This window comes from Aeromonas sp. s7(2024), assembly GCF_040907825.1.
GTDB lineage: Bacteria > Pseudomonadota > Gammaproteobacteria > Enterobacterales > Aeromonadaceae > Aeromonas > Aeromonas veronii.
Map to the genome: position 1 here is coordinate 57,672 of NZ_JBFOCM010000008.1, position 57,671 is coordinate 115,342.

48 protein-coding genes, 4 tRNA genes and 1 pseudogene (1 of these 53 only partly in view) are annotated in these 57,671 nt (G+C 54.7%); 12 read left to right on the forward strand and 41 right to left on the reverse strand.

Features of this window, described 5'->3' with window-relative positions; translation table 11 throughout:
* Positions 1 to 68, reverse strand: the beginning of a protein-coding gene (locus AB5Y73_RS02165) for a GNAT family N-acetyltransferase (protein WP_159163388.1). It extends 421 nt beyond the left edge of the window; 68 of the gene's 489 nt are visible here — the first part of the coding sequence; the start codon lies at positions 66 to 68; the stop codon falls past the left edge of the window.
* Entirely contained in the window at positions 65 to 448 is a 384-nt protein-coding gene (locus tag AB5Y73_RS02170; protein WP_181497246.1) for an MmcQ/YjbR family DNA-binding protein, read from the reverse strand. Before AB5Y73_RS02170 ends, AB5Y73_RS02165 begins: the two co-directional genes overlap by 4 nt.
* A gap of 118 nt (positions 449 to 566) precedes the next feature.
* Between AB5Y73_RS02170 and AB5Y73_RS02175 the strand changes: the two genes are divergently transcribed.
* Positions 567 to 1,358: an alpha/beta fold hydrolase gene (locus tag AB5Y73_RS02175; protein ID WP_110303908.1), complete on the forward strand. Its 792-nt coding sequence runs from the start codon at positions 567 to 569 to the stop codon at positions 1,356 to 1,358.
* 138 nt (positions 1,359 to 1,496) lie between these two features.
* On the opposite strand, the gene AB5Y73_RS02180 is transcribed toward AB5Y73_RS02175, so the two are convergent.
* The 6 genes from AB5Y73_RS02180 to AB5Y73_RS02205 form a co-directional block, all read right to left on the reverse strand.
* Positions 1,497 to 2,111: a hypothetical protein gene (locus AB5Y73_RS02180; protein WP_235686279.1), complete on the reverse strand. Its 615-nt coding sequence runs from the start codon at positions 2,109 to 2,111 to the stop codon at positions 1,497 to 1,499.
* 296 nt (positions 2,112 to 2,407) lie between these two features.
* Positions 2,408 to 3,373, reverse strand: a complete 966-nt coding sequence (locus AB5Y73_RS02185; RefSeq protein WP_159163398.1) for a DUF4435 domain-containing protein — start codon at positions 3,371 to 3,373, stop codon at positions 2,408 to 2,410.
* The gene (locus AB5Y73_RS02190) at positions 3,373 to 4,692 is read right to left on the reverse strand and encodes an AAA family ATPase (RefSeq protein WP_368147254.1); all 1,320 of its coding nucleotides are present in this window, start codon (positions 4,690 to 4,692) and stop codon (positions 3,373 to 3,375) included. The genes AB5Y73_RS02185 and AB5Y73_RS02190 overlap by 1 nt, the downstream gene beginning before the upstream one ends.
* A gap of 440 nt (positions 4,693 to 5,132) precedes the next feature.
* Complete coding sequence (locus tag AB5Y73_RS02195) at positions 5,133 to 6,173, reverse strand: lipocalin-like domain-containing protein (protein WP_181497733.1); 1,041 nt, start codon at positions 6,171 to 6,173, stop codon at positions 5,133 to 5,135.
* Between the two features lie 185 nt (positions 6,174 to 6,358).
* Positions 6,359 to 8,788, reverse strand: a complete 2,430-nt coding sequence (locus AB5Y73_RS02200) for an FtsX-like permease family protein (RefSeq protein WP_181497247.1) — start codon at positions 8,786 to 8,788, stop codon at positions 6,359 to 6,361.
* A gap of 30 nt (positions 8,789 to 8,818) precedes the next feature.
* Complete coding sequence (locus AB5Y73_RS02205; protein ID WP_181497248.1) at positions 8,819 to 9,499, reverse strand: ABC transporter ATP-binding protein; 681 nt, start codon at positions 9,497 to 9,499, stop codon at positions 8,819 to 8,821.
* 197 nt (positions 9,500 to 9,696) lie between these two features.
* Between AB5Y73_RS02205 and AB5Y73_RS02210 the strand changes: the two genes are divergently transcribed.
* Together AB5Y73_RS02210 and nhaD are read left to right on the forward strand one after the other, a co-directional pair.
* Positions 9,697 to 10,164 carry a DUF4357 domain-containing protein gene (locus tag AB5Y73_RS02210; RefSeq protein WP_005333716.1) on the forward strand — a complete coding sequence of 156 codons (468 nt, stop codon included), beginning with the start codon at positions 9,697 to 9,699 and terminating at the stop codon, positions 10,162 to 10,164.
* 107 nt (positions 10,165 to 10,271) lie between these two features.
* A complete protein-coding gene (gene nhaD, locus AB5Y73_RS02215; RefSeq protein WP_107684953.1) occupies positions 10,272 to 11,696 on the forward strand; it encodes a sodium:proton antiporter NhaD in 1,425 nt (474 codons plus the stop codon).
* A gap of 75 nt (positions 11,697 to 11,771) precedes the next feature.
* On the opposite strand, the gene AB5Y73_RS02220 is transcribed toward nhaD, so the two are convergent.
* The 9 genes from AB5Y73_RS02220 to AB5Y73_RS02260 all read right to left on the reverse strand — a co-directional run bounded on the left by AB5Y73_RS02220 (position 11,772) and on the right by AB5Y73_RS02260 (position 26,921).
* Positions 11,772 to 12,983, reverse strand: coding sequence for a Bcr/CflA family multidrug efflux MFS transporter (locus tag AB5Y73_RS02220; RefSeq protein WP_042055658.1), 1,212 nt, complete (start codon positions 12,981 to 12,983; stop codon positions 11,772 to 11,774).
* A gap of 70 nt (positions 12,984 to 13,053) precedes the next feature.
* Positions 13,054 to 14,361 (reverse strand): hypothetical protein, encoded by a 1,308-nt coding sequence (locus AB5Y73_RS02225; RefSeq protein WP_235655551.1) that lies wholly within the window; start codon positions 14,359 to 14,361, stop codon positions 13,054 to 13,056.
* A gap of 158 nt (positions 14,362 to 14,519) precedes the next feature.
* On the reverse strand, positions 14,520 to 15,080 hold the full coding sequence (locus AB5Y73_RS02230) for a hypothetical protein (RefSeq protein WP_107684952.1): 561 nt from the start codon (positions 15,078 to 15,080) through the stop codon (positions 14,520 to 14,522).
* A 47-nt stretch (positions 15,081 to 15,127) separates the two neighbouring features.
* Positions 15,128 to 16,552: an FAD-dependent oxidoreductase gene (locus AB5Y73_RS02235; protein ID WP_279499556.1), complete on the reverse strand. Its 1,425-nt coding sequence runs from the start codon at positions 16,550 to 16,552 to the stop codon at positions 15,128 to 15,130.
* Positions 16,553 to 16,654: 102 nt separating this feature from the next.
* Positions 16,655 to 17,494 (reverse strand): FTR1 family protein, encoded by an 840-nt coding sequence (locus AB5Y73_RS02240; protein WP_107684950.1) that lies wholly within the window; start codon positions 17,492 to 17,494, stop codon positions 16,655 to 16,657.
* A complete protein-coding gene (locus tag AB5Y73_RS02245; protein ID WP_181294997.1) occupies positions 17,494 to 20,484 on the reverse strand; it encodes a YncE family protein in 2,991 nt (996 codons plus the stop codon). Before AB5Y73_RS02245 ends, AB5Y73_RS02240 begins: the two co-directional genes overlap by 1 nt.
* Before the next feature lie 4 nt (positions 20,485 to 20,488).
* The gene (locus tag AB5Y73_RS02250; RefSeq protein WP_107684949.1) at positions 20,489 to 20,938 is read right to left on the reverse strand and encodes a hypothetical protein; all 450 of its coding nucleotides are present in this window, start codon (positions 20,936 to 20,938) and stop codon (positions 20,489 to 20,491) included.
* Positions 20,939 to 21,066: 128 nt separating this feature from the next.
* Positions 21,067 to 21,552: a YqhA family protein gene (locus AB5Y73_RS02255; RefSeq protein ID WP_005333692.1), complete on the reverse strand. Its 486-nt coding sequence runs from the start codon at positions 21,550 to 21,552 to the stop codon at positions 21,067 to 21,069.
* A 170-nt stretch (positions 21,553 to 21,722) separates the two neighbouring features.
* On the reverse strand, positions 21,723 to 26,921 hold the full coding sequence (locus AB5Y73_RS02260; protein ID WP_107684948.1) for a RecQ family ATP-dependent DNA helicase: 5,199 nt from the start codon (positions 26,919 to 26,921) through the stop codon (positions 21,723 to 21,725).
* 261 nt (positions 26,922 to 27,182) lie between these two features.
* Here AB5Y73_RS02260 and AB5Y73_RS02265 point away from each other — a divergent pair, with 261 nt between their 5' ends.
* A complete protein-coding gene (locus tag AB5Y73_RS02265; protein WP_235655550.1) occupies positions 27,183 to 27,809 on the forward strand; it encodes a bifunctional 2-polyprenyl-6-hydroxyphenol methylase/3-demethylubiquinol 3-O-methyltransferase UbiG in 627 nt (208 codons plus the stop codon).
* The gene (locus tag AB5Y73_RS02270) at positions 27,793 to 28,866 is read left to right on the forward strand and encodes an HNH endonuclease (RefSeq protein ID WP_107684946.1); all 1,074 of its coding nucleotides are present in this window, start codon (positions 27,793 to 27,795) and stop codon (positions 28,864 to 28,866) included. The genes AB5Y73_RS02265 and AB5Y73_RS02270 overlap by 17 nt, the downstream gene beginning before the upstream one ends.
* 44 nt (positions 28,867 to 28,910) lie before the next feature.
* Here AB5Y73_RS02270 and AB5Y73_RS02275 read toward each other — a convergent pair.
* The 14 genes from AB5Y73_RS02275 to AB5Y73_RS02340 form a co-directional block, all read right to left on the reverse strand.
* Positions 28,911 to 28,986 (reverse strand) — tRNA-Asn (locus AB5Y73_RS02275).
* Positions 28,987 to 29,068: 82 nt separating this feature from the next.
* Positions 29,069 to 29,965, reverse strand: a complete 897-nt coding sequence (locus tag AB5Y73_RS02280; protein ID WP_107684945.1) for an HNH endonuclease — start codon at positions 29,963 to 29,965, stop codon at positions 29,069 to 29,071.
* A gap of 215 nt (positions 29,966 to 30,180) precedes the next feature.
* Positions 30,181 to 30,543 (reverse strand): hypothetical protein, encoded by a 363-nt coding sequence (locus tag AB5Y73_RS02285; protein WP_107684944.1) that lies wholly within the window; start codon positions 30,541 to 30,543, stop codon positions 30,181 to 30,183.
* Positions 30,540 to 32,084: a hypothetical protein gene (locus AB5Y73_RS02290; RefSeq protein WP_107684943.1), complete on the reverse strand. Its 1,545-nt coding sequence runs from the start codon at positions 32,082 to 32,084 to the stop codon at positions 30,540 to 30,542. The genes AB5Y73_RS02285 and AB5Y73_RS02290 overlap by 4 nt, the downstream gene beginning before the upstream one ends.
* On the reverse strand, positions 32,084 to 33,088 hold the full coding sequence (locus tag AB5Y73_RS02295; RefSeq protein WP_181294996.1) for a DNA polymerase: 1,005 nt from the start codon (positions 33,086 to 33,088) through the stop codon (positions 32,084 to 32,086). The genes AB5Y73_RS02290 and AB5Y73_RS02295 overlap by 1 nt, the downstream gene beginning before the upstream one ends.
* Positions 33,089 to 33,125: 37 nt before the next feature.
* Positions 33,126 to 33,767 carry a hypothetical protein gene (locus AB5Y73_RS02300; protein ID WP_368147258.1) on the reverse strand — a complete coding sequence of 214 codons (642 nt, stop codon included), beginning with the start codon at positions 33,765 to 33,767 and terminating at the stop codon, positions 33,126 to 33,128.
* Between the two features lie 612 nt (positions 33,768 to 34,379).
* Positions 34,380 to 35,117 carry a hypothetical protein gene (locus tag AB5Y73_RS02305; RefSeq protein ID WP_107684940.1) on the reverse strand — a complete coding sequence of 246 codons (738 nt, stop codon included), beginning with the start codon at positions 35,115 to 35,117 and terminating at the stop codon, positions 34,380 to 34,382.
* Entirely contained in the window at positions 35,105 to 35,749 is a 645-nt protein-coding gene (locus AB5Y73_RS02310; RefSeq protein WP_107684939.1) for a TM2 domain-containing protein, read from the reverse strand. The genes AB5Y73_RS02305 and AB5Y73_RS02310 overlap by 13 nt, the downstream gene beginning before the upstream one ends.
* A 92-nt stretch (positions 35,750 to 35,841) precedes the next feature.
* Positions 35,842 to 36,723: a YafY family protein gene (locus tag AB5Y73_RS02315; RefSeq protein WP_279499562.1), complete on the reverse strand. Its 882-nt coding sequence runs from the start codon at positions 36,721 to 36,723 to the stop codon at positions 35,842 to 35,844.
* 597 nt (positions 36,724 to 37,320) lie between these two features.
* A complete protein-coding gene (locus tag AB5Y73_RS02320; protein ID WP_107684937.1) occupies positions 37,321 to 38,553 on the reverse strand; it encodes a site-specific integrase in 1,233 nt (410 codons plus the stop codon).
* A gap of 305 nt (positions 38,554 to 38,858) precedes the next feature.
* Positions 38,859 to 39,248 carry a DUF2787 family protein gene (locus AB5Y73_RS02325; protein ID WP_235655549.1) on the reverse strand — a complete coding sequence of 130 codons (390 nt, stop codon included), beginning with the start codon at positions 39,246 to 39,248 and terminating at the stop codon, positions 38,859 to 38,861.
* 116 nt (positions 39,249 to 39,364) lie between these two features.
* Positions 39,365 to 39,862 carry a hypothetical protein gene (locus AB5Y73_RS02330; protein ID WP_107684935.1) on the reverse strand — a complete coding sequence of 166 codons (498 nt, stop codon included), beginning with the start codon at positions 39,860 to 39,862 and terminating at the stop codon, positions 39,365 to 39,367.
* A 21-nt stretch (positions 39,863 to 39,883) separates the two neighbouring features.
* A complete protein-coding gene (locus AB5Y73_RS02335) occupies positions 39,884 to 40,408 on the reverse strand; it encodes a hypothetical protein (RefSeq protein ID WP_107684934.1) in 525 nt (174 codons plus the stop codon).
* Between the two features lie 10 nt (positions 40,409 to 40,418).
* Positions 40,419 to 40,637 (reverse strand): hypothetical protein, encoded by a 219-nt coding sequence (locus AB5Y73_RS02340; RefSeq protein WP_107684933.1) that lies wholly within the window; start codon positions 40,635 to 40,637, stop codon positions 40,419 to 40,421.
* Positions 40,638 to 40,762: 125 nt separating this feature from the next.
* Between AB5Y73_RS02340 and AB5Y73_RS02345 the strand changes: the two genes are divergently transcribed.
* The 3 genes from AB5Y73_RS02345 to AB5Y73_RS02355 all read left to right on the forward strand — a co-directional run bounded on the left by AB5Y73_RS02345 (position 40,763) and on the right by AB5Y73_RS02355 (position 43,277).
* Complete coding sequence (locus AB5Y73_RS02345; protein WP_146163595.1) at positions 40,763 to 41,575, forward strand: hypothetical protein; 813 nt, start codon at positions 40,763 to 40,765, stop codon at positions 41,573 to 41,575.
* Positions 41,575 to 42,516 (forward strand): DUF1848 domain-containing protein, encoded by a 942-nt coding sequence (locus AB5Y73_RS02350; protein ID WP_107684931.1) that lies wholly within the window; start codon positions 41,575 to 41,577, stop codon positions 42,514 to 42,516. The genes AB5Y73_RS02345 and AB5Y73_RS02350 overlap by 1 nt, the downstream gene beginning before the upstream one ends.
* Positions 42,517 to 42,599: 83 nt before the next feature.
* Positions 42,600 to 43,277 carry a hypothetical protein gene (locus tag AB5Y73_RS02355; RefSeq protein ID WP_279499564.1) on the forward strand — a complete coding sequence of 226 codons (678 nt, stop codon included), beginning with the start codon at positions 42,600 to 42,602 and terminating at the stop codon, positions 43,275 to 43,277.
* Between the two features lie 513 nt (positions 43,278 to 43,790).
* On the opposite strand, the pseudogene AB5Y73_RS02360 reads toward AB5Y73_RS02355, so the two are convergent.
* From AB5Y73_RS02360 to AB5Y73_RS02375, 4 genes and pseudogenes are all read right to left on the reverse strand, one after another.
* Positions 43,791 to 44,090, reverse strand: a pseudogene (locus AB5Y73_RS02360) (transposase); the annotation flags it as partial.
* A 315-nt stretch (positions 44,091 to 44,405) separates the two neighbouring features.
* Positions 44,406 to 44,759 carry a hypothetical protein gene (locus AB5Y73_RS02365; protein WP_139493810.1) on the reverse strand — a complete coding sequence of 118 codons (354 nt, stop codon included), beginning with the start codon at positions 44,757 to 44,759 and terminating at the stop codon, positions 44,406 to 44,408.
* Between the two features lie 809 nt (positions 44,760 to 45,568).
* Positions 45,569 to 45,644, reverse strand: a tRNA-Asn gene (locus AB5Y73_RS02370).
* Positions 45,645 to 45,646: 2 nt separating this feature from the next.
* A tRNA-Asn gene (locus AB5Y73_RS02375) sits at positions 45,647 to 45,722 on the reverse strand.
* Between the two features lie 487 nt (positions 45,723 to 46,209).
* On the opposite strand from AB5Y73_RS02375, the gene dauA reads away from it, so the two are divergent.
* From dauA to htpG, 4 genes are all read left to right on the forward strand, one after another.
* The gene (dauA, locus tag AB5Y73_RS02380; RefSeq protein ID WP_107684928.1) at positions 46,210 to 47,946 is read left to right on the forward strand and encodes a C4-dicarboxylic acid transporter DauA; all 1,737 of its coding nucleotides are present in this window, start codon (positions 46,210 to 46,212) and stop codon (positions 47,944 to 47,946) included.
* Positions 47,947 to 48,129: 183 nt separating this feature from the next.
* Positions 48,130 to 48,217, forward strand: a tRNA-Ser gene (locus tag AB5Y73_RS02385).
* A 185-nt stretch (positions 48,218 to 48,402) separates the two neighbouring features.
* Positions 48,403 to 49,005 (forward strand): recombination mediator RecR, encoded by a 603-nt coding sequence (recR, locus tag AB5Y73_RS02390; RefSeq protein ID WP_005352677.1) that lies wholly within the window; start codon positions 48,403 to 48,405, stop codon positions 49,003 to 49,005.
* 169 nt (positions 49,006 to 49,174) lie between these two features.
* The gene (gene htpG / locus AB5Y73_RS02395; RefSeq protein WP_064337750.1) at positions 49,175 to 51,088 is read left to right on the forward strand and encodes a molecular chaperone HtpG; all 1,914 of its coding nucleotides are present in this window, start codon (positions 49,175 to 49,177) and stop codon (positions 51,086 to 51,088) included.
* 105 nt (positions 51,089 to 51,193) lie between these two features.
* Here the strand turns inward: htpG and AB5Y73_RS02400 are convergent, their stop codons facing one another.
* From AB5Y73_RS02400 to pspF, 6 genes are all read right to left on the reverse strand, one after another.
* On the reverse strand, positions 51,194 to 51,979 hold the full coding sequence (locus AB5Y73_RS02400; RefSeq protein ID WP_005333681.1) for an ABC transporter ATP-binding protein: 786 nt from the start codon (positions 51,977 to 51,979) through the stop codon (positions 51,194 to 51,196).
* A gap of 34 nt (positions 51,980 to 52,013) precedes the next feature.
* On the reverse strand, positions 52,014 to 53,012 hold the full coding sequence (locus AB5Y73_RS02405; RefSeq protein ID WP_005333679.1) for an oligopeptide/dipeptide ABC transporter ATP-binding protein: 999 nt from the start codon (positions 53,010 to 53,012) through the stop codon (positions 52,014 to 52,016).
* Entirely contained in the window at positions 53,012 to 53,905 is an 894-nt protein-coding gene (locus AB5Y73_RS02410) for an ABC transporter permease subunit (protein WP_100645683.1), read from the reverse strand. Before AB5Y73_RS02410 ends, AB5Y73_RS02405 begins: the two co-directional genes overlap by 1 nt.
* 35 nt (positions 53,906 to 53,940) lie before the next feature.
* Complete coding sequence (locus AB5Y73_RS02415; RefSeq protein WP_021231386.1) at positions 53,941 to 54,900, reverse strand: ABC transporter permease subunit; 960 nt, start codon at positions 54,898 to 54,900, stop codon at positions 53,941 to 53,943.
* Between the two features lie 2 nt (positions 54,901 to 54,902).
* Positions 54,903 to 56,498 (reverse strand): ABC transporter substrate-binding protein SapA, encoded by a 1,596-nt coding sequence (gene sapA, locus AB5Y73_RS02420; RefSeq protein WP_107684927.1) that lies wholly within the window; start codon positions 56,496 to 56,498, stop codon positions 54,903 to 54,905.
* 83 nt (positions 56,499 to 56,581) lie between these two features.
* On the reverse strand, positions 56,582 to 57,625 hold the full coding sequence (gene pspF / locus AB5Y73_RS02425) for a phage shock protein operon transcriptional activator (protein ID WP_107684926.1): 1,044 nt from the start codon (positions 57,623 to 57,625) through the stop codon (positions 56,582 to 56,584).
* Positions 57,626 to 57,671: the final 46 nt, after the last annotated feature.

Here is a 57,671-nt window from a genome sequence, read left to right on the forward strand (position 1 = left end):
ACGAGGGCGGGGATATGTGCCTCACCAAGGGGGACAATACAAAGTGCTGGATTAAGTGCTGGGGTCATAAGGTTGGGTCGTCAGTGGGGGAGAGGGGGCGCGGCGCCTGTGGCCGTTTGGCTTTGGGCAGACCCGCGACAACCCGCTCATAGGAGTGATTCACCCAGCCCTGCCACAGATCATCTGGCAAGGTGCTGTTCAGGGTCACTGTGTTCCAGTGTTGCTTGTTCATATGCCAGCCCGGTTTGACCTCGGGGTGGATCTCGCGCAGCAGCAACGCCAGCTCGGGCTCGCATTTGAGGTTGATGGTAAGCGGCTCGGCCTGCCAATCCACCAGCGCGAACATCTTGCCCGCGATGCGGTAGACCAGGATCTCCGGGCCAAACGGGGTATCTTCGGTGGCGCCCGGCAGGGTCAGCAAAAAGTGGCGCAAACGGGTCAAATCCATGGTGGGTTCTCGCGCAAGGGGTGATCCGGGTCATGTCAGGCGCATATCTATCGGCGGGCCTGTTCTGTTAATATGCGCGCAGCCGAGTATACCCCCCATCACCAAGGGAGCCTATTGGATGTTGTATCACAAGACTTTCGAACTGGGTCCCGAGCGGGATTGGGTGGTGTTTGTCCACGGTGCCGGTGGCAGCTCCTCCATCTGGTTCAAGCAGCTGCGTGCCTATCGCGAGCACTTCAACGTGCTGCTGCTGGACTTGCGCGGCCACGGCCAGTCCCACCAGCTGCAACAGGTGGTCAAGGGCCACTACAGCTTTCGGGAAGTGACCGAAGATATCGTTCGGCTGCTCGATCATCTCGATATCCGCCGCGCCCACTTTGTCGGCATCTCCCTTGGCACCATCCTTATTCGCCATCTGGCCGAGCTCTGCCCGGAGCGGGTCAAGAGCATGGTACTGGGGGGCGCCATTTTGCGGCTCGATATCCGCTCGCGGGTGCTGGTGCAACTGGGCCGACTCGGCCAGCACTTCCTGCCCTATATGTGGCTCTACCGGCTGTTTGCCTTCATCATCATGCCGCGCCAGCACCATCAGGAGTCGCGCAACCTCTTTGTGCGCGAGGCCCGCAAGCTTTGCCAGAAAGAGTTCAAACGCTGGTTCCGCCTCGCCACCGAGGTTAACCCGCTGATGCGTTACTTCCGCGAACGCTCCCTGCCCATACCCACCCTCTATGTGATGGGGGAGGAGGATCATATGTTTCTGGCGCCAGTGCGCGAACAGGTGGCCCGCGATGCCAGCTCTTCGCTGGCGGTCATTGAACAGTGCGGCCATGTTTGCAATGTGGAGCAGCCGGAGCAGTTTAATCGCCGCACGCTGGCGTTTATTCAATCGCTGGGAGCTGTGAGAAAATAATTTGTGATCCGCTTGTGTTGAGTCACAACAGATTGCCGCATAGGTGAGATAAATAAAATTCCAGCATTGAATGGATCAGCTGGATTTATTGGTTTATTAAACTGATGTACTTATTAGTACATCAGTTTTCTAGTTATACTATCTCGGTTTAGGTAAACAGTCTGAATAGTGAGCTATTACTGAAAAAATTTCATTTTGAATATTTGGTATTCCAGTAAGTATGCCCATTTCCTGAAAGGCGAGAACATTTAATCCATTACTGATACGGAATAATTGTTCGATGAGTTCTGGTGGTGCTTGGTACTTTGTCCAAAAAACAGCATGAATGCCTGAATGAACAAAAGAGTTTAATGGCAACCAAGAGCTTTCTTTAAATTCATGGAGCGAGATTAGCAAGTTTTCAATCTGAGGAATGTTATCTAGTTCACCAAGCATAGCATTGACAGTGGGGATGTTTTTACTTGCTTGTTGAGATTCTGCATTTAAAACAGCATCTAGCTTTTCAATTTGTAGATCTGTAGCGCAATATAGAACCCAGACACTTCTTACAAGGGCTTCATATTGGGAGCGGAGTGTGGTACCAACCCCTAGAATCAGCCCCTGTGAGCATAATAATCTAACAGCATTGGAAAATTGCATTGAGCTAATAACTAATGTTAAGGCGAGTCTTTTTCTTGAGTCAGAATCGTATACTGGGTGGTCAACAACGTCACTTAATCTTGCGAAAAGTTGATCAGTCTTGATGAAGTTCATGTTACCAACCTTATGTAATATATGCTTTATTAAATGATAGTCTTTTATTGATACTTATATGAAGGTATCGGGATTGCAGTCGATAATATCTATTTTTTAGCCCGGAATTGTAGTTGGCAATAATTCAATCGCGCAAAATTAGCTATCGTATTATTGTAAACACAGCATTATTAGCATGCTGTTTAATGTATTGTGTGGCTGACATAAAAAATACAATAGTGCTCTAGATATAAACATGCTTACTTTCTACTGTGCTCCCGCATTAATTAATGAGAAAGCACAGCACTGATCTCCACTCAGACTACTGCTCGCTCAAGAGGGTTGGAATCCCAAGTCTTCTGGTTTTGTTTATACAGAAATTTTGATAGACATAATGGCGTGTCAGCATATTGACTTAATTCTGAAATGCAATTCCCTTTTGATAGTAGTAGCCTCACATTACCTTTGTTTTTGAAGATTTTTCTAGAGTCCTTTCTACATCTATCTACTTTTATTTTTTCGATGAATACTCTAAAAAACTCTAAGTTCTGTTTTCCTCTAAACCAAAAGTCACCACCTAATCTTTCATAAAATTGCTTAGAGTTATCGAGATTTACAATCAGGTCTTCAGGTAGTTCTGGGAATATCGATGCTGGTTTTTTCTCATCATAAACCTTATCAACAAATCCAAGATCTATTTTTACTAAGTCTTCAATTTTGATATTGTTTATATTTAACTTCCCATTTAATACACCTCGCTTTTCCATGAAACGAAGTTCACGAATAAGAAAGTTGAATTCTTTTATTGCATCGATATAAGCTGACATGGTTTGTTCAAAAATTTTAACTGCATGTTTAAAGCAAGTACTATGTTCGCTTGTCTCACTAACGCCAAATTCAGAGTTTAACACTCTAGTGTAAGCGTCTAGGCTAACGTAAAAATTTTCTATTGAATAGCATGGTGTTACATAAACATCATGAAGATTAAGAAGTGAGGAATTATCGTCGAAATCCGCATCAATGAAAAACAAACAAGGCGCCAGAGAATATGTCCTATGCTCTCTTACTTTCTGTCTAAGTTCTACTACATTTGACTTGCCTCCACAATTAATTCCAGACCATTTAATATCTGGACGAATGTTGTTTATTCTTATGGAATAGTACTTCTCGTCCTCTCCCTCAAAGAAAATAGCATATTTCTCCTTGGAGACAACCCTCGTAAACTCCATGAATTTAACCGATAAGTTGCCACGGGATTTTATTAATGCATCAACCCTTGACATTAAAGCTCCTCGATATATTCAGATAAATCCACAGTGTGTGACTCTAGATCATTTTCAAAAATAAAGGGAGAATGTGTTGTCGAGAACAAAAACTTGCATTTTCCAGAAGATACAATATCCGGAAGAAGAGTTTTTTGCCATTCCATAGACAGGGATAGTTCTGGCTCATCAAAGAATATAGCTAGGTCTTCTTTTCTCTGGAGGTACAGCAAAGCAAACAGAGATATAATCTGTTTTTCACCTGATGATAGACTTTCAATGTCTACTGTGCGGCCATTCTTCTTTCTTATGATTTCAATAGTCACATTGCTCTCATCATAAACAACTTCTTTGTCAGTTAAATATTTGTTGCTTACTTTTGTAAATTGCTGTATTGCTTCATCATTATCTTGTTGTTGCTCGTATACTTTCAATAAATTACTTATGAAATAAATTAATGGGTCGTGTCCTCGAAGGATTTCTCGACTTTTAACAAGAGATAGAATTTGTTCTTTGTGAGAAGGTGAAATGTTTTTACCTATACGCTCCAATACAATTTCAACAGCTCTTGGACTAGATATAGAAGCTCTCATTTCATCTGTTACTGCGAACCCATTTACCAGCTGAGATAGCATCTGGCCGTTTATTTTTGAAAACCACTCGATAGACGAGTTTAAAATTTCGGATGTGATTTTTTCAATGCTAAGCTTCACATCCCCCATTCCAAAGTTAATAGATGACAGTCTTGATTGTGACCCATCTTTCACCTCACTGAAAGCTCGTATATCTTCTTCAACACGACGGTAAGTTGGGAGATGTAATGTTTTCAAAGGGAATTTGGTTTTGATGTAATCTAGTTTGTCTTGTGTTGAAGAGTTGATTTTTTTATTTGGCCTACTGCTTCTTATTTCTCTTAAATAATCTCTTAGTATTGAAGGAGGAATATCTAGTGAATTTGTAGCATGCCTGAATAAATGCGATCTTTCCATCGAATGAGAAGGGAATTTTCGTACATCATCTATTAATTCAAGGATAAAATCTTCACCAAGTCGCTTCTCAAGGTGTACAAAAAAATGATGACCTTTTATAAACTCAAGGTCTGCTTCAAAATCTGATTTTTTAAATGAAATGCTTTCTCCGTCTGAAAATACTATACCAATAGAGTCGAAGACAACCTTTCTCAACTTTGATATATCTCCTGATACGAGGGCATAAAAAGAGTTTAATATGGTTGTTTTGCCATAGCCATTTTCAGCAACAATTATTTTATACTCTGAATCGAAGGGGATTCTAACATTCCGCTCTTCATACAAATTATTTATGAAGAATTCTTTGATCATATATACTCCATGTTACAACATTTATTTATTACCAACTGATAAGCTTTGTTATTTAACAAGTATCATGGCTACCGCACGGGGTTACAGCTCCCCGAGTGCTGCTTTTAACCAGATTGAAAATGGGTAAATCATGGGCTGACCTCGGTTGCTTTTGGGGCTGCGGGTGCCGGATGAGAAAGATATCAAACAGAGAACAATTTAAGTGAGTGAAAAGTTATTTATCGCTCGGATTTTGAAAGGATTTTTGACAGGGATCAGACTTGAGCCAAGTTGGCAGCGGGGTGAGTGGGTGAGGGTGTTTGATAAATAAACAGATAAGGCATCCTTGACGACTGGCGCCAAGTGACAGAAATGGCTGGGCAATATCACTGTGATGCCCTGTTATAAGGGCGATTTGTTTTTAGGTCATCGAGCAGACCGGCCACGTTTGTCGAGGGTGTTCAGTAGCCGGTCATCTCCAGATAGCCGACCCCCTTGGCATCCCCCGAGACAGAGACAGCTCCCTCCCAGTAGTCAAAGCGACCTGTCATGGCCTGATTGGGCTGACGGGCTTTGATGGTGAGGCTCATTCCGGCGGCGTTTAGCTGCCACTCAACGGGGTAATCCTGCCCCTTGGGGCCGCGCCAGGTGTTGCCCGGCGTAAGGCGAATCGCGTCGGGGGCGAGCACCCGGCTGCTGCCGTCCCGCTCAATCAAAATACCGTAGCGGTTCTCGGGCTCTGCGCGTCCCGATTTGGTGCGCAGGCGAAACAACATCAGCTCGCGGCCATCGGCCAGTTGCAGGGAAAACCAGTCCCAACCCGATTGCCACTCGGCCAATACCGAGCTGCTCCACTCGTGATCAAACCAGCCTTGTCCGGTGACGGTGCGGGTTTCGCCATCGCGAGTCAGGGTGCCGCTCAAATGCAGGCGTGGGTAGGAGTAGTAAAAGGAGGCGTTGCCCGGGCTCTTCTCGCTGTAACCGGCCTTGCCTTGCAGCACCAGCGGCTTGGCGGCAGTGACGGTGAGGTTGAGCTCGCCTATCTTGCTCTGCACCTTGAGGGTGGCGGGGAACAGCGCTGCCCCTTGCGAGGCAAGCCGCCACTCCCTGAGCCAATATTGGCCGCCGCTGGCCCCCGCCAGTCCCGGCCCCTGCCGACTGGCCCGTTCATCTTGCTGGTGGCTGCCACGGTCGAGGTCCGTGATGGCAAATTGGGCCAGCCAGAGCTGGGGGGTGAGCCAAGGGTTGCCGGTGCGGAGTTCTTGTTCGATCCCTTGGCGAAACAGGGTCCACTGCATGCCATATTCGCGCCCCTGCTCATCCTTGAGGTTGCCGGTGAGATACCACCACTCGGAGCGGTAATCGGGGTGGGCGGCGTGATCCTCCGGCAATTGAATGGTTTGCCCCGGCACCACCTTTTTAAAGCTGTCGCTGCCGCCGCCGAGCAGGGCGCCCAGATCGCTGGCCTGCGCGCTGCCGCTCATGGCAATCAGCGGGAGCAAGAGGACGGCGAGCCACAGGCGCCGTAAAGAGGACAAGCTTCCCCTCACCCTGGCCCTCTCCCGAAGGGAGAGGGGATGGTTCGATGTCGCACTGTGCTCTTCTCTGCGCTGACAAATGGGCGGAGAGAGGGAAGTGGTCAATGGGAGCTGCAAGCCATGATTGAGCCAGTGCGCTAACCGATATTTCATACCACTCTCCTTGCCGCATACCAGGATGCCAATGCGCCACAGACCGGTGCCAGCAACAGGGCGGTGACCGCATGAAGGGGGGCGGCCTCGAAGGCGAGGCGCCAGCCAAAGGCGCGTGGGTTGACCACCTCGATCAGCACCCAGGCAAGGCCATACCCCACCGGCAGGGCCAGCAGGGCGGTGAGCAGCCCCAATCCTGCCCCTTGCCACACCAGCAGCTGGCGGCAGTGGCGGGGGCTCAAGCCCAGACTCTGCAAGGTCTGCAGCTCGCCACGGCGCGCCAGCCCCAGCACCATAAAGGCCGAACCAATGCCGACAAAGGCGATGCCGAGGATCAGCAGTTTCAATAGCTCGGTCACCACAAAGGTCTGGTCAAACACCTTGAGGGCCGCGCTGTGAATGGCGGGGGCGGAGAGCAGATTGAGCTGCTCGCCAAAGCGCTCGCGCAGGCGGTCGGTCAGCTGCTCGGGGTCGTTGCTAAAGAGGGCGAGGGATTGCACCGCCCCCGCCTCGAAGGCGTGCAGGATCTGCCCCTTGTCGCTGCCGTAGTCCTGATAGACACCGGTGACGGTGAACTGCCTTGGCCCCTGCTCGCCGCTGATCGCCAATGTCTGGCCCACCTTGACCCCGAGGCGCACCGTCAGGGGTTCGCTCGCCAGCACCTCGTCGGGGCGGGTGGGCCAGCGCCCGGCCAGCAGCGGATAGGCCGCTTTAAGCTGGGGGATAAAGTCCATCTGCGCCCACTCGATGGGCTGCCCCTGCCAGCGGGCCGGATGCACCGAGCGGCGCGAGGCGGCGCTTACCAGCGGGTTGGCGAGCAGGGGCTCGAGGGTGGTGTCGCTCAAGGTGCCCTTGTTGCCCGCCACCCCCTTGGGGGCGGTGACATAGAGGTCGGCGGCCAGACGCTGGCCGAGCCAGATCTCCACGCTGGAGCGAAAGCTAGACACCATGACCCCGATGCCGATGGCTGCCGCGATGGCCAGCTGCAACGCCATCACCGCGATGGCGGTGCGATCGAGGTGATAGAGGGTCTCGGCCACCCCGAGCCGGGCGGTAAGGTGGCCGCCCTCGCGCCGTCGCAACCAGCCAAGCAGGCCGCGCAGGGCATCGGGCAGCCAGAGCGCCATGGCCAGCAGCCAGCCGCCGGCGATAAAGAGGGCGCCGGTGAGACCTGTTTGCGGCAACCACAGGCATAGGGCGCACAGCAGCAAGATGGCGATGGCCAGCACGCGCCGTCGCCACGGGTGAGCGGGGGGGCGGCTGCTTCCCGCTCGCAGTTCGAGGGGGGATTGGCGCAGCAGTTGCCCCCAACCGGGCAGGTTGGCGGCCAGTGTGCCGAGCAACCCGATCAACAGCGCCTTGAGCAGGCTCACAGGGGAGAGGCGCAACAGATCGATGGGGTTGGGCCCATAGAGATCGGCCAGCGCCTGGGTCAGTTGCCCCATCAGCGCCAGCGCCAACAGGCTGCCGAGCAGCACCCCGAGCAGGGTGCCGATGGTGGCGAGAATAAGCAGCTCCAGAATGAGCCAACGTAGCACCCGACTCGGCCCCATCCCCAGAATGATCAACTGGGCCAGCTGGGGGCGGCGCACGCTCTGGACAAATCGCTGGGCGTTGAACACCAGAAACAATCCTACCGCCATGGCGAGCAATGAGAGTGCCGTCAGGTTAAGGGCCAGCGCATCGCCAAGCTGGCTGGCATCGAGCGCCGGGCTAATGGGCTCAAGCCACAAGGGCTGGTTCGGGTAACGGGTGTGCAGAGTGGCCTGCAGGGTACGAGCCTCGGCGTCGCTTAGCTTGAAGACGATGCGATCGAGCCGACCCGCTTTGCCCAGCAAGGGCTGGGCGAGGCCGATGTCGGTTATCAGCAGCCGCTCCATGGGCACGGCGCCCGGTTCAAAGGTACCCGCCAGCGTCAGGGTCAGGGTTCGGGCGCTGGCGCCATCGCTGCCGCCCAATACAAAGCGGCGGCTCTGGCCCGCTTGCCAGCCAAGGCGCTCCGCTTCGGGGGTTGCCAGCCAGATGCTGTCGGCGCGGTTGAGGGAAAAGTCGGGCTCGCTCGCGGGTTGGGCGCCAAACAGCTGGCGCAGGGGGCCGGGGTTGAAGAGATCCATTCCCAGCAGTTGAAAGCTGCGCCCCTCTTCATCTTTGAGCCAGCCATGGAGCTGGGGCATGGCATCGAGGGCGGGCTGGCTGGTCACCAGCTGCACGTAAAGCTGCTCATCCAGCCCGCCAGCGGGGGCCAGCCGGTAGTTGGCTTCCCCTGCCAGCTGGCTGCGGGCGGCGACAAAATTGGTGCGGGCACTGTGATTGAGCAGCTCGATGGCCACCACCAGCGATACCCCCAATACCAGCCCGGCCAGACTCATCAGCAGCAACCAGGGGTGACTGCGATAGAGGCGCAGCAGCGCTTTGAGTGGCAGCATCAGCGTGCTCCCGGCAGTGGAAGTCGCTGTTTAGTCATGACGGGGTCCCTTGAGCTCGATAAGTTGCCCCCCTTCGAGGCGCAGCACTCTGTCTGCCAGCGCAGCATAGGCGGGGTTGTGGCTCACCAGCAGCAAGCCTGCACCAGTGTCGCGCACCGCCGCGATCATTAACTCCATCACCTGTTCGGCATTGTGTTCATCTAGGCTGCCGGTGGGCTCGTCGGCGAGCAGCCAACCGGGTTGATGGATGAGGGCGCGGGCCAGCGCCACCCGCTGACGCTGACCGCCGGAGAGCTGCTCCGGCCAGGCATGGCGCTTGTGGCTCATATCGAGCCGGTGCAGCAACTGGTCAATCCTGGCCTCATCCGGTGGCAGCGCGTTGATGGCGAGCGGCAGTGCCAGATTCTCGGCCACGTTCAGGGTCGGCAACAGGTTGAAATCCTGATAGACGATGCCGAAATGGCGACCCCGCAGGCGCGCCCGCTCGTCGGGGGATCGGGTGTCGATCCGGGTCTCCCCCAGCCAGATTTCCCCTTCGTCCGGTGCAATCAGCCCGGCGATCAGATTGAGCAGGGTCGACTTGCCGCAGCCGCTTTGGCCCAGCAGCAGGGTGATCTCGCCAGCGGGGAGGGCGAGATCGAGATGGTGGAACAGCGGCAGTCGTTCACTGCCGTTATCGAAGCTCTTGCAGAGGTTGCGCAGGGTCAGCATGGGATAACCGTTTGATGGTCAATGGCTTTCATCATGCTTGGTACGCTAGCACGGCCGGCAATGATCAACACCCCTTACGGTTGATCAAGAGTGCCAGTTAGTGATCAAGGCGGCAAAAGAGCAGTGGATCCTCGCTGGATCCCGCTTGCCCGAGGTGGTTAGAATAGGGGCTTCCATGGGTCACAGGATGAGCAAGGATGTTACACAAGCAAGTCAGTTTTATCATCGATAGCAAGGGCAACAAGCAGGCTGCCGTCGTCCCCATCGAGATCTACAACGAGCTGATGACCCTGCAAAAGGCACTCTCCGACAACCGGCCGGGGGAGCGCGAGCTCTACCACTTCAACGGCAAGGGGGCCGAGGCCCACGGTTATCCGGTGGGCAAGCGGCAAAATCCGGGCTTTATGGTGCTGGCCGGTTCCACCGCCAATGGCGAGGATGCTGCCTCCCTGCGTGAAGCGGTGATCGAGCTGCGTCACGAACTGCTGGAGAAGGGGGTCATAGTGCCCCGCAGTCAGGGCGGCTTTGTCTTTACCGCCGATCAGCTGTTCAACAGCCCGAGTCTGGCGGCCAGTCTGGTGGCGGGCAATAACCGCAGCGGTCTGGATGCCTGGCAAAACAGCGCAGGCTATACCCTCAAGCAGTCGGGTTTTGGCAAGAAATAATCCCGCGTTTCGACAGCAAACCAATTAAGCGTTAATTGACCTGGATGAATTTTTCTTTTCATCCAGGTGCTAGCATCATTGCCAGATGGTTCTAAAAGGAAGAGACCATGTCTGCGCTCACCCCTGTTATTTTGCTGCTGTCCCTGTTTATCCCTCCCGCCCATGCCAGTAGTGGCCCTGTTCTGTTGACATCCTCCTCAATCGGACTTTTTTGTGTCGGATTGTTTGTGTTGGCCTACGCCCTGGTGATGGCTGAAGAGTATCTGCAACTGCGCAAGTCCAAACCCGTGCTGGTGGCCGCCGGGGTGATCTGGATCCTGATCGGTATCGCCTATGCACAGCAGGGGATGAGCCCTGTCGCCGAGCAGGCATTTCGCCATACCCTGCTGGAATATGCCGAGTTGATGCTGTTCCTGCTGGTGGCGATGACCTATATCAACGCCATGGAGGACCGGCGGCTGTTCGATGCCCTACGCGCCTGGTTGGTGCGATCCGGTTTTCACTTGCGCACCCTGTTCTGGTTGACTGGCGGGTTGGCATTTTGCATCTCGCCGGTGGCAGACAACCTGACCACTGCGCTCTTGATGTGCGCCGTGGTGTTGAAGGTGGCCAACGGTGATCGGCGTTTTGTCAATCTTGCCTGCATCAACATAGTGATCGCCGCCAACGCCGGAGGGGCGTTCAGTCCCTTTGGCGATATCACCACCCTGATGGTGTGGCAGGCGGGCAAGGTGCAATTTGGCCAGTTCTTCACCCTGCTTATTCCCTCCCTGCTCAATTTTCTGGTCCCGGCCATCCTGATGAGCCTGATGGTGCCGCGTCATGTACCGGAGGCTGATAACGAGGTGGTCGATCTCAAGCGGGGGGCCCGTCGCATCGTCGCGCTGTTCTTGCTGACCATCATCACGGCGGTGCTATGCCACAGTTTCCTCCATCTGCCGCCTGTGCTCGGCATGATGCTGGGACTCGGTTATCTGCAGTTTTTCGGGTTTTATCTGCGCAAGTCGCTGCCGCGCTCCCTTGCCCGCAAGCGTGCGCTCTACGAACGCAATGGTGATGAGGTGCGGTTGCGCAGTCTGGGTTCTGTGGTGCCATTTGACGTGTTCAACAAGGTGGCCAAGGCGGAGTGGGATACCCTGCTCTTCTTCTACGGGGTGGTGATGTGTGTCGGTGGGCTGGGCTTTATGGGGTATCTGGAGCTGGTGTCACACTGGTTGTATGACGCTGAGGATCCCACCATGGCCAACATCTTCATCGGGGTCTTGTCCTCCGTAATCGACAACATCCCCGTGATGTTTGCCGTGCTGTCGATGAACCCGGACATGGCGCTGGGACAGTGGCTGCTGGTGACTCTGACCGCCGGAGTGGGCGGCAGCCTGCTCTCCATCGGCTCTGCGGCCGGGGTGGCCCTGATGGGACAGGCCCACGGCATGTATACCTTTTTTGGCCACCTGAAGTGGCTGCCTGCCATCTTGCTCGGTTATCTGGTGAGCATAGGGGCGCACCTCTGGCTCAACAGCGCCCAGTTCTGAACGTCTGGCCACCAGTACGAAAAGAGGCTTCCGTTGACGGAAGCCTCTTTCGTTTTTCTGACCGGGGAAGGGGGATCAATCGCCTCGCTTGCCGGTCAGCAGCCAGTAACTCAGGGTTGAACCCACGCCGCAGCAGGCGATGGCAATGGCCATGGGCAGCGGCGAGTGGGGCGGATTGAGGTTGACCAGAATGCCGACCAGGGCGCCGATGCCAAAGCGCAGGGTGCCCGCCAGTGCCGAGGCGGTGCCCGCAGATTGCGGGAAGTGGCCCATCAGGCCGGTCATGGCGTTGGCGCCCACCAGACTGATATGGCCGACAAACAGTACCACCGGAATGACGATGCCCCACAGACCGCCGGTCTGGCTCCAGGCGTTGTAGACCAGCAGGGCGCCCGCGCAGGGCAGCACCAGCAGGCCGTATTGCAGCATCCGCTCGGCGCCCACCCCTTTCACCAGTCGGCTGTTGACGAAGGTGACCACCATCATCAGCAGGATATTGAGGCCAAACAGCCAGCCGTAGTGCTCGGTCGGCACCTTGAAATACTCGATATAGACGTAAGGGGAGCCGCTTAAGAAGGCGAACATGCCGGAGCTGGAGAGGGAGCCGCACAGCACATAGCCCATGGCGCCGCGATGGGAGAGCACCCCCCAGTAGTTCTTGAGGATCTGGCCCAGATTAAGGGGCTGACGGTGCTCCGGTTTCAGGGTTTCCTGAATTTTCCACTGCATCACCAGACAGATCAGCAGGCTGATCCCCACCAGCAGCCAGAAGATCACCCGCCAGTCGGCGTGGGCACTGATATAGCCGCCCACCACAGGCGCTACCAGCGGCGCCAAGGTCATCACCAGAATGACGAACGACATGGCGCGAGAAAACGCATCCTTCTCGAACAGATCGCGCAGCAGGGCATTGACCACCACAGAGCCGGCCGCACCGCCCGCCGCCTGCAGCATCCGATAGGCCAGCAATTCGGGCAGGGAGTCCGCCATGGCACAACCGACCGAGGCGATGGCAAACATCACCAGCCCCGCCAGGATCACCGGCTTGCGGCCATAGCTGTCGGCCAGTGGGCCGTAGAAGAGCTGGCCGATGGCAAAGCCGCCCAGAAAGGCGCTGATGGTGAGCTGGGCGCCGTCGATGCTGGTGGCCAGATCCCGGGCAATGGCCGGAATAGCGGGCAGATACATATCCACCGCCAGCGGGGTCAGACCCGCCAGGGCGCCCAGCAGGATAAACAGGAAACGGGGGGAGAGGGCGGCAGCCTGAGCTGTTGGCGATTGGGGCATAGGGTGTCCAGTTGATGCGAAACGTCGGGTTGAAAAGCGCGAAAAAAGCAGTCTATCAGTTTTGTCGCGGCTATGGATCCGGTATGGCGAGCCAGAGGCTGGGCTCGGCGGCAAAGCGCGGGGCAAACCAGTGCTGGCGCACTGCAGTTGGCATCTCGCTCGCAGCGATGGGGCGGCGACTGAGGCGACAGGCTCCCTGAGAGAGTGCCAGCGCCGCATCCCCCTTATACCAGCCATCGGTGACGGCCAAGACCGTGGTCTCCCGCAGCAATCTTACCCCCCACTGGGTCACCAGTGCCGGGCACGCTTTCTCTGCCAGCCTTGCTGCCTGCACCATGGCGGGCGGACGGGGCAGGGTGAAGGTCGCGCCGAGCAGCAGCAATCCGGCGACCGCGATCACCCACTCGCCACGGCGCGGCAGCCAACCTGCCAGCAGCACGATACCGAGCAGAGTGATGGGGGCCAGATGGCGGGGATTGTCAGGGTTCTGGCCAAACAGGGTCCAGAGCAGCAGGACGAGCCAGTAGAGCGTCCAGAGCGGGGGGAGGACGGCAGGGTGTTTTTTTGATCTTTGCCACAGTGGCAACACCAGCAATGCCCCAACAGCCAAGGGCCAAAGCGGGGTGAGCTGATCGTTGAAGGTGCTCGCCCAGCTCAGCAGCCGATCGCCATGGGCTGCTGCCGTGTTGCCCCACAGGGTAAAGTGGCCGTCGGTAAAGCGCCGCCCCTCGCTGAAGTAGGCCCAGCCATCGGCTTGCCAGACAAACAGCAGGCAGGCTAGCCCAACCAGCGCGATGGGGAGCACAAACCTGACGCGCGTCTCCTTCTGCGCCATCCCCAGCCAAAGGGGCTGCAGGGCCAGCACAAAATAGGAGGGGCGTAGGGCCAGCATGAAGCCAAGCATGAGGCCAGCCAGTACGAATCTGCGCTGCTGCAAGGCCAGCAGCGTCCCGAGCCAGGCGGCGATCGCGGGCCCATCCGAGAGGCCTGAGAGCGCCAGCGTCGGGGTGAGCGGCAGGGCCAGCACCAGCAACCAAACCGGCGCCAGCAGGCTTGGCCGTTGCCACAGCTTCACCGCCAACAAGGCGGCGAGCGGAGCCAGCAAACTGCTACCGAGCAGACTTGCCCACTGCACCGCGCGGGCCGGATCGTCCACCGCCAGATTGATCAGCCGCGCCAGCCAGATAAAGGCGGGGTAGCCCGGAAAGTGGGGGGAGAACTCCAGCACGCTAAAGCGCGTCACCCCGTGGGCAAAATTGAGAGCATCGTCGGAATCGAGGGCCACCGGGAAGGTCAGCAGCCAGCCGAGCCAGGCCAGTTGCAGCAGAATGAGCAGCCAAATGGTGGTGCAGCAGGGGGAAGGCCAACGCCGGGCCATTACCTTACCCCTCATCCCCAGCCCTTCTCCCGCAAGGGGAGAAGGGGGCAAACCAGCGTCCGGGTGCATTTATCGGCAGGCCGTGCGTAGGGTGGGTAGAGCGCAGCGAAACCCACCGTTTGTCACAGCGAGGTGGCGCAATGATTGGCAGGTTGCCATCAAAGCGGCGCCAGCACGGCCATCAGCGCTTTTTCTGCATCGCTAAAGGCGGCGGCGTCGGCGGGCTTGGCGCCCACCCCGAATACCCCCGGGTTGCCGATGGCATCCAGCACTTTGGCCAGCGCCTGTTCGGCCGCCTTGCGATCCCCTTCATTGAGGGAGGGGAGGATCAAGTCGAGGAAGCGCTTGCTCTTGACCACCAGCACCTTGGCGGTCTGGTAGTCGCCAAGATTCTGGCTGGCCCCTTCGAGGCGGCGCTCGATCTCCGCCTTGTAGGCGCGGTTGAGCAGGGCGGCGGTGGCGGCGGCATCTTTGGCCTTGATGGCGGCGGCCAGCGGCCCTTGCAGCTCCACCTTGTGGTGCTGTTCCAGATAGCTCAGCTCGTCGGCAATTTCGCTCAAGGTGGCGCTGGCATCCTTGCCGTCAGTGGCGGCGCCCAGCAGCGCTTCGCGGGCGTCGATCAGTGGCTCCTTGCCGGCGGCGGCATAGGAGTAAGCCTGTGCCTGCCCGCAGAGGGTCAGCAGCAGGGTGAGGGCGAGTAAACCCGGGCGTATGGTCATCCTGTTCTCCTTACTTATGCCAAGAGGTTATGCCAATGGCGCGGCCATCACGCCACGCTCTGGGTTTCGATCACGGTGTTTTCATTGCGATGGTTAAAGATGGCATGACGTCTGTCCACCCCGTCGATCACCATGTCGGCAGCCATCATCCCCATCTCCATGGCGGTGTCGGTGAAGATGTAGCGGAATGTCCCCTGACGGCCGGTCATGATGAGGTTGCCAATCGGCATCAGCGCCTTGATGGCTTCGTTGCGGCGCGCCTGATAGCCCAAATCCATCAATGGATAGGCGTATTCGCTGCGGGCCTCGAAGGTCTCATCGCCAAGCTTGGCGGTATCGACACCGAGGCTCGCCAGATCGGCGGTGATCCGACCGCGCAGATCGGCCAGCGGCGCCTGCCAGGTGGCATCCCCCGGGTTGCAGGGGATCTCCAGCATCACCGAGGTCTGGCCCTTGGGCGCCATAAAGGGGCTGCGGCGGCGCGGCTCCTGCAGGCGGGTCGCCAGAATATGGGGGTCTGAGAGATACTGCCAGGTGTTGTCCGACAGGTTCTCTGTTTTAAGCGGCATATTGACGAAGCGAAGCGACCGGTATTGGAGATCGCACGGCAAGCCAAGATGCTGGCAGGTGAGCGGCAGCGGCAGGGTGGAGATCACCTGATCAAAGCGCTCGCTTTGCTCAACGTCATCTTGTTTCCAATACACCCGTTCGATGCGGCCATCGGCCTGCTCAAGGCGGGTGATGGTAGCGCCGGTTTTGAGCTGGGCACCCTCGGCAACCAGCCGCTCCCCCAGAGTGGTGAAGATCTGGCCGAAGCCATATTTGGGGTAGCGGTATTTGCGGGCATAGGTGCGCACCGAGATACTGCCGTTGCGCCTTGGCAGCAGGCGGCGGGCCACGTCTTTGAGATCGATCAGGCTGATGCGCTGACCGGCCCAGTCGGCGGAGAGCTTGTCCGGGTTGATGCCCCAGAGCTTGCCGGTGTAGCCCTCGAAGAACTGGCGATAGAGGGTGCGGCCAAAGTGGCTCTGGATCCACTCGGCAAAGCTCGCCTTAGCAAAATCGTCCGGCTTCTTGCTAAAGGGCAACAGCAGCAAGTCTTTTACCGCACCGGCCATCAGGGCCAGCGGCGCCGTCTTGAGCAGGTTGGGCAGGTTCAAGGGGTAGTCATAGGTGCGCCCGCCAAAGCGGATGACGCTCTTGCGCTCGGCGTGGAGCAGGTCGTCCCCCATCAGCTCGTCGATAAAGGCGAGCAGCTCGGGGTTCTTGGTGATAAAGCGGTGGCCGCCGTAGTCGAAGCGATACTCCCCATCGCGCCCCTTGAAGGTCTGGGTGGCGCACATGCCGCCGACCACCGGCTCCTGCTCGAACAGGGTGACTGCAAAACCGGCGCAGCGCAGGCGCCAGGCCGCCATCAAACCGGCGGGGCCAGCGCCCAGCACTGCAATGCTTTTCTTGTTGTTATCGCTCATGACCTATTCCGAAACTGCTTGATAGATAAGGGAACCGCGCCAAGGCGCGGCTCCCGAATGGTGTTATTAACCCGTGGCCTTGTTGCCACATGGTGAGTTGGCTCAGCCTTTGCCAGTCGCGGCGCTTACCTGCGGGCGGTAGCTGCGTTGCCAGAGGGTAACGAAGATCGCCAGATAGAGGGCCCAGGTCAGCAGCTGCAAGCCAGCGGGTGAGGCATTGTAGCCAAACAGGGCGCGCAGGAAGGTACCAAATACCCCCTGATCATCGAGAATGTGGCTGATGTCGAACACCGGCGTGGTCCAGAAGGTGATGATCTCTGCCGCCTGCAACATGTTGACGGCGGACGACAGCAGACCTGCGGCGATGATGATGATAAGCAGGCCCGTCCAGCGGAAGAAGGGGGCCAGCGCCACCTTGCGGGTGGAGCGCAGCAGCCCCCACACCAGCGCGATGGAGACCAGCAGCCCAGCCAGCGCGCCCATCAGGCCGGATTGCAGATCCACCCCTTGCCCGGAGTAGAGCAGGGCGGAGAAGAAGAGCACGGTTTCAAACCCTTCGCGCATCACAGCAAGGAAGGCGAGCAGCACCAGACCAAACAGGTTGCCGCCATCGATGGCCGCATCGATGCGCGCCGTCATGGCCCCTACCTGGGATTTGGCCTGCTTTTGCATCCAGATCGCCATATATGTGAGCACCAACGTGGCGAAGATGAGGATCCCCGCCATCAAGAGGTGGTTGTAGCGCTCGCTCTCGAACTGGCTCACCACCACCTGGAACAGGAAGGCGACGACAAGTGAGGCGATAAGGCCAAGCCCCACCCCCAGATAGATGAATTTGTTGTAGCGACTCGCCCCCAGCTTGGCGAGGTAGGAGAGGCAGATGCCGACCAGCAGGAAGGCTTCCAGCCCCTCGCGCAGGGTAATCAGAAAACTTGCAAACATCAGGATTGAGGCTCCGTAGCGGGCGTGACGTGGAGAGGCTGCAAGGTAAGTTGCAGCCGATTGAGTAGCACTATGGGTGGCTCCGGCAAGCTCGGCTCGGCGGCGCGCACCGCATCATTAACCCACTTGGGGTAGGTGCGGAAATTGAGTTTGATATCGGCCTTGAAGGGCCCTTGGGCTTCTGCGGGCAGCGACCAGACTTCATCGCGCCAGCCATCGGCTGGAATGCGGGTATCTTCCAGCAGTTTGGCGTAGCGCCAGAACTTGAGCCCCACCGGCTTGCCCTCGGCATCGCCGAATACTTTGCGAAACAGTCGCGCATCTTCTGGGACTGCGCCATCCACCGGCTGGCCGCTTTTGAGCACCAGCTTGCCGGTGGCGTCCGTTACGGTCAGCTCCAGCCAGAGTTCACGAAAATCGGCCACTCCGGTGGGTAGGGCATGGCCCGCGCCGGTATTGGCGACCCGCACCACCAACTGCTGACTATCGGCCGCCTGTTCGATACGGGCGGAGAGGGTCGCGCTGGAGCGCAGCAGCGCCAGACTCTCCTGTTCAAGGTCGGGATTGCGCAGCCCCACCAGCTGGTGCTGGGCGCCGGTAAAGTTGTGGCGATAGAGCCGCTCCTTCATGTTGCCGTTTTCGGTGGACTGGCCCGCCACCGGCGCGCCGCCATTGCCCGGCTCCGGGTTCATATGGCAGTCGATGCAGGTGCGCCGTTTGGCGGGATCCTCCGCGTTTGCGAAGCTGGATTTTTCCCACTCGTCCCAGGTGTTGACGATATTGGCGCCGGAGCCCGGGGCAAACTCGTTGTGGCACGACTTGCACAGAGCCGCGTCGCGGTAGAAATCCTTCTGATAGGAGGCTTTGTGGGCCGCCGGACGGGCGTTGATCTGCCTCTCGGCCAGCCAGTGCTGGAGGCTGCCGCCCGCGGCATCCTCGAACACATAGCTCTCACGGTCTTTCAAATTCACGGTAAAGGCGCTGTTGCCGCCCGCGTCTTCTACCTTGGTGATGCGATGACAGAGCACACAGCCGGTCCCTTCCTCCACCACAGGTTCGCCCGCTTTGTGAGCGGCAATCAGCGAGACGCCACCCTGCTCGAACATGTGGGAGCCCTTGGGCAGATCCAGCTGGCCGGTCATCACCTGCTGGGGCATGTGGCAGCCCTGACACCACTGACCGAAGGCTTCGCCCTCGGTTTCGCGGGCCAGCGCCTGTACCACCTTGTAGTAGGGGTGGGAGTTGCCCATCAGCCGGTGGTTGCTCTCGCTCCAATCCTTGAACGCCTGTTGGTGGCAGTTCTGGCAGGAGGCGGAGTTGAGCCACTCCTTCGGGTGGGTAGTCGGCGCCTTGGCGGGATCCGTGCGCGGGGCATCGAGTCGCAGCCAGTTGGCCAGATAGGGGAGGTTGCCATCGGCGGTGATGAAGGCGTGCAAGTCCTCCATCATCGCTTTCACTTCCGGTTGGGGCCTCGCGGGGTCAACTGCCTCGGCCCCATCGCGGGTGTCGTGCCCCATGCCGCCCTGGGTCTGCTGGGTCATGCGCAGGTATTCGCCGACAAAATCCCCCGCCACCATGTTGGTGAGGTTGGCGTGGCCGTTGATGGCGTTGTCGCCGCTCTTCTGGCGATGAGCCGCCATCAGATAGCGGTTGGTGAAGTTGAACCCGTCCAGATGGCAGGAGTTGCAGCTCATCCAGTTGTCCCCCGCCATGGGGAAGCGTGAGTTGGACGCTGTGTTACCAAGGTTGAATAGCCGCTCGCCGCGCTGAAGCGGCTCGGGGCGGGGATCCGTCTCTACCAGTTTGGCGAAGTGGGGTACATCGACCGTGACCCGGGCAAACGGGCCGCTGCCGCCGCTATTGAGGCGGGTGAGATCCTGCCCCATGGCGTTGTGCACCAGAATATGGTCGCCATCGATCAGCAGATCCCGCGGATTCTGGCCCGGTAGGTGACGCAAGAGCTGGGCCGCCTTGGCGCCCCCCTGAAACTTCTTGCGGCGGTGACGGTTGTTGTTGGACTTGCCGCTGCGGGAGAGATCAAACACCAGCAGATCTTCCGAGCCCGCCAGGGTCAGATAGACCCTCTTGCCGTCGGTGGCAAAGCGCGCCGCGAACGGGTTGGAGACGATCTGGCTGCGGTTGCCGACGCTGGGCAGGTTGATCTGCAAAAATAGCTGTTTTCTTTCATCGACCCGCTCTTTCTCCTCATCCAGATCGATGATGGAGACCGCCGGAAAGACGGTGCTCTGAAACTGGAAGGGGTGGCTGAAGCTCCACAGCACATGGGGCAGCCAGGCCTCGCTGCCATCGGGGGAGAGGGCGATGCCGTCGAGCAGGCGCGGCAATCCCTGGGAGTCGCTCGGCGTGTCGCTGTGGGTCTCGGCCAGGGTAATGAGCTTGGGCTTGGGAAGCGAAGATCCCTTGGCGCCGTGGCCAAGCTTGGCGAGATCATAGATGGCGAGCTGGCCTGTCATGGCGTGGGTGAGCAGCAGGCGATCGTCGTTGGTCAAGGCCAGCCCGCGCGGGGTCTCGGCGGTTTCTGCATCCAGCTTGAGGTTGCCTGCGGTGTCATAGGCCTGCAGGCGAGCGGATTCGAACAGCGTGACCCAGAACCACTGCCGTTTGGCATCGAAGATGACCCCGTAGGGTCTATGGCCGGTGGGGATCGCCTTTTCCAGATCGAGATCATCATCCAGCAGCAACAGGCGATCGCCGCTGTAGTCGGTGACCAGCATGGTACCGTCATCGGCACGGGCCAGCTGGCGCAGATCGCCCCCCAGCTGCACCTCTTTTAGGCGCTTTCCGCTATCGCGCTCAAGCAGGGTGACGGAACCTGCGCTCAGGTTGGCGGTGACGAGGCGCGGGCTTTGCCCCTCCTCATAGGCAAGCATCCCTGAACCCATCTGCTGGGCAAACGCGAAGGGGCTGGTCAGCAGCAGGAGGAGGGCCAGCAGGGGTGACAAATATGCAGAGAACGATGACTTCAACATGGGATCAGGTGCGCCATTTCAAGATGGTCCAGCGCCAGGCGTGGCGCAGCACCAGAGGAGTTAACGCCAATGCGCTCAACCAGTGGGCCCAGCTGGCGAGGTTGCCCATGGCATCGCCCGGAGTGCCGTGCAGCACCAGCAGCAGGCCGCTGGCCAGACAGATCAGCAGCAGGGCTTCAATAATCCGCCCCGTGGTGCGTAAAAAGGGTTTGTTGCTGCGGTTCAACAAGCTGCGATGGGAGAGCCAGAAGGCGCCAAATAGCAGGGGGAACAGGGTGAGCGAGAGTATCACATGGAAAAACAGATTCCAGCGTGCCAGCGACCAGAGCGGGGTCAGCGGTTCCCACAGCAGCAGGCCGGAGAAGAACATCAGATAGAGGGTGCCCTCGGCGGCCTGATGGTGGTAGGCCAGCCACTGCCAGAATTGTCGGGGTGAAAGAGAAAGGCTTGTCATAAAGGCTCCAGCACCCGGGCGGCGCAGCCCGGGGGGAGCAAGTTTATAACGCAGTAAGAGTAATGAAAAGTGTTATCAATTGTATTGCTGGTGAATCAAGGCTGAACAAGCACAGTGATCAAGCTCGACTATTTATGCTCCGCCATCCGCTCGGTCACCGCATAGATGAGCGCGGCCAGCGAGAAGGCGAGAAACACCACCACGGACCACTTCATATCGACTTCGTTGATGATGCCATCTTCGAGAAATGCCTTGAGCACCTCCACTCCGGCAATAGTCACCAGCGAGTTGATGACGATGAGCTTGAGGGAGGCAAAGTTGATCTTGCTAAGCCAGTTGCTGCTAAGGGAGGCACGCTGCTCTTCCGTCTGGATAAATTGCACATAGCCACAGATAGCGACCAGGATGAGCATCTGGGCCACCAGTATAAAGTCCACCAGGGTCAGCACGCCGGTAATGAGGTCCAGATAGGGGATCTCGAAAATATTTACAGAAAGCTGATAGAGCTGCATGGCAAATTTCACCATCAGCAATACCACGCAGATGAGGATGCCAATGTAGAAGGGGAACATCATCAATCTGCTGCCATTGAGCATGAAATTGAATCGACGCATAAAAACTCCAAGGTAAGGGAAGCTGGGTGATTATGACCTGAATTGAGGCTATTGGCAGCGACGTGTCGTCAAGTCACCAAGCTTTCACTATCACCTATTGCAGTACCGGCACAGCAGGTGCTGCAAGTCGTGAAGGTCTATCCCGGTAGCATGGGGGCTACCAGTTTGGTTCATAACTCCAGCTCGATTATGGGGATCTCCCAACGTTCGCTGCGCATCTTGGGTTGATAGTCATCCTTTTCCTGCTCTTTACGCCGCTCTACCAAGGCGATCACTCTGGCTTCGCGGATTGTATTCACATCGAATTTCCAGGTTTCTTCTCCCTGTAGGGAGAGGCGAGCGATCTTGTGACTGCGGTGATAGACATGGAGTCTGTCCTGTTTGTCGGGGGCAATGCGTACGGCATCGCCTACTTTCAACGCTCTCAGTTCGTTGTGAATAGTCTGGCCTTCATCACTGTGACCTGCATATCCCAACACCAGTTGCGACATACCCATCATGGCGAAACGACGTTGTCTATCCGGTCGGGTTGCGTTAGGTCTCTGCACGTAGCAGTGGGAGGCGATCAGTGGAATATGGGGATTACGTTGATCGTGGCGAGCCATGAGAACCAGCCTTTCGATAGCACGTGTCATCCCCACATAGAAGAGACGCCGCTCCTCTTCCAGGTTACAGTTCGATAGCTCCGCTACGCGTTGCCAGCCGCCGTCGAGCAGTATCACATGGCGATACTCCTCCCCCTTAACCCCATGTACCGTACTTAACAATACTCCTTTACCGAAGCGGATCTGGCGCTTTTGCTCGCTCAAATACTCGTAGAGGAACATCAGGAAGTGGTGGGCAGAAAGAGCGTGCTCTCCCTGGCTGGCTTGCCATTGAGCAATCAGATTGTGCAGTAGCTCCTCCCAACGGTTGGCCAGTGAGAGTGGAGGGAGAGGGGCTGCAAGTTGCTCCGCTGTCAGCAGGGCATGACCTTGCTGTTGTAGCCAATTCTGATAGCGCAAGATTTCACGGCAGCGATGCACAGGAAAACCGTTCTCTTTATCCAGAGTAAAACGACAGGGAATATCGGCATCTGCCAGCGCCGAGCGAACCCAGGCCAGTTCCTCCTTCTCTAGCCCATTACGGGCCAGCACGGCGATAGATTCCAGCGGGCAAGTGGGAGTCTTCTCACGGATAAGCGCGATATGTCTCACGACCTCGGCTGCCTGTTGGGCTGCATCCTGGCACTGCTGGATGATGACGCGACCCTGTGCTGTCTCCATCCCCTCCCAGTGCCCCCCAGCCATTTCCATCTTGCGCCTGTCGTCGATCTCGATGGGATGTGTACGCTTCATGCGATCCTGATTGTGCTCAATCAGGCGGTTGGAGGTCTCGATGATGTGGGCGGTGGAACGATAGTTCCAGGTCAGGAAGTGAGTCTGGGCGTTGTAGTCTTGCTCAAAGCGGCGAATAAAGCTGACGTTCGCGTCGCGAAAGGCGTAGATCGATTGGTCATCATCACCCACAGCCATCAGATGCAGTCGGGCCTCCTCATCCTCTTCGCTTTTGCCCACCAGTGCCGCGATAAGCTGGTACTGTTGTTCATCAATGTCCTGATACTCGTCGACGAGCAGAAATTGCAGCCCACCGAGCAGTTTTTCCCGCTGCTCTTCCAATTCGAGACCGAGCTGGTTCTGCTCTCCCCGGAGCAGCTTGATTGCGTCATCAATGATGGTGGTAAAGTCGATATCGTCGGATGTCCGGTTTTGCACCGCATTGCCTGTCAGACTCATTGCGAGACCGTGAAAGGTGAATACCGAGACCCGTGCTCCGTCACGCCCCAGCAACTCGGTCAGGCGTCGGCGCAGGGACATCGCCGCATTATGGTTGTAACAGAGCAACATGATCCGCGATGGGGAGATCTGCTTGACCCGCATCAGATAGGCACAGCGGTGAATAATCACCTTGCTCTTGCCTGACCCCGGCCCTGCCAGTACCAGCAAGTTTTGCTCGGGCGGTGCTTGGACGATCTGTTCCTGGGAACGGTTGTGAAGATCTTCGACGATGCGCTTCCAGGAGTGTTCGCTGGTCGCCAGCTCCAGGATTTTGTTGCGCCCTTTGAAGTAGTGACCGAGGAACTTGTCAGCTTCCATGGAGAAGTAGTCTGTCACCAGCTTTTTGGCTTTCTTGAAGTGTTCCAGGCTGATGCGGGCGTATTCATTCATCACATGGATCTGAATCACCTTCTGGCGATAGTGATGCTCAAGCGGCTGATAGTCTGCCTTGTTGTATTGTTGCTGCCGCTCAGCGGTCAGCGTGAGGGTCATAGCGCTTCGGAACACGGCAAGGCCATTTTGCAGCACGATGGCGTGTTGCTCATGCAGGTAGAGCAGTGCCCGCTCTGCCCCTTTGAGCAACCACTCCTGCTGGCTGCTTGCCTCCCGCTTGTTCATGAGCTGAGCCACATCCATGTCTTCTCGCAGGTATTTGACCAGTTGCTCCAGGGCAAATGACAGCATCACCTGGCGCTGGACACTCTCTTCGCTGCTTGCCAACAGGGTGTAGAGAAAATCGAGGGTGGCGCCTGTGACGCGATGGCGTTGATCAATTGTCTGCTCAATCTGGGACCAGGTTCGGTTGAAGGTGAGTTGGTAAAGATCCCGAGAGAGATATTTGACATCAATGGAGCCTTTCTCGCCCCCCGAGCGACCATCCTGGGCCCAGCTGGTCAGCAAATTGCGCAGCAAGCCAGGGTTACACCGCTCATGCCCCAGATCTTTGATGGCCTGATTGACCAGTCGAATGTTAAAGATCAGCCCTTGCCCTGTATCAGGTTCGGGTTCTTTTTCACGCAAGGTGTCCAGCATCGCCTTTTCAATGCTGTGTACTTGCCCGCAGAGCACCCGGGCATTGTCTCTTCCTTTGGGGCGAAGCCAGGTAGTCAGTAACATCCCCTGAGAGAGAAGACCGACATCCGCCATCTGGGTGAGTACCCGCATCACTTCGCTGGCCTGAACACCACTTCCCTTGTCTGCCATGTATTGGCCTGCCTCTTCGGCAATGGCATCGGCACTGAGACCATCATCATCGGCAGCACTCATCAGCGCCTGGATAACAGCTTGCCAGATGGCTTTGGCCTTGGGAGCCAGTTTCAGACTGTCTACCCTTTTCATTGCCTCTTCTGTGGAAGCAAACAGAGGGCGCCCCTGAAATACCTGAGTGATGTTGTCACTACGTTCCAGATAGCCCGCTCGTTCGAGCCAGGCAATAGCTGTCTTGACTTTGGTATCCGCATTGCTGTCATCGGCAGCGAAGCTGGTTTCCACCTCTGGCTGGTTGATGAGCTCTGCACTGGTGGCGACCAGTGGCGAGTTGTTATCCTGCTTGCCTCCTTTGCTGGCCCTGAGCCTTATTCCGCGCAGAATCTGTTTGATATCGCGCAGGCTGACTTCACTCATGGCCTCGAGCTGAAACTGTTTCTCGATATCTTGTTCATCAAACAGCAATACGCAGTGGGCTTGTGCTGTATCGCGGCCAGCTCGTCCCGCTTCCTGTAGATAGTTTTCGAGGGAGCCGGGGATATCGGCATGGATCACCAAACGCACATCATCCTTGTCGATCCCCATCCCGAAGGCATTGGTCGCGCAGATGACCCGGATCTCGCCATTGATAAATTGTTCGAGGGTGGTTTTCTTCTGGGCACTGTCCATGCGGGCGTAAAAGCGTGAGACAGGGAGGGATTGTTGCTGACCGAGGAAATCGGCCAGCTCGTCCACGCTGCGCTTGGTTGCGCAGTAGATAACGCAGGAACCGGGCTTTTCCTCACCGAAGAACTGCTCGAGCAGGTTAAGGATATGACCCTGTTTATTGAGACCGGGGCACTCAACGACGGCATATTCGAGGTTGGTACGTTCAACCCCGCCTTCCAGTCTGAGAAGAGGTCGGGGCTGTTTATCGAGAAACTGGGCGCAAATATCCTCAATCACATCCGGTTTGGCGGTCGCGGTATAGCAGAAGACAGGAGGCATGGGGACCTGCTGTTCCTTGGCAATTGTGGCGATGGCCTTGGCGCAGTAGAGATAGTCAGGGCGAAAATCATGTCCCCATTTCGACAGGCAGTGCGCTTCGTCAAATACCCAGCCACCGATTTGACGTTGTCGTATTGCTTGTTTGACTGTGCGGTTGCGCAACTGCTCGGGGGAGATATAGAGCAAGGCGATATCCCCCATGCGGATCTGTTCAAGAATCGCGCCTCGCTCTGGTAGCGTCAGCAGCCCCGAGATAGCGGCAACCCCTTCAATACCGGCCTTGTGTTTAAGGTTGTCCACCTGATCCTTCATCAGTGCCTGCAGAGGGGAGATCACCACAGTTAGCGCACCACTGCGCTGGTTGCGCACCAGTGCCGGGAGCTGGTAGCAGAGCGACTTGCCGCCGCTGGTAGGGAGTATGCCGAGCAGTGCGACGCCAGCCATGGCTTCCTCGATCAAGGTCTTCTGCAATGGTGTCCCATCAGGCAGGTTGCGGAAGTTGTCGAGCTCGAAAATTCGCTGCAGATGGCGGCGTGCGTCGTGGTTCTCCTGGCAGTAGCTGCAGTCAGCATGACCGCAGTGACGTTCACGAACTGTGTGAATGATCTCTGCAGTCTGGGGGAAGCGGCGCCAAATCCAGGGGGGCAACACGGAGTTCCCGCCGGACACGGGCAACCAGGCGCAGGCATAAGCCAATGGTAACAACAGCATGGGTTGACGCAGGGCATCACCAATCACTCGGTTGAGCTGATTGGGGCACGCTTTCTCATGGGCAATGCTCTTGATGAGAGTGGGTAGCTCCGAGACCCGCACTGGCGGGCGGCCTGTCAGTCTGGCAAACACCAGTGACAGACCCTGAGTGTTAAATTGCGCCATGACTCCCTGGTCGAACAGATATTGATAAAGCTGCAATTGGGACAGGGGTAAGGCTTGTAGTGCTATCAGCTGTTCCGAGAAAATCTGCAATGCGAGCCTTGCATCCGCGACCGGATCATTGAGGGTATCCCGAACCAGTTTGTAATCCTTGACCAAGCGGTGATAGGGGTTTTTGGGAAAGGCAAGGGGAGATAGATAGAGGGTATCTATTACCGGCTTTTCGAGAAGTAACTGAGGGCGTACAGCCTGTTTGGCCAACCAGGGGAGATCAAAATCGAGAATATTGTGACCAAGGATCACATCCGCCCCTTGTGCCAGCGCATTTAACTCCTTGAGTGCGAGATCCTGCGGGCCCTTGAGATTGAGTTCACGACCAGCCAGGAGGGCCCCCAGATGACGGAGTTTTTCATCCCGGGTCAGTTCAAGGTCAAAAGAAAGAATTTTGTCATCCCCAAACAGGGTCACGACATCAGTCGAGTTCATTAATAGCCATCTCCATCTGGCGTTGAACTCTCATGGCGATAATAAGTGCCAAGAGATCAGTGAGTTGGCCGAATATTACCCGAAATGTTGAATGGTGGCATCATTCAGAGCCCTCTGGTCTCAGTTCTTTTGGCTGGCATCCCGTTTTGGTAAATGTCCCTGCATCCTTAATGGCTCATGTTTGGAAAGTGTCGTCCTTGTCATGGTCAACCCACTGATCTTGTGAGACTATTTCCCTTCCTTCTCCAATCGGAACGCATTGTGTCCCTCGATTACTACCAGCGCCACGCCACCGAATTGGCGACCCGTTACCAGCAGGTATCTGCTCGCGCTGTTCACGGCGACTGGCTCACTCTGCTGGAACCTTGGTTTTTGGCTGCGCCGCGCAGGTTGCTCGATGTGGGGGCTGGCAGTGGTCGTGATGCCGCGTTTTTAGCCGGGCTCCATCGGGGCCACTGTGTGGTCGCTGTCGAGCCCTGTCAGGCACTCGCTCTACAGGGGCAATGTCATACCCGTGAGGCTGCGGTGACGTGGGTCAATGATGCTATGCCGGCTCTCTCTCGCGTGACGGGCACTTTTGATCTGATTTTGCTCAGTGCTGTCTGGATGCATCTACCCCCGAAGTCTCGTCCCTTGGCGCTGGCACGTCTTCATGAGCTGCTCTCACCAGATGGTTATCTGGTACTGAGTCTGCGCCTGGTTATCTCGGAGCAGGAGATGCGGGAGCGAGCCATGTATCCGGTAGCTGTCGATGAAGTGGAGCGGCTTGCATTGGAGGGGGGGATGACACTGCTCCATGTGTCAGAACCACAGGGGGATGCCTTGGCGCGTAGCGGCTTGAGTTGGCAGAGTCTGATCCTTGGAGGCGAACATGCACGCTTCCCCTGAGCAGCAACTCTCTTTTATTGCCTATCTGCAACGCATCTTTACCGAAGGCGACTTTGTTGCCACTTACAAGTGCGCCTTGCTTCACGGGATTGCAGATATCGCAATTGAGCGCAGTACCGAGACCCATGAGCTGATGGCGGCGCGCACTATTACGCTGGACGAACTGGCCACCACGTTTGTGGAGCTCTATTGGCAGCACAGTCTGCCCTACTCGGCGACGGGAGAAACGGCCACCTTGCTCAAACAGAGCAGCGGTCGTCAGGCCATCATGCTGACGGAGTTGTCCCGGCTGCGTGAAGAGGGGGTCCGCTCGGTAACTGCACTGCGTCGTCACGACGCCTGGCGGCCTCTTCTTGCCCGAGTTCGGCGCATCCTTGTTGAGGGACCCTTGTGGCGTCTGCAGATCCTGGGTGGGCGAGAGGAGTGCCACCTCTATCCGCACCAAAGGGGCGCGGATCATATCTGCCTTAACCCCGGCATTCTCTACTGTCTCCACCGCTTTTACGATCTGGTGGTCTCCCTCTCCCGACAGCATTGGTTACAGCTTATCTGCGACATCAAGGGTAATCAGCCACTGATTGGCCCCAGTGTGGGGTTGGAGAATTTTCTATTTGGTTCAAGCCGTCAGGCGCTGGGGCGAGTAGGAGAGGTATTGAGGGACTTGCAGGGGGGAACCTGTTTTTACTGTAACAAGGCGATACACGGGAGTGGTGAGGTAGACCATTTCATCCCCTGGCGTCGTTATCCAATCGATTTGGGCCACAACTTCGTACTGGCACACGCCAACTGTAATCGGAGCAAACGGGATTTTCTTGCCGCTCCCGAGCACAGGGATGCTTGGTACGAGCAGAATATCCTGATTCACGGGGCGTACCTCTCAGACGAGCTGGCCCATCTGGTAAGCGTCGACGCCGAGCGTTCTACTGCTATCGCCACTTGGGCCTATCAGCAAGCACTCCGTGAGCATGCCAGGTTGTGGCGTGGTATTGACCTATTTGTGGACGTGACAGCCCCCAGTGTGGGGATGAGTAATCTAGGCTTCTCTAGACTCTTCTGAGGCAGATACGAAAAAACCCAGCCAAAAGGCTGGGCTTTAGAATTTGGCTCCCTCGACAGGACTTGAACCTGTGACATACGGATTAACAGTCCGCCGTTCTACCGACTGAACTACGAGGGAATTGGCTCCTCCTACTGGACTTCATTCATTTATCAACGGATTGGGATAACCGCCAAAGGGAAATAGGTGTATCACTCGATATTCAAGCTAATGTTTGCATGGAGTGAACTCCAGTTTTAACATCAAATTTATATAAAATGATTTCTTCTGTATTGAATGAGCTATTCGTTTCCGTGAATTTCAATGATGATAAAAAACCAAATACCATTACATTGCAGATATTTCCACTGATTACAACCCAGACATTATCCTTGTCTAATAGATGCTCTAATACTTTATTCTCTATGAAATTAAAAGACAGTTCCTGCTTTAATTCTTGTTCAAAAAGCGACTCGCTTATATTAGATGCAACTGAATCATAAATGTAATGATGACCAAAATGATAAACAAGTAGCTCATACGAAATTTTTAAATGAAGAAGTAGGGTGTCTTTTAGGTCAATAATGAAATTTCCAGAAAGGGTTGGCTGTGTGACAAATGTCTCTTTTTCAGCATTTTCAAGTATTTTTCCCGCTGCATGATAGCATTGCGTATCGGAGTAGCTTTTTCCTTTTTCTGCATAAACACGCTGTAACTTTTTTGCGAGCATGCTTTTGGCTTTATGCTGATCCTGTTTATCAATTTTTAGGATTATATCTAACCCATCATCATCTTCAATAATATCGATATTAGGTAAAGTTATAACTCTGTTGTCGTCATTGACTCTAACTTTGCCTAAAGATGGATGGTCATATAAACCAGAAAATGCTGAGGTCGTTTTCTTTGATTTACCAGAAATGTTGTAGACTTGTTTGCTAAGTTTAAAAATAAAACTGTTAGATAAGCGTCCCTCAAAACCATGACCAAACCTGCTATTACATATTTTACAAACATTCTTTGCAGTAAGAGTTCCACCAATGAATTCTGGGACTATATGTTCGTCTGTTAATGGATTATCCTTCGTGATCGGGTTCTTATCTAAGCAAATAATACAGTTCACGGTTTATACCTCATTTTGAGAGGCTTGACGTTTCACCATGTGACAACCAGCCATTTCATGTCTGTATAAAAAAACAGTATAGCATTATCTTAGCCGATTAAAATGATCTAGATAAAAGGGGACGCATCGGCGGGTGGAACAATTTGATCAAAAGAGGCATCGAATGTTTGTCGCGTAAAAAAGCCCCAGCTGTTACGCTGGGGCAAGTGTTGTTACTACTTCCGCTTAGGTTTTGCCTCCCTACGCTCAAACTTCACTTCGGGGTAGCGTTCCTCTAGGATGTCGTACAAGGCATTAAGCACCTGCACTCGCCCCCTGCACTTGAGGCTGTAGGTCCAGGCTTTCAGCCGAGCTTCCTCACAGGGGCCGAAATGGTTGATGAATAAGACTCTGAACAAGTCCCAGAGCTCATCAGTGGGGTAGACGGTCTTGGTCTGCCTGAGTTTGTTCTTGGCGAACAGGCGGACCTCGATTTTCTCGGCCAGTATCACTGCGGGGTGCTTCTTGGGCTTAACATCTTGGGTCGTCTGCAGTTTGGCAAGAATATCTCGCAAACAGTCTGTCGGTTGCATACTCATCCGAGCAACTCCTCTGTGTTGTCAAAGTCACTTGCATGGGTAGCATCGACGTGTGGGGACGAACTCGACGGGACTGCAGGATGTTCCGTCACCTCGACGCCATCGTCACGACTTTGACTCGTTTTTGGCTCAAACCAGACGTTGTAGTACCGATCAGTGGCCCGTCCACGGATGACATGCACTCCGTTGCTAGTAAGGGCATCTAGTAGTACATGTAGCTTCCGAGACATAGCGGCTGCACTTTTGGGCATGTCTGACCCAAGACCGACAGACGTTTGGGCTTCCAAAGCGCTGAGCAACTCATGGGGAGTACCGTGCCAAGGATTGCTCTTGGAGTAACGCTGAGCAAAGGTGGACAAGGAAACGAAGAGAGAGTCATCCACAACACCCGCTACCTTTGCTTGTTCAACGTTCTGTTTGTATGCCTCTTGTAGTACTCCTGCTTCTTGGCCAAGCACAGCTTCTAAACCAGCAACCCAAAGAGAGAAATCCGCCATGCGGCTTCGATAGAGTACCTTTGCAGAGCCTTTCGCAGCAATGATCTTGGCTGTTAATGTATGTAATGTATAAATTAAGGACGGTAGCTGCTCGTCGAGTTTTGCCGACAATTCAGATTCTGAGCATCTCGCTTCATCCGGTATTGACTTGAGAGTGATATTCAGACATCGACTAACTAGGTCGCTTTCCGTTACAAAAGTATGTATACCGTTCAATACAAGAGCGCAGCGCATATCCATGCTGAACTCTTCACCATCAGTGTATAATTTACGACCAGCAAGAGATCCCCCAGTGGCGACGACACAGAGACCATCGCTCAGTTCCTGACGTATAAATCGCAGGTTATCGTAAATCAGCACATGGTTATTCTGAGATGAAATCGCGATATCTTTGATGTTTTTCGGCATTGCTTGGCTAGGTACTGCACATGGGTCAACTAACTGCCTAATAATTTTGTTGCACATAAAGGACTTACCCGAACCCGCTGGTGCTTTTACCACTAGTATCGGATACGGTAGCTGGGCAGCTTTGGGGGTAGAGATTGTATATGTCAGCCACGCCAGCAACAGCAGCTTCTGTGCGTTGTTATTGCAGTTGAACAAGTTCAGCAATGCTTTGATATCAAACTTCTGGACTAACTCTGGCATAGCCAGCATGGTATTAGTTTCAGTGAAGAAAATTCCTTCTGGCAGCGTGGAGACAACGCTGATACCCGTCCCCATATTCTGGAGAAAACGACCGTTACCCAAATTGTATATGTACCCTTCAAGATAAGGTGCCACTCTGTTGTGAACAACAACAGGCTGTGCATCTTCAAAGGCAAAGGCTGCAATTTCATCCAACACATCTTTTAGCCTATTTTCGTTGAGGCGTTCGCCGCGACTTCTTGCGAAGGAGCGAATGGATGCTATGACTCTATCGGATTTGTGTGTATGGCATATCCCTGGTTGATTTTCATACACAACGTAAGGGCCCTTATAGAGCTTAACCGTAGCCAGATATGCTGTACTGAATTCAACCGCATCAAATTTCTTGCTCACCATCACACTACCCCCACTTGACCATCGAAAACACCATCCACCTTCACATTCAGCTCAAAACCGTCCAGCACTAAGGCGCTAGCTTGCTTGAGCACAGTGATCGCTTTCGCTATCTGCTGTTCTTGTTCAGCAATTGGAACACGCAAGAGAAAGCTGTCGTGGATAGTGAGGCGTAGGTCGATACCCGCATCTACTAGGCCGATAACTGCACGGCGGAGGATGTCAGCTCCTGTGGCTTGGACGGGCCAGTTGCGTACTGAGAGGGGGGCACTAAGGGGCGTCACTCTGGCCGCCCAATCTAAGCAACTGACAAAACCATTTTTGAAGGCAAGCTGTGAGCGTCGGTTCAGCTCTTGGTCAACCAAGTGAAAGATTTCAGCGAGGGCTAGCCAGTAACGCTGGGCTTCTGCCAAGGGTATGCCATGTTCCTTGGCATAGGAGTCAGAACGTTGGCCATACAGATAGGGGAGCAGCATACCTTTAATGCGTCCCCGATTTAAACCAGCGAGGTCGCGGTGTTTTCTCATACTTTCGTACAAGTCGGCTTGTCGATAAATGGCCTGAATCTCGTGGGCACTGGCAAGGCAGGCTGAGATGATGGGCTCTTGGTTCATATAATCGAGCAAGACGTACTGGTATCCGGGAGCAGGATTTAGCACCTCGGACCATAAATTCTTCTTGAAAGAAGAGAGGCTTGGACCGATGTTTGTGGTTCGACCAGTCGTCGTATGAAATGGTACTGAGCAGTTCCTGAGATTGTTGTTTGAAAGCAACATATTGTTAACTCTCATCATTTGCACAACAAGGTTTGTATCTTGTTGACGGGTTTTAGCTAGTAGCGAGAGATTAAACGGGCGCATTTCTACGCCCTTGGTATCGATAAATGCATTGGCTTTGGCGTATAGATATGGGGTCTGGTTACGAATAAGAGGAGTTAAATGCTCGTCGGATGACGAATAGCGGGGATTTAGATGGGTAATATATTTGTATGTGGGGATAGCATTCAATAACAATCTTTGTCTATATGACTCAGCAAAATTACGTTCAGAGGAGTGCATTAATGCTGTCGATGTTAATGTCAATATTAAGCAAGTCATCATATGAAGATGATGCTGTTATTAATTCATTTTCAATAGTAGTTGGAATAATAGCATTGTACTGTTCACTCCCCTCACTATCTGGGAGACTAAAATACCTTTTAAATATTGGATCTTCACGATGTTCTATGATCGAGTCTGCAAAGGCTAGATGTAACATATGATCTAGTTCAACATCTCCAATTGGTTCTATATCATGGTCTGTGAATGTAGTAAATTCATATGCATCAGTTAGGCGGGTGACAGAGAATACCTCTGAGTCAGCTTCAAGAGCTTGTCGCTTCGAAATACTGTATTTGTCAGACGCAAGCATATTTACTTGCATGATACCAGTCGGACCCAACTGGAATCGAAAGGGAACGAAACAGTATAGCTTCGCGGCATCACCTAAGTCTTTTGCTAGGTCCTCATTAACAAGATAAAAGCGGCGTAACGCCGAAGTCTTGTCGTTAAGGGCAAAAAAATATAGAGCCTGGGCACGTTCGATCCGAAACCTCACCAAATCAGGGGGCAACTGGAATAATTGCTTCTGTATGAGAGCCGTGGGGTTAATGCTAAAGGTTCTCAATTTTTCGAGAATTAGAGTCATAAGATAACCTCAAATGGAGAATGGGTGAGTTTATTTATGCTCTCTAACAAACGTTAAACGTTCAGAGAGTTTTTTTAAATTGTTAAAGAGCGTATTTCGTGATAATTACCTGCCAAAATGAAATGACACAGGCAACATATAAACTATACTGATGATGCTAAGCGCTCAGCACCTCCAGCGAGATGAATGTTACCAAATCCAAAAGGATGTGCAAGCATAAATTCACTATAAAAATGCCCGCGAACGATTAGTTAAATAATATTTAAAATATTTCCTGAGTTGCATCGATTTAAATATGGAAGGCATTATAGTTAGAAATGCAAAACAATGGCCCAGAGGCTGTTGTTTTTATTTTTGGCTTCCATTGAAGCTATCTTTTTCTAGGACGCTTGTTGCGGAATTGTATGTGTTATGTTGCCTGGTGAAAGGGTTGATGGAACGATACTGGCGTAGATCGCGTGAAGAAAATTTGGGGTGTAAGTCGTGACGGCGGTGGCGAGGCGTCGAACTACCCCCCGTCGAGCCGACACCACCGTCGCGATTTTTACTCTTTTGGTAGGTACTGACCGAAAAAAAGGCGGGATCTCTCCCGCCTCTGTCACTAACCTAGCACTACTCATACAAACTGACGCTGCAATCCTCTCTGGATGCCATACAGTCTCGGGCTGGGCTGCCATCTGGTTCAATCTGATAGATCCGCTCCTTTTCGACCCTATACATAGCTGAGCTTGTCTTGAGGGGGATGGCGAACGGGCCTTTCCAATCCACCGAGCAGCTTGGCTCCTGGAACTTGCCATTGTCGTCCATCAGGGATGCCCCACAGCTTTCGATCACCGTCTGGCCGTTCTGTTGAATCGTGATGTATCGCTCTGTGCCACTTCCACCTGCAAAGTTAAAGCTGCGCTTGCCGATGAAGGGGAGGGGCTGTTTCCCACGTAGAGCTGTTTGGGGAGCAGCTTCTTCTTTTGCTGCTTCACACATCTTGTCCAGCAGGGCATCAATCATGACATCCGGTTGTGGCTGGCCATTTACCTCCAAGGCTTCCACGCTGAATTCTTCACCTTGAACCCACATCTGAAGCAGGCCACGGACAGGTCTATCTCCATATGTGAATGTGCCACTCACGTTGACCAGCTTGCGGCCATCAGCGGCTTTGCCTGCCGACCACTCGGGATCCTTAAAGAAGCTATCGGCCTGCTGCTCTAAGGTCACGCCTGGACAGCTTTCCAGTTCTCCCCCTTTCACGGTCAGTTCGTCCCATTTACTGAGCAATCCGGCTTGAGCCGCTGGTGCCATCAGCAGTGAAACACTGGCTGCCAGAACGAGCCTCTTTACCCTTACCATACCCATTGAAATGCCCTCACTGCCTGATAGTTGTAACGCTTGTCGAATTCTTCTTGGGATAGACAAAGTACCTTGATGAACTCGACCAGAGAGAGCAGAACCGGGATCCCTGTGGTGCAAGCGGCCAGATAGATCAGACCCCAGCCCCAGTTACCGGCATAGAACTTGTGCAGGCCAATTCCACCACCAAAGAAGACCAACAGGGCCATCAAGACCTTTCGCTTACCTCTATGGTGAACGGTGCCTCCCGCTGGTGCTGATTGAGTTGAAGCTGGAATCGACGCCTGCTCACGGATAGGCCACGCGGCTACATCGATAGGTGAGGGAAGCACTTCAGCGATCGCCTTTGCCTTCTTCTTGGCGGTGCCCCATGTGTCGATCGCATCAACGAAGGAGCCAGTCAGCGATAGCTCAACAATCCCTTCTTCTGGTGAACTGAAATGGACTGTCACGCGCAATCCGAATGGATTGATACCGTACTTCCAGGATGCTTCCAGTGTTCCCTTGGCTCGGTCAGCAACCTTGATAGTGCCCCCCTCTGCTTGCAGGTGAGCGGCTACGTGTTCGAAGACTGTTTCATAGTCTTCATGACTGCGTAGAACGAGGTCTGATAGCGTAGTTATCGTGGGAGATCCCATGTTTTTGCTCCTTGTTGGTTGAACTACAGATAGTGGTGATTTGCCCCGACAGGTGGTGTCGGGGATTGAAATAAGTGGTGTGAAAATGTGGCTTACATCCGGTTAAGCAGGGTCTTGAGGTCACGTTTGACCAACGCTTGGATCCCCGCAGGGCTGATCACCTCAAGGTGCGGCAGGTACGTTTTGATCACAGGCAGCAGCTGTGCACCATCGAAAACGCGGCTTGCCAGCAAGATGCTGCCGTCCTCCAGCTCTCTGATAAGAGCCTGCTCGGGAAGGATGTTCCTGAGCTTGAATTCGTGGGCGATAGGCGCGGCTGCCTTGATCACCACTTCGTGAGTAGGGATGGCCTCTTGCTCGATGAGGTGTTGAAGAAGTTGCTGCTGTGACTCGCTGATCGCTGCTGGCATTTCTATCTGCTGGAGGTTGGCGATACTCGACAAGGGTTCGATAAATGGCGTATCCGCCGTTACCCCTGCCAAGTACCAGCGGCCCCGCTTATTGACCAAGCGGTATGGCTCAATCTCTTGCTCTGCTTGCTCACCGACCCATGACAGCCTGACTTTGAGCTGTTGGCTGATTGCCTTGGCAAGTGGCTTTAGCCATTGGTGATGGTTGTCGTCTTCATCGAGTTGAAAGCCGGAAAGGACGAATACAGGTGTTGATGCTGGGTTGAGCCAGAGCTTGATCAGACTTTCGTGATCATCCGGGAACAATGCTTTGGCCCCGAGTTGCTCGCATAGTCTCAAAATGGCAGGTGTGGTGGTTCTCCCCAGATAGCTGGGGTCAAGCCAATAGGTTTGTCCGTCACGTTCCAGCGGCAGATAAGCCAATCTAACGTTCAGGTCTCGCTGGATAGTACGAGCCGAGACGTTGAACTCATGGGCTAGCTCGGAGATCACCAACCGCTGCCCGTTGTTGAGCTTGGTCAGGATCACGCCGAGGCGTTGGGCTAGGGTGTCGTGTTCTGCCATCCAAGGAAGCATCGTTGTCAAAGGTGTCCTAGTGTCGCGTAAGCGCCCGACAGGGCGTGTCGAGCCGGAATTTTCACGACGTGCAGGATTTTGGATAAGCAGAGTTGATATAGCGGCGGGCGAGTTGTTATCTACTGCAGGGGTAACTGGAAAGCACATGGATGAATGTGCTGGCACCACGGTACTATCGCAGATGTCTGACTGAGTTGACGGTAAATCTAGGGGATGGGGAACTGCGTAACGTCTGTAGGTCATCGGGTATCATCCAGAGCTGCACAAACCTTTGCTGCAAAGCAAATAGGTTAATCAAAAGGTTGATTTTTGATGTACGGTGCAACACTGGAGTCCCTACAACGCTAAGCGCGATCTAGAAGGGACGGCAAGTGCCTGTAAACGCCACTGCTCAAATCATATAAAACGTCTACGTGTGAGACCTTACCTAAGTATGGTGTTATAAATCAAGGGGTTTTTCGTCGATTAGGGTAACTCAACTGGCGGTTTTTTCTTGTTGCATGAAGCGTTTTGACAATATGCTGGCGGTCGCGTCGAGGCGTCGAGTTTGTCCGTCAGCTCGCCACGACCGTCGGCATTTTTCCCCTAAATTTCTCCGTTTGGGCTGAGTTGGGGTAGGGCTGAGTGTACCGTGTTGCTGGGTATCAACGCCTGTTCCACACAGTTGGCCACTTGGGTACTGGTGTGCCTCAGCCTGCTGGCGTGCAGGTGGGCATATCGTTGGCTGGTCTGGCTGCTGGCATGGCCCAACTGAGCTTGCACGTCATACAAGGTTCCACCACTTGAGACGATCAAGGCTGCGACTGAGTGGCGACAGGTATGGATACAGACTGGCCCCTCAATCCTCGCCCGCTTGAGCATCCGGTTAAATGGTCTGGTAACGTTGTTCAGCGGCTGGCCCTGTTTCTGTCCTGGAAACAGATAGGGGTTTCCTTCGATAGGGTGGGTCTCCTTGAGGATCTGCATGGCCATATGGTTGAGGTGAAGGATCCGGCTTTTCCCATTCTTGGTGTGGGGGATGAACAGGGTCAGCTGGGATTGATCGAGGTGTTCCCACTTGGCCAGCCTCAACTCGTCCTTACGCAACCCTGTCAGCAACAGCAGTTTGACGTACTGACCGGCATAACGGTTTTCATCGATATCCGCAGCCATAAACAGCCGTCTGATCTCCCCTTTGTCCAGATAGCGGGTGCGTTGGTTGTTCTCAGTCAGGCTCTTGAGGTGTCTCATTGGGTGTTGCTCCAGATAACCCATTCGAACGCTCCAAGTCAGGATCGCTTTAAGCAAAGTGGTGATCCGGTTGTTGGTGGCTGGCTTTACCTTGCCCAGCAAGTTGGTCTGTAGGGCCTGGCCTTGCTCAAGCTTTATCTCTGACAGTAATCGTGATCCCAAGGCGGGTTTTAAGTGGTCACGAAAGCGTTGAGCATCATCCTTCCATGAGCGTTTGTGGTGCATGGCATAGGGGAAGTAATGCTGCTCAAACAACTCGGTCAGGGTGAGTTCCTGCCGCTTATCTTCCTTCTGTTGCTTGGGGTCGATGCCTTGCGAAAGCAGCCGTTTATAGTCTGTGGCGATCTCTCTGGCCGTGTTCAGGTCTACATCGGGGAAGCGGCCTATGGATATAGCCCGTTTACGTCCTTGCCAGAGATAGCGAAGCAGGAATTTCTTGGAACCTTCACCTTTGCCTACCAGACATTTAAAGCCTGGGATCTGGGTGTCACTGTATTCGGCTTCAGTTGATCTGGCATGGGGTGGGTTCGGTGGTAGCGCCTCAATGGCTTTTTGAGTGAAGCGAAATCGGGAGGGAGAATTTGCCATCGTCTGTCTCCTGTCATTTGATGAGTGGGGTAGGGCTGGTCTGTCCAAGAAAAAACAGCACAGGGATGTCAATTCCTTGTGCTGCCGAGGTGAGATTGGGGATTGGCTGAGCCTAATGTTGGTCTCAGGCCGGAGGTGGAACAGGGCTTGGCCTTCTTCCGGTCGATATCTGGTCTTCTGGGTGGGAAAATTCGCCAAACGTAGAAATTTGCCGTCGGTGGCGACGAGCTGACGAATTGACCTAAACGGTTCCCGACGCTCCGTCGCCACCGACGCGACTTTTTCAGCTTTTTGCCTGAACTGGATCAGTCAGGTGTCACCGTCAGGGTGAATACGTCCATCTGGGCATAACAGCAAAAGCTCTGCTGCCAGACGTCAAACCATTCATTCACCTCTGCCGGGGAAATCTCTCCCATGATCGAATGGGTGTACTCTTCGATGCTGAAATCGAAATCCAACTCTTTGGCCAACTCGGTACACCAGCCTTGGCCTACATACGCAAAGTCGGTGACGTAGCGCAGATGCCAGCCGTCATCCCAGCGTTCAAGACGGATCTCGACAGGGTGATAGCCTCCGGTTGTTGCGCTGTAGTCAGGATCTCGATAGTTGAGGGTCAGTGCTGCTGGTATGGTGCCATTCGGGATCTCGTTTGGGAAATCCTCCAGCGCCGAGCTGATGGCCTGCTCAAGTAGCATTTGCAGATCGTGACTTATCCTCACAGGTAAGCCCGTGATAACGAGGGTCGGTTTCATATCTTGGTTCTCGTTGAGATTGAGTAAAAGGGGTTGGGGAGAGTAGGAGGATGGAACGGTTACTGAGCTGCGTTGGTCTCTGCTGGCAGCTTGGTCTTAAGTCCATCGAACCACTCGGTATGTTTACCCGTGATCAGATGGTCGAACCGCACGTCAGGTGCAGCCTTGGTCAACTCCAGATGGCGCAGCACGGCAGCTAGGAACCCCGCGTTATTGCTGCTGCCCTTGAAGTTCCAGATCACCTTGAACAAGCCAGAGGTAAATGCCTTGTCCGGTTGTTGCTCGTTTAGCAGATCGACGACTTGTGCCAGCACGAACCATTCCTTGGAACAGAGGCCACCACCACTGCTACCTGTCAGACGGATCAACAGTTCAGCCTGTTCGGGTTCATGGCCAATCTCATAGCCCACGGTAGTTGTAGAGCCTGGCGAAAGGAGGGTGGCTACGCCACTGACCAAGACCACCTTGGCTGGTGATGCTTGTATGCCATCAAACTTAGCTGTGGCAGTCGTATTTACTTGCTGTTTGGCTGCTTGCTTATCGGTTTTGGTATTCATGCTTAGCGTCCTTCGAGATAGTCAGATAGTTGATTTCAGGTAGATAGTGGTGCCCAAATCAGGCGAGGTTTGATCTGGCTTGAGCGAGAAGGCCAGATGCTGGAATACAGGGAGTGGCGCAGACAAGGCATCAAACGGTGAGCCATAGCCAGAGAAGCGATATGGCTCCCATGCTTCGACAGCGGGGAGGGGCAGCCAGAACACGGCATCTTCAGCACAGTCGATCAGCTTGATAGTTCCTGCAGCTAACCGCCAGTAGTCAGCGTAGTACCCGTTGTCGTCATCCCATACTGACTCGCCAGTATGGGATGCTATCGAGATCAAGACTTCAGGCGCTTCGCTGTGCAGGGACTTGGCCTTGAGCACGGTCGCCTCTTTGACCACGACCAGCAGCACAGGCTGATTTTCATCTGGTAGGAACTCAGGAACATACATACCGTTTGTGATGACTTCCTGCATCAGCCAGCTCAGCGTTTGCCAGCTGTAGGCATACCCCTTGAGCGTTTCGTGAGATGCGTATTTCCCTTCTTGAATGAACTCATCCATAGTTGCTCCCTCAGTCCGCTGGCCCAGTGATGTAGCCGATAGTACCGCCGATGATGGTGCCTGCGACTGCTCCAGGGATACCGCCTTTGGCACCGATGCCAGCTCCGGTGATGGCTCCTTTGACCGCTCCCTTGGTACTGCCCTTGACCGTGAAATCGACACTGCCGTCTCTCATTGGCTTGATGCTGACTGCGGCGTATTGCTTGCTCAAAATGTGACGGATAACCATGTTTTTTCCTTTGGAATGTGAATATGAAAGGCTCTGAGTGTTTGGGATTAACATGGATTTAATATATATTTGAAGAACTTGTTCGTTCGGGTATTGTGGAGAAAAAATTATTTATTGGGATAGATATGGACACCTTAATTAAAGAATTGTTCGATGAAATCGATTTTGAGCAGTTTTCTGGTTGTGAAAAAGTGTCACCTGGTGCGACCTCATGTGCCAGATGTTGTGCAAGGCAATATTTTGATGGCAATGAAATAGACTACTCATGTGAACAGAAAATGAAAGTGTATGCCGTTAGATATTATCCTGTTCATATGGAGGAAATTGCTACGGCTGTTGATTCATCCTTACACATGAATGGTGTCGAGGATATTTTATTAACTAGGGATTTATCTATCCTCTCATTAGGTGGGGGGCCGGGCTCCGATATATTGGGGATAAGAAAGAGAATCCGAGGTTATGCTAGTATTGACTCAAAAAACACTTATAAAGTATCATTTACCAGAATTGAAGTTAATCCTATCTGGGATAATATATTCTATAGGGCTGTAGCGTTGGGGACAACCACACAAAACCTCAGTGAAGAGTACAAAACTATACATCATGATTTAACTTTAAATGAGAGTGTGGTCTTACCAAAGCAGGATATAATCCTCATGTCTTATTTGATGTCAGAACTTTCTGATGCTGAGGCTTATATGCTTGCTCATAGAGTTAAGGGTTTAATGAAGTCAAACGCTCTCATAATTATAAACGACAGACCAGAAGATGCTGTGAAGAATAGAATAAAAAAATTCTTGGATATTATTTTGCCGAGCGAGTCAAAGGAGCATTACTTTACATATTGGGGTGGATTTACATATCCTGAAGACATTAAAAATAAAATGGAGCCAAAATTGAATATGAATGTGGTTTCATTTATCTCGGTGAGGCGTTGATGATTCTTAGCGCAAGTAGAAGGACAGATATCCCAGCATTTTATACTCCATGGTTTATGAATAGAGTCAGGGAGGGTTTTCTACTTGTAAGAAATCCATTTAATGCGCATCAGATTTCTAGAATATCTCTACTCCCATCGGAAGTGGATGCAATCGTGTTTTGGACAAGAAATCCCCAAATGCTTATGAAGCATCTGGATGAACTTGACTCGTTAGGATATAGGTATTACTTCCAATATACAATTACGGGTTATCCGAAACTATTGGAGCATTCTGTACCTAGGCCACATAGGGCAATAGCGACATTCTCTGAATTAAGTGATCGGATTGGTAAAGAACGCGTGATTTGGCGCTATGATCCCATACTGTTGTCAAATATTGTAGATTTAGATGAACATAAGCGACTATTTAAAAAAATAGCATCTATGCTTGAGGGGAAAACTAATCGGGTTGTCATTAGCTTCGCAGATCTTTACAAAAAAACAGAAAAAAATTTGGATGTTATATCTGAGCTGAAATATAAAGATATTTTGCATGAGCAACAATCAGTATTAGACCTGTCATCTTATATGTCTGAGGTAGCATCTGCGCATGGTATGGAGATCGAATCATGTGCTGAAGGTCTAGATCTTTCACAGGTAGGGGTCTCACATGGGAAATGTATTGATGATGCTCTTCTAATGAAATTGTTTGGGATTTCGTTAAGTGAAAGAAAAGACAGTGGTCAGCGAGCCGAGTGTGGTTGTATTAAAAGTGTTGATATAGGTGTTTATAACACTTGCTTGCATGGATGTTCATATTGTTATGCCACATATAGTCAATCATCTGTTTTAAAGAATAAGGCAAAACATGATCCTAGAAGTCCATTTTTGATTGGTGGTACAGAGGGGGTGTCCACTGAGCTATTACGTCCTGAAGTAATACAAGGTAGTCTGTTTTGATTTGGGTATGGGTAAGTGTTATGTGCGGTTTCGTTTTCTAGATATTATTATTTCTGGGGTTGGAAGGTACTATGTGCAGCATAATGAATACTGAAAAGGATTGCTTGCCGGAGCGTTTTCATCGTAGAGGTTCCGAGATCAGACGTGAATTACTCACTGAGTATGACATTGTACCTATCGCACATTTTAAACTCCTCCCTGGGCAGGAAAAATATAGTTACTCAGGTTATGTGCTTAAAGAGCGTTACTATTGTTTTCAATTTACACATAGGGAAAGTGGCGCAGTAGGTTCTTTTTTATGTGGGTATAAAGCGGCAGAAGATTTTCTATTATTGCTTGAGATTGGGCCGATTTCAATATTTAACCCGCTTCGGTCTGAAAATTTTGGTACAGGTACAGGTACAGGTACAGGTACAGGTACAGAGGTACCTTTAAAGACGATAAAGATTAATGAAAGTAAGCAACTTTTCGTTGATGCAGCAAGGCTATTAATGATGCTTTGGGATAGTGCTAGCAAAGGAATGACACCTTTAGCATTAGCCCTACAGGGAGCTATCAAAGCAGGAATGGATAAACCTGTAGAATACAGACATGTACTGACGGTCAACACGATATTGGCTAAAAGTGGAAGGACATTAACAAAGCACTTAGAGTATGCACGCCTACGGTATGTCACCATTAAATTCAAAGACTATGATTTTGAACCGCTTAATAAAGTTGTGGAGCGAGCAAAATATAAAAATCATCCTCCATTTTTTTAGTTAAGTTCTTTGTTTGAATATTCCGATTTACATTTATTTTCGTGTCTTGGCGATGGTTGTGGTCAGAACCATCATATCCATTTGCGGAGGCATTCTTTATTTAATCTGCTGCCTCAACTGTGCGACGGAACTAGTCAATTCCATTTACCTGTAACTTCCCATCAACCACGTTTACGCAGCTATCTCTAGTCGATCGGCTCACAGCAACACGGCTACTATCCCTAGAACTGCCTTGGTCAGGGCCTAGTATTCTCAAGATCTCATCCTGGGTCAGCTCGCCAATACTCTTGGTCGCCATGCAAACAACTCCTTTTAAATGCAAAAGTTTTTGTGAACAGGCAGTCTGCCATAGTTTGGGTTTCATTCAATACATGGGATACCCAAAGGAGCCATTTCTGACAGAGATGGCAGGGTGAGCTGCCGGGGGAGGGGGCGAGGGATTTACTGGGGATTTTGCGTGAAATTTGCCGACGCTCGCGTCGGCGTGACGGTCCGACGCCTCGTCGGCATCGACGCGACTTTCTCTGTGCGAACGCACTTGCTGACACTGCTATAGTCTGGTACGCACCTTGGCACATCCATCAGCCCAAATAATGAACCGAATAGTCCCTAGGTAGCTTGTAGAGTGAGGCTGAGCATATCCTTGAGTGTGCAGATAGTTTGGTCAGTGTAGAGCTGACTGAGGCCCCGTTGCTCATGATGCAACCAACAGTTCATTACGGCGGTATCAACCCAGAAGGTGAGAGCGCTACGATAAATCTGATACTTGTTGTATTGAAAGCAGTTGGTGATGGAGTAACACGCCTTGCACATGCGTGCTGACCTGCTAATCAGAGTCCCCTCGGTTGGCTTTACTTGGATTGCTGCGATTTGGAAAGCAATAGCGATGTTACCTACACCCTCAGTCAGCGTAACGATGAAATATGCCGTAAATTGCCGTCTTTATCGAAAAATACCATTTAAACCGATTGAAGGTATAGCTCAAGTAGAGAGCATGAGCTTATACAAAGGCTTGTCGCACCTTATCCTAAGAGTTCACTGCGGGGTGATGAGTTTTGACGACTGTAAGGGGCCAGCTGAATGCCTGTACCATCGATGGCAAAAAAATGGCACTGTAAACGGCAAAAATTACCCAACTAAATTGTCAATAGCCTTTTTGAGCACTAAATCTCTTTGTTGCTTATAATCTTTCAATTTAATTGAATCATCAGTTGTGATTGACTTTGATTGTATTTCCATTGCATCTATTTTCTTGACAAGATCATTGTATCGATTACGGTCAAAGCCTAGGTATTTATCCACTAGATTTTGTGAAGCTATCTTAGTTGTAAGGCCTTGATTATCTACATAATTATCTCTGGATAACCCTCTTTTGAGATAATCGTAAGTAAGTGGTTGGCGATTCTGATACAAAGCGTGTTCAAGTAACGCTTGAGTAACATTTCTATTGCTGGTGTCAGACGGCGTTTTTTGTTGCTCCATGACCTTCATTGTGGCTCGAGCCATCAAGAGAGTATGGGGGAGTTTATGGCTTTTTATATACATGGCAATCATCCCATGGGAAATCGGTGACAAGAGCAAGCAAATTACAGGCCAATAATGTTTCCTCCTCATTACTTTAATATTGTTTCATGTGTTATTTGTGGTGATGCATGTGATACGTTCGCATGGTCTGAGCAAATATGTTACTTATAGATAGAGTGAAGGTTGTCATGACACTTTAGTTCTGTGTGAGAAACGTCTATTTCGTGTGGAGGGAGATAGATATTGCCGACGGTCGCGTCGTCGTGACGACCCGTCACCTCGTCTGCATCGACGCGACTTTGCACAACTTGGCAAACTTCAGCTACAGCCCAAAAGACCGGATATGCCCCAGAGCTGCTCCGGTCTTGCCCACTAACCATTCCTCTTCCCTTGCTCTTGGTGGGCGTCTCCATCTTTCAATCTACGCTATCTCCACGCCAGAGCCACTTGCTCCGGTCTGAGCATCCCCATGGTCTCCCAGCAGAAAGACCGGAAGCTGTGACCGGAGGGTTTTTCTGGGGGGATTTACGTCAGGGGAGGGTATGACTTCTGGTTTGGGCTAAATCGTGACCCATTTACCAGCTGAGCTGACCGGATAGGGACCGGAGTAATCGTCAGTCGAATTTGAGTTGAGAGAAAACAGGGAGAGTGGAGCGTTCACTGCGAGGGGAATGTGGCAGAGCAAGCGGTGAGGCATAGCTGGCTCGGCTTGAAACTATGAAGAGATAGATATGAAAAAGCCCAGTTCGAAAACTGGGCTTCAAATGTGGCTCCCTCGACAGGACTTGAACCTGTGACATACGGATTAACAGTCCGCCGTTCTACCGACTGAACTACGAGGGAATTGGCTCCTCCTACTGGACTTGAACCAGTGACATACGGATTAACAGTCCGCCGTTCTACCGACTGAACTAAGGAGGAATTGCCTGTCTCGTTAAGACGGGGCGAATATTAATGACCAGGGCGGCGGGTGTCAACCCGCGAATTTCCCGAAAACCGGATTTTCGGACTGTTTGACCAAAAGTTGTGCTTTGCGGTTTATTTTCAGCACAATCAGTCTCTTGCCATCACCGCCCCCAACCGACGCAGGGGTTATTGGCTCGGTTCGCATCAACCTGATGATGCCAGTATGATGTCGCGAACGTGCTGGCAACTCGATGAGGCTCAAATGGTAATCTTTGTGGCAAAAAGGGGGAGAGCAGGAGCCAAGATCGGCGATTTGGCGGCAAATAGGCCAAATAATGGGTGAGCGCGCGTTTCATTGATCCTGCCCATCGAAAAAATGGCCCGTCTGGAGTAAGGTTACGCAGGATACCATCGCCGCGTCGACAGCCCTGCCGGCCCTTGATGATGATCGGGCGCCGGATCTCTCCGGCCTTTATCTCCCTCTTCTGGTATTACGATATACATGCACAAGCAAGCCTCTTTAAATAGCGTGAAGCTCGCCATAGCCTTACGCCAGTCCTGTATTGATGAACCCTATAGCATGGCCCGCTTCGGCCGTGATCTTATCGCCGGTGTGACGGTGGGCATCATCGCCATCCCGCTCGCCATGGCGCTGGCCATCGCCAGCGGTGTACCGCCGCAACACGGTCTCTATACCGCCATCATTGCCGGTATCGTGATCGCCGTGACCGGTGGCTCCCGTTACTCCATCTCCGGCCCGACCGCTGCCTTTGTAGTGATCCTCTACCCGGTCGCCCAGCAGTTCGGGGTTGGTGGTCTGTTGATGGCGACGCTCATCTCAGGCCTCTTTCTGGTGGCGATGGGGATGGCCCGTCTTGGCCGCCTTATCGAGTACATTCCCCCGTCAGTGACGCTGGGTTTTACCGGTGGTATCGCCATCGTGATCGCCACCTTGCAGATCAAGGACTTCTTCGGCCTGAGCGTGCCCGAGATGCCGGAAACCTATCTGGGCAAGGTCGAGGCGCTGGCCGCTGCCCTGCCAAGCTGGCAGTGGGGCGATACCCTGGTGGGGGTCGCAACGCTGGCTGTGCTGCTGCTCTGGCCGCGCCTGCGTCTGCCGGTGCCCGGCCACTTGCCCGCGGTGCTGGTCGGGGTAGGTCTGGGTTTTGGCCTCCATTACTTTGGGGTGGATGTGGCCACCATCGGCAGCAAGTTCAGCTATACCCTGGCCGATGGCACCCAGGGGATGGGGATCCCGCCCATCGCACCGACCCTGGTGATGCCCTGGGCCTTGCCCGGACCGGATGGCTTGCCAGTTGAATGGAACCTGGCGGCTGTTGAGCGGCTGCTGCCTGCCGCCTTCTCCATGGCAATGCTGGGGGCGATCGAGTCGCTGCTCTGCGCCGTGGTGCTCGATGGGATGACCGGTCGCAAACACAGCTCCAACGCCGAGCTGGTAGGGCAGGGGCTTGGCAACATCTTCGCTCCCTTCTTTGGCGGCATTACCGCTACCGCAGCCATCGCCCGCTCTGCCGCCAACGTGCGTGCCGGCGCTACGTCCCCTATCTCGGGGATTGTTCATGCGCTGGTGGTGCTGGCTGCCATTCTGGTGCTGGCCCCCTGGCTCTCCTGGTTGCCGCTCTCGGCCATGGCTGCCTTGTTGCTGATCGTGGCCTGGAACATGAGTGAAGCGCACAAGGTGTTGGAGCTGATCCGTCGCGCGCCCAAATCCGATGTGCTGGTGCTGCTGGTCTGCCTGTCGCTCACCGTCATTTTCGACATGGTCATCGCCATCACTTTCGGGGTGATCCTGGCATCCCTGCTCTTTATGCGCGAAATCGCCAAGATGACCAAACTGCACGATTTGGCCGAGCACAAGCGCTATGCCCATGAGGTGCCGAACAATGGCCTGCTCTACAAGATCAACGGCCCGCTCTTCTTCGCAGCGGCCGAACGGGTCTTTGCCGAGCTGGAATCACAAGTGAAAGGGCACAAGGTGCTGGTGTTGCAGATGGAGGCGGTTTCCATCCTCGATGCGGGCGGCCTGTCTGCCTTCCTCCACTTTGGCAAGCAGATGGCTAAAGCCGGTGTCGAGTTGCGGGTGGCCGAGTTGCAGTTCCAACCGCTCAAGACCCTGGCACGCGCCAAGGTACGGCCGCAGCCCGGCAAGCTGGAATTTTACGGCTCGCTGGAAGAGGCGCTCAAAGGTGAACATTTGCACGAAGCGGCAGTAAATTGATTGAAAGGGATACGAAACGGCATATTTTTGGTCACTTGGTTCGGATATTGAGCAAACAAACGCAAAAAGTAAAAAATTGCATTGACCAAAAGCCATCGTATCCCTTACATTACGCCCCGTCGCCGCGGCATGGTCCGCCAGCGAATGTGCAGCTCAAGCACATAAAGCAGTGAGCAAAAATTTGGTGAGGTGTCCGAGTGGCTGAAGGAGCACGCCTGGAAAGTGTGTATACGGCAACGTATCGAGGGTTCGAATCCCTCCCTCACCGCCAAATTGCAAAGCCCTGATGGAAACATCGGGGCTTTTTGCTATCCGCGTTTTTAGCGGGCTCTGTGGGCAAGCCGATGGCGATGGGCGGCGGGCTCGGGTATAGTCCTGCGCCAATGGCGTTATCTTGTTTTGCTGACCCGTCGTGGCCCTGGTGGTGGCGAGGGGCAGGCCCGTGTAAGGAGTGTTATGAAGTTCAGTCCCCTGCTCGATGAGATGATGAAAGCCCTGCAGGTATTGCCGGGGGTGGGGCCCAAGTCTGCCCAGCGGATGGCCTTTACCCTGCTCGAGCGTGAGCGCAGCGGTGGTTTGCGGCTGGCCCAGTTGCTCTCCCGCGCCCTGACCGAGATCGGTCATTGCAGCCACTGCCGCACCTTTACCGAGAACGATCGCTGCGATATCTGCGCCAATCCCAAGCGGGAAGAGAATGGCCTTCTCTGTGTGGTGGAGAGTCCGGCGGACGTGGCCGCCATCGAGCAGACCGGCCAGTTTTCCGGTCGTTACTTCGTGCTGATGGGCCATCTGTCGCCACTCGATGGCATCGGCCCGGAGGAGCTGGGGCTCGATATTCTCGAGCGCCGTCTAAAGGAAGAGCACATCAGCGAGCTGATCCTCGCCACCAATCCCACCATTGAAGGGGATGCCACCGCCTGGTATATCGCCGATATGGCCCGCACCGCCGGGGTGGAGGTGAGCCGCATCGCCCACGGGGTGCCGGTGGGGGGCGAGCTGGAGCTGGTGGATGGCACTACGCTCTCCCACTCCCTGATGGGGCGCCAGCGCCTCAAGTAAGGGGCGGGTGGCGGCAGGCAAGTCGCGAAAAACTGAACATAAAATCGGCGGTTACACGCCAACAGGGGGGCGAATGAGCGGGATTGCACACTCGCCCCCTTGATATTTGGATCGCTGTCCCCATCTAGGTTGGGCATATGTTCAACCCGATGTTTCTGAGGATTGGTCCATGACCCAAAGTGTTCATGCCGAAACCCACGGCTTTCAGACTGAAGTCAAACAACTGCTGAGCCTGATGGCTCACAGCCTCTACTCCAACAAAGAAGTATTCCTGCGCGAGCTGATCTCCAACGCATCCGATGCGGCGGACAAGCTGCGCTTCAAGGCGCTTTCCGATGCCTCTTTGTTCGAAAACGACGGCCAGTTGCGTGTGCGTCTGGTGGTGGACAAAGAGAAGCGTACCCTGACCATCTCCGATAACGGGATCGGTATGACCCGTGATCAGGTGATCGAGCACCTGGGTACCATCGCCAAGTCCGGCACCGCAGAATTCTTCAAAAACCTCTCCGGCGATCAGGGCAAGGATTCTCAGCTGATCGGTCAGTTCGGGGTCGGCTTCTACTCCGCCTTTATCGTGGCCGACAAGGTGACCGTGGTCTCCCGCGCCGCCGGTACTGCTCCGGAGCAGGGCGTACAGTGGGAATCTGAAGGGGAAGGCTCCTTCACCGTCGCTGACGTAACCAAAGAGGGTCGCGGTACCGACGTCATCCTGCACCTGCGTGCCGAAGAGGACGAGTTCCTCGACGACTGGCGCCTGCGCTCCGTGGTGGGCAAATATTCCGATCATATCAGCGTGCCGGTGGAGATGTTCAAAGAGGGCACCCCGGATCGCGAAGAGGATGGTGAGACCATCGTCGGCACCCCGGGCGAGTGGGAGCAGGTCAACCGCGCCACGGCACTGTGGACCCGCAACCCGAAAGATATCAAGGACGAGGAGTATCAGGAGTTCTACAAGCACGTCGCCCACGACTTTGAAGATCCGTTGCTGTGGGGTCACAACCGGGTGGAAGGGGCGCAGGAGTACACCAGCCTGCTCTACGTGCCGGCCCGCGCACCGTTTGACCTCTATAACCGCGAGCAGAAGCACGGCCTGAAGCTCTACGTGCAGCGCGTCTTCATCATGGATGACGCCGAGCAGTTTATGCCGACCTACCTGCGCTTCGTCAAAGGGGTGCTGGACTCCAACGATCTGCCGCTCAACGTTAGCCGTGAAATCCTGCAGGACAACAAGGTGACCGCCTCCCTGCGCAAGGCTTGCTCCAAGCGCGTGCTGACCATGCTCTCCAAGCTGGCGAAAGACGATGCCGAGAAGTACGCCAAATTTTGGAAAGAGTTCGGTAACGTGCTCAAAGAGGGCCCGGCCGAGGATTACGCTAACCGCGAAGAGATCGCCAAGCTCTTGCGCTTTGCCAGCACCGCTGGCGAGGGCGAAGCCCAGACTGTCTCTCTCGAGGATTACGTTGGCCGCATGAAGGAAGGCCAGCAGAAGATCTACTACATCACTGCTGACTCCTATGCCGCTGCCAAGAACAGCCCGCACCTCGAGATCTTCCGCAAGAAGGGTGTCGAAGTGCTGCTGATGTGGGAGCGTGTGGATGAGTGGCTGATGAGCCACCTGACCGAGTTCGACGGCAAGCAGCTCATCTCCGTCACCCGTGGCGAGCTGGATCTCGGCGATCTGGAAGACGAAGCCTCCAAGCAGGCACAGATCGATGCCGAGAAGGCCAATGCCGGTCTGGTGGAGCGGGTCAAGAAGAGCCTGGGCGATGCAGTGAAAGAGGTGCGTGTCACTCACCGTCTGACCGACTCCCCCTCCTGCATCGTCACTGACGCTTATGGCATGAGCACCCAGATGATCAAGCTGATGCGTGCCGCCGGCCAGCCGGTACCGGAGCAGAAGTACATTCTGGAGCTCAACCCTGATCACGCGCTGGTGAAGAAACTCGACACCATTGAAGACGAGGCACTGTTCGGTGAGTGGGTCACCCTGCTGCATGAACAGGCCCAGCTGGCCGAGCAGGGCGGGCTGAACGATCCGGCGAGCTTCGTCTCCCGCATCAACCGTCTGCTGCTGCAAGCCTAAGCAGCAACGCCGGTAACAGAAAGCCCACTGCATGCAGTGGGCTTTTTTGATCCCGCCGTGTGAGCTCGGCGAAACACAGCGGTGAGGGAGGCGGCCAGCGCCTCTCTATTTGCGGTATTCGTTGTTGTAGTTCTGGATGAGACGGCGAGTCACCTCATGCTGGGGATCGGCAAACACCTTGAGAGTCTTGCCGCGCTCCACCACCCGACCTTCGTGCATTACCAGCACCTCGTCACTGATATGGCTGACGATACCCAAATCGTTGGCTACCAGCACATAACTCAGTCCCATGGTCTCCTGCATCTCCAGCAGCAGATTGATGATCTGGGATCGTACCGAGATATCCAGAGTGGAGAGCGCCTCATCGGCCACCACTATCTTGGGGTTGAGGATCAGCGCCCGCGCCAGCGCCACCCGCTGCTGCTGACCGGAGGAGAGCATCTGCGGATAGAACAGGGCGTGATCCGGCAGCATCCCCACCATACGCAGGGTCTGCACCACCTTCTCGCGGCGCTCCTCTTCAGTCATCTCGGTGTTGAGGCGTAGTGGGGTTTCCAGGATCTGGCCGACCCGGATCTTGCGGTTCAGCGAGGTGTTGGGATCCTGAAAAATCATCCGCAGCAGCTTGCAGCGAGTCTGGTAATCGCCATGCACCATCAGCTGGCCGTCGATGGCGATGTCGCCGCTGGTGGGTTCGATCATCCCGGCCAGAATGCGGGCGAGGGTGCTCTTGCCGGAGCCTGCCTCGCCGACGATGGCGAGGGTCTGACCCACTTCGAGATCGAACGAGAGGGGCTTGATCGCCTCCACCGCCTGACGACGGAATAGACCGGTGCGGTTCTGGTAGGTTTTGCTAAGGCCTCTGACCTGCAACAGGGATGGCTCGATCACAAGCGGGGCTCCTTCATGGGGGCATTAACGGTCATCATTTTTTTGGCTCCTCCATGTTCAGCGGGAAGTGGCAGCTGAACTGATGGCCCTTGATCTTGTTCATCAACGGAGTCTGCACGCATTGCTTCTGGGCGTAGGGGCAGCGCGGCCCCAGACGGCAGCCGATGGGCAGGTGTTGCAGCGGCGGGATGACGCCGGGCAGGGTCTCGAGGCGCGACTTGTGGCGCACCAGCTTGTCAAAGTCGGGGATCGATTTGAGCAGGGCATCGGTATAGGGGTGGTGCGGGGTCTCGAGGATCTGCTCCCGGGTGCCCACTTCCACCATCTGGCCGCAGTACATCACGTTGATGGTATCGGTCAGGTTGGCGATGGCGGCGATATCGTTACTGATGATCAGGATGGTGGTATTGCCCAGCTTGTTCATCTTGTCCAGCAGTCGCAGGATCTGGGAGTGGGTGGTGGACTCCATGGCGCTGGTGGGCTCGTCGGCTACCAGCAGACGCGGCTGGTTGGCAATGGCCATGGCGATCATCACCTTCTGGCACATGCCATCCGACAGCTCGTGGGGATAGGCGCGCATCACCTTGCGGTGATCCTTGACGCCTACCCGGTGCAGCAGGGCGATGGCTTTCTTCTTGCGCCACTGGAAGCGCTGCCAGAATTGTCCCTCGAACGAATCGGTCGGGATCGCCTCTTCCAGCTGGGTGCCGATCTCCTCGGAGGGATCGAGACAGCTGATGGGGTCCTGGAAGATCATGGCGATCTCGCGACCCATGATGCGACGGCGCTCCTTGGGGGCCATGGTCAGCAGATCCATGTCGTTGAAGCGCATCCGGTCGGCACGTACCGTCCAGTTGTCCTTCTCGATGCCGACGATCACTTTGGCGATCAGACTTTTACCTGAGCCGGATTCACCCACTAGACCGCGGATCTCCCCCTCGGTCAGGGTCAGGCTCACCTTGTCCACCGCCTTGACCTTGCCTTGCGGGGTGTCGATCTCGATGGTGAGATTGCGAATATCGAGCAGCGGCATCAGTCATTCCCCTCTTTGAGTGCTTCGCGAATGCCTTCACCAACTAAATTGGTCACCAGCACGCTGAACAGGATGGCGATGCCGGGCAGGGTGACGGTCCAGGGGGCGAGATAGATAAGGTCGCTCGAATCGGCCAGCATGGTGCCCCACTCCGGTTGGGGAGATTGGGCGCCGAGGCCAAGAAAACCGACCGCCGAGATATCGAGAATGGCCGCCGACAAGGTGCGGGTGGTCTGGGCCACCAGGGTTTCGACAATGTTGGGCAAAATAGCCAGCCGCATGATCCGGAAGGGGGGCGAGCCATCGAGGCGGCTGGCGGTGATGTACTCCTTCTGCATCTCGGCATGCACCGCGTTGTAGGTAGCCCGGATAAACGGCGGGATCAACGCGAGCGTAATGGCGATCAGGGTGTTGCCAAGGCCAGGCCCCATGATGGCGACCATGATGATGGCCATCAGCAGGGAGGGGATGGAGAGCAGGGTATCGAGCAGGTGGTGCAGCACGCTCGATTTAAGCCCCTTGCTCATGCCGCCGAGGATACCGATGGCGGAGCCCACCACCATGGCGATCACCACCACGACCAGCGCATAGCCGAAGGTGAGACGCGCCCCTACCACCAGCCGGGAGAGCATGTCGCGCCCCAGATCGTCGGTGCCGAGGAAGTAGTCGATGTTGCCGGTCGCCGCCCACGAGGGGGCGAGCAGCAGCTTGTCGGTGTGCTGTTCATCGATGCCGTAGGGAACGACCAGCGGCCCCACCAGCGTGATGAGCAGCAACAGCAAAAAGCACCATAGCCCCGCCATTGCCAACGGATTGCGGCTGTAGGAGGCCCACGTCTGCTCAAGGGGCGAGAGGATCTTGAGCTCGGGATAGATGTTCGATTTATCTTGCATAGGATACCTGGCTCCTGGTCACGCCATGAGCGCGTTCAATCTTGTTTGGCATACAACTCTTTGCGCCGTGCCGGATAGATAAGGGTGGTCAGCAACTCGGTGCTGACGCTGGTCAGGATCACGAAACTGGCCACCACCAGGGTCGCGCCGCGAATGGCGGCGTAATCCTGCAGGGCGATGCTGCTGATGAGCCAGCGGCCGATCCCGTGCCACTCGAACACCACCTCGGTGATCATGGCGGAGGTGAGCACGCTACCCAGTTGCAGACCCAGCAGCGGCAGTACCGGCGGCAGGGCGTTCTTGAGACCATGGCGCCAAACGATCTGCGCCTTGGAAAGGCCCCGGCTCGCCGCCGCCTTGATGTAGTTCTGCTTCATCACGTCGATGAGGGAGCTGCGCACATGGCGGATCACCTCGGTGGTGGGCACCACCGCCAGCACCAGTGACGGAAGGATCAGGTGGCGCAGGGCATCGTGCAGCGCCGCTTGCCGCCAGGGTTCGTTGCTGAGCAGCACATCGATCACCGCGATGCCCGTGATGGGGGGCACGTCGTAGAGCAGGCTGATCTGCCCGGAGGCTGGCAACCAGCCGAGATCCAACGAAAAGAGCATTACCACCAGCAGCGCCAGCCAGAATACCGGCACCGCATAGCCGATAAGACCGGCAGTCATGATGGAGAGATCCAGCGTCTTGCCCTGTGACAGGGCCGCCAGGGTGCCGAGAGGAATGCCCACCAGCAGCGAGATGGCGAACGCCGCCAGACAGAGGATCAGGGTCGCCGGGAAGTAGTGGCGGATCTCGTCCAGCACCGGCAGCCCGGAGACGCTGGAGAGCCCCAGGTCGCCTGCGAAAATGCGGCGCAGGAAGTCGGGATAGCCGCTCCAGAAGCTGAGCTGATTGCCGATCAGCCGATAGTCCAGCAGATAGGCGACAAAGGTCAGCGCCAGCAGAGTGATAAGCAGCAGGTTGATGCGGCGCAAGGTGTATAGAAGCATGCTTACTCCCTGTGAGCCTGGTTGAAGGAGGTGCCGCCAAAGGGCATCAGCGTCAGCCCCTCGATGTCGCTACGGCTGACCTGGGTACGCAAGGCGTGCGCCAGCGGGATCAGCGGCAGCTGTTCGTTGAGCAGGGTCTGGGCATAGTAGTAGTTGCGCAGTCGGAACGAGAGTTGGGGCGTGGTGACCGCATCATCCAGCAACTGATCGAAGGCCGGGCTACACCAGCGGCTGTAGTTGTTGCCGCGCTCCACTGCCGAGCAGCTCAGCAGCTGGCGGAAGAAGTTGTCCGGGTCGGCGTTGTCGGCAATCCAGCCGGAGAGCAGGCTGTCGTACTGCCCCTTGGTGAGGCGGCCTTCGATCACCGGCCACTCCCGTTGCACGATCTTGAGCTTGATCCCGACCTTGGCCAGATCGCTGCGGATCAGCTGGGCGGTCTTGACCGCATCCGGGTTGTAGGGGCGGGCGTCTGGCTGTACCAGCACCTGCATCTCGAACCCTTTCTCCAGTCCCGCCTCCTTGAGCAGCTGGCGCGCCCGTTTCAGGTCGGGTTTGCGCTCGGGCAGGCTGGGGTTGTACCCCCACGAGAGGGTCGGCAGCAGGCTGTTGGCGGGCAGGCCGGTATCGAAATAGACCGCCTGAAGCAGGTTGTCGATATTGATGGCGCTGGCAATGGCCTGACGCACCTTGACGTTGTTGAACGGCGGCTTGCGGGTATTGAGGGCCAAAAAGGCAACGTTCATCCCCGACTGGACCGAGAGGCTCAGCGCCGGATTTTGCTTGATCACCGAGAGCTGGCTGGCGGAAGGAGTGCTCATTACGTCGCACTCGCCGGTCAGCAGCTTGGCCAGCCGTTTGGCGGATTTGGGGGTGATGTCGTAGACCAGCTGTTCAATCTTGGCATCGCCGCCCCAGTAGCCAGGGTGGCGCAGATAGCGGATGAACTCGTTGTGGCGATACTCCTTGAAGCTGAACGGCCCGGTGCCGATGGGGCGGCTATCGAGCAGGGCTGGCGTGCCCGCCTGCAACATCTGCTCGGCGTATTCGGCGGAGAGGATCACCGCATAGTCGCTGGCCAGGGTGGCGAGGAAGGAGGCGTTTGGCTGGTTCAGCTCGAACACTACCGTCTGCGGCCCCTTCTTGCTCACCCGCTTGATCAGCAGATCTTGCCCCAGGCTGTAGAAGTAGGGGTAATCGCCGCCGGACACATTGTGATAGGGGTGCTGCTCGTCAAGCTGGCGGGCATAGGTGAAGACCACGTCATCGGCATTGAAGGTGCGGGTGGGCTTGAACCAGGGGGTATGGTGAAACGTCACCCCCTTGCGCAGGGTCAGGGTATAGGTGAGGCCATCCTCGCTGACATGCCAGTTGGTGGCGAGCGCCGGCTCCAGCGCCAGGGTGTTGGGGTTCACCTCCAGCAGGCGGTCGTAGAGCGGACGAGCGCTGGCATCCAGCGTAACCCCGGTGTTGGAAACATGGGGGTTGAAGGAGAGGGGAGAGCCCTCAGCGCAGTAGATGAGTCCGGTCTTGGAAGCTTCGGATTGCTTGTTGCAGCCGGTGAGCAGAACCAGCAGACCGAGCAGCAAGGGTGTGAGCATTCTCATTGTTGAACCATGTTTTTGATACGCATCTGTTTTTATATGAATACGCCAGCACTGTGCTGGCTTTGTCGGTGCCGGTGTCAGTCGGACTCTTTCTGGTCTTGTTCCGTATCGTTGTCGCCATCCTGCAGCTGATACTTGCGTAGCATGCCACGGAACTGGTGATAGCTTAAGGCCAGCAGTTGAGCGGCTTTGCGCTGATTATACTGGGATTGCTGCATCGCTTGCTTGAGTAAATTAATCTCGTACTCCGCCACCGCCTGCTTGAGATCGAGCGGCAAGGCGAGGGGGGATGCAGATTGTACCTCGCTTCGGGCCTCTTGCGCAGGTTGCGTGACCTGTGGTCGCCATGGCGAATCAAACGGGTTGAGCACCAGGGTCGAGAGCGGCAACTGGGGATTGCCCTGACGGTAGATACTGCGCTCCACCACGTTCTTCAGCTCCCGTACGTTGCCCGGCCAGTGGTAATCCAGCAGCAGCTGGGTTGCCTTGCGCGAGAAACCGGCAAACAGCGGATAACCCAGCTCCCGGGTCATGCTGTGGGCGAAGTGCTCCGCCAGCATCAGGATATCTTCCCGCCGCTCCCGCAAGGGGGGGAGGGTGATCACATCAAACGCGAGCCGATCGAGCAGATCGTGGCGAAACTGCCCCTTGTCGGCCAGCGCAGGGAGATCCTCGTTGGTGGCGCAGACCAGTCGCACATCCACCTTGAGGGGCTTGGCCCCACCCACCCGCTCGAACTCGCCATACTCGATGACCCGCAGCAACTTCTCCTGCACCCGGGCGCTGGTGGTGGCCAGCTCGTCGAGGAAGAGGGTGCCGCCATCGGCCCGCTCGAAGCGGCCCTGATGGCGCTTGGCGGCGCCGGTAAACGATCCCGCTTCGTGACCGAACAGCTCGGTCTCCAGCAGGCTCTCGCTCAGGGTGGCGCAGTTGATGGTGACAAAGCTTTGATCCCAGCGCGCCGAGAGATAATGTAGGCGGTGGGCGATCAGCTCCTTGCCCGTCCCCCGCTCACCGATGATCAGCACGGGTTTGCGCAGCGGGGCGAGCCGTGAGGCCTGCTCAATGATCTCGAGAAATGCGTTGGATTCCCCCAGCAGGCTTTCCGTGGCCGTGGTCATAGTGATCCCTGTCAGTTGTAAAAGCTGGTCAATCTTACCAAAAGTT

Coding starts and splice junctions, on each gene's coding strand:
- AB5Y73_RS02170 (WP_181497246.1), bottom strand. CDS start 448: ATGGATTTGACCCGTTTGCGCCACTTTTTGCTGACCCTGCCGGGCGCC.
- AB5Y73_RS02245 (WP_181294997.1), bottom strand. CDS start 20,484: ATGTTGAAGTCATCGTTCTCTGCATATTTGTCACCCCTGCTGGCCCTC.
- dauA (WP_107684928.1), top strand. CDS start 46,210: ATGCACAAGCAAGCCTCTTTAAATAGCGTGAAGCTCGCCATAGCCTTA.
- AB5Y73_RS02415 (WP_021231386.1), bottom strand. CDS start 54,900: ATGCTTCTATACACCTTGCGCCGCATCAACCTGCTGCTTATCACTCTG.
- AB5Y73_RS02300 (WP_368147258.1), bottom strand. CDS start 33,767: ATGACTCTAATTCTCGAAAAATTGAGAACCTTTAGCATTAACCCCACG.
- nhaD (WP_107684953.1), top strand. CDS start 10,272: ATGTCTGCGCTCACCCCTGTTATTTTGCTGCTGTCCCTGTTTATCCCT.
- AB5Y73_RS02175 (WP_110303908.1), top strand. CDS start 567: ATGTTGTATCACAAGACTTTCGAACTGGGTCCCGAGCGGGATTGGGTG.
- AB5Y73_RS02355 (WP_279499564.1), top strand. CDS start 42,600: ATGAATACTGAAAAGGATTGCTTGCCGGAGCGTTTTCATCGTAGAGGT.
- AB5Y73_RS02220 (WP_042055658.1), bottom strand. CDS start 12,983: ATGCCCCAATCGCCAACAGCTCAGGCTGCCGCCCTCTCCCCCCGTTTC.
- AB5Y73_RS02260 (WP_107684948.1), bottom strand. CDS start 26,921: ATGAACTCGACTGATGTCGTGACCCTGTTTGGGGATGACAAAATTCTT.
- AB5Y73_RS02325 (WP_235655549.1), bottom strand. CDS start 39,248: ATGCTACTTGAGCAGGCCATCAGCTCGGCGCTGGAGGATTTCCCAAAC.
- AB5Y73_RS02185 (WP_159163398.1), bottom strand. CDS start 3,373: ATGTCAAGGGTTGATGCATTAATAAAATCCCGTGGCAACTTATCGGTT.
- AB5Y73_RS02285 (WP_107684944.1), bottom strand. CDS start 30,543: ATGAGTATGCAACCGACAGACTGTTTGCGAGATATTCTTGCCAAACTG.
- AB5Y73_RS02320 (WP_107684937.1), bottom strand. CDS start 38,553: ATGGCAAATTCTCCCTCCCGATTTCGCTTCACTCAAAAAGCCATTGAG.
- AB5Y73_RS02330 (WP_107684935.1), bottom strand. CDS start 39,862: ATGAATACCAAAACCGATAAGCAAGCAGCCAAACAGCAAGTAAATACG.
- htpG (WP_064337750.1), top strand. CDS start 49,175: ATGACCCAAAGTGTTCATGCCGAAACCCACGGCTTTCAGACTGAAGTC.
- AB5Y73_RS02405 (WP_005333679.1), bottom strand. CDS start 53,012: ATGCCGCTGCTCGATATTCGCAATCTCACCATCGAGATCGACACCCCG.
- AB5Y73_RS02230 (WP_107684952.1), bottom strand. CDS start 15,080: ATGACCATACGCCCGGGTTTACTCGCCCTCACCCTGCTGCTGACCCTC.
- AB5Y73_RS02410 (WP_100645683.1), bottom strand. CDS start 53,905: ATGCAAGATAAATCGAACATCTATCCCGAGCTCAAGATCCTCTCGCCC.
- AB5Y73_RS02290 (WP_107684943.1), bottom strand. CDS start 32,084: ATGGTGAGCAAGAAATTTGATGCGGTTGAATTCAGTACAGCATATCTG.
- sapA (WP_107684927.1), bottom strand. CDS start 56,498: ATGCTCACACCCTTGCTGCTCGGTCTGCTGGTTCTGCTCACCGGCTGC.
- AB5Y73_RS02270 (WP_107684946.1), top strand. CDS start 27,793: ATGCACGCTTCCCCTGAGCAGCAACTCTCTTTTATTGCCTATCTGCAA.
- AB5Y73_RS02180 (WP_235686279.1), bottom strand. CDS start 2,111: ATGAACTTCATCAAGACTGATCAACTTTTCGCAAGATTAAGTGACGTT.
- AB5Y73_RS02210 (WP_005333716.1), top strand. CDS start 9,697: ATGTTACACAAGCAAGTCAGTTTTATCATCGATAGCAAGGGCAACAAG.
- pspF (WP_107684926.1), bottom strand. CDS start 57,625: ATGACCACGGCCACGGAAAGCCTGCTGGGGGAATCCAACGCATTTCTC.
- AB5Y73_RS02225 (WP_235655551.1), bottom strand. CDS start 14,361: ATGGCCCGGCGTTGGCCTTCCCCCTGCTGCACCACCATTTGGCTGCTC.
- AB5Y73_RS02310 (WP_107684939.1), bottom strand. CDS start 35,749: ATGGGATCTCCCACGATAACTACGCTATCAGACCTCGTTCTACGCAGT.
- AB5Y73_RS02305 (WP_107684940.1), bottom strand. CDS start 35,117: ATGGGTATGGTAAGGGTAAAGAGGCTCGTTCTGGCAGCCAGTGTTTCA.
- AB5Y73_RS02335 (WP_107684934.1), bottom strand. CDS start 40,408: ATGGATGAGTTCATTCAAGAAGGGAAATACGCATCTCACGAAACGCTC.
- AB5Y73_RS02190 (WP_368147254.1), bottom strand. CDS start 4,692: ATGATCAAAGAATTCTTCATAAATAATTTGTATGAAGAGCGGAATGTT.
- AB5Y73_RS02205 (WP_181497248.1), bottom strand. CDS start 9,499: ATGCTGACCCTGCGCAACCTCTGCAAGAGCTTCGATAACGGCAGTGAA.
- AB5Y73_RS02200 (WP_181497247.1), bottom strand. CDS start 8,788: ATGCTGCCACTCAAAGCGCTGCTGCGCCTCTATCGCAGTCACCCCTGG.
- AB5Y73_RS02350 (WP_107684931.1), top strand. CDS start 41,575: ATGATTCTTAGCGCAAGTAGAAGGACAGATATCCCAGCATTTTATACT.
- AB5Y73_RS02255 (WP_005333692.1), bottom strand. CDS start 21,552: ATGCGTCGATTCAATTTCATGCTCAATGGCAGCAGATTGATGATGTTC.
- AB5Y73_RS02315 (WP_279499562.1), bottom strand. CDS start 36,723: ATGGCAGAACACGACACCCTAGCCCAACGCCTCGGCGTGATCCTGACC.
- AB5Y73_RS02240 (WP_107684950.1), bottom strand. CDS start 17,494: ATGTTTGCAAGTTTTCTGATTACCCTGCGCGAGGGGCTGGAAGCCTTC.
- AB5Y73_RS02235 (WP_279499556.1), bottom strand. CDS start 16,552: ATGAGCGATAACAACAAGAAAAGCATTGCAGTGCTGGGCGCTGGCCCC.
- recR (WP_005352677.1), top strand. CDS start 48,403: ATGAAGTTCAGTCCCCTGCTCGATGAGATGATGAAAGCCCTGCAGGTA.
- AB5Y73_RS02345 (WP_146163595.1), top strand. CDS start 40,763: ATGGACACCTTAATTAAAGAATTGTTCGATGAAATCGATTTTGAGCAG.
- AB5Y73_RS02340 (WP_107684933.1), bottom strand. CDS start 40,637: ATGGTTATCCGTCACATTTTGAGCAAGCAATACGCCGCAGTCAGCATC.
- AB5Y73_RS02365 (WP_139493810.1), bottom strand. CDS start 44,759: ATGGAGCAACAAAAAACGCCGTCTGACACCAGCAATAGAAATGTTACT.
- AB5Y73_RS02250 (WP_107684949.1), bottom strand. CDS start 20,938: ATGACAAGCCTTTCTCTTTCACCCCGACAATTCTGGCAGTGGCTGGCC.